The 55,865-nt window shown below is 65.6% G+C and carries 54 protein-coding genes and 2 pseudogenes (1 of these 56 running past the window's edge); 28 read left to right on the top strand and 28 right to left on the bottom strand.

Annotated elements, in window-relative coordinates:
* The 8 genes from ACE3QM_RS12440 to ACE3QM_RS12405 form a co-directional block, all read left to right on the top strand.
* Positions 1-215, top strand: the 3' end of a protein-coding gene (locus ACE3QM_RS12440) for a FliM/FliN family flagellar motor switch protein (RefSeq protein ID WP_374422253.1). The gene continues 649 nt to the left of window position 1, outside the view; only the last 215 of its 864 coding nucleotides appear in the window; its start codon lies off the left edge, out of view; the stop codon is at positions 213-215.
* A gap of 31 nt (positions 216-246) precedes the next feature.
* A complete protein-coding gene (gene fliN, locus ACE3QM_RS12435; RefSeq protein ID WP_048407812.1) occupies positions 247-603 on the top strand; it encodes a flagellar motor switch protein FliN in 357 nt (118 codons plus the stop codon).
* Entirely contained in the window at positions 603-1,367 is a 765-nt protein-coding gene (gene fliP / locus ACE3QM_RS12430; RefSeq protein ID WP_374422250.1) for a flagellar type III secretion system pore protein FliP, read from the top strand. The genes fliN and fliP overlap by 1 nt, the downstream gene beginning before the upstream one ends.
* A gap of 257 nt (positions 1,368-1,624) precedes the next feature.
* Positions 1,625-1,897, top strand: coding sequence for a flagellar biosynthesis protein FliQ (gene fliQ, locus ACE3QM_RS12425; RefSeq protein ID WP_048407810.1), 273 nt, complete (start codon positions 1,625-1,627; stop codon positions 1,895-1,897).
* Between the two features lie 2 nt (positions 1,898-1,899).
* Positions 1,900-2,679, top strand: a complete 780-nt coding sequence (fliR, locus tag ACE3QM_RS12420) for a flagellar biosynthetic protein FliR (RefSeq protein ID WP_231463283.1) — start codon at positions 1,900-1,902, stop codon at positions 2,677-2,679.
* Positions 2,672-3,814, top strand: a complete 1,143-nt coding sequence (flhB, locus tag ACE3QM_RS12415; protein WP_374422249.1) for a flagellar type III secretion system protein FlhB — start codon at positions 2,672-2,674, stop codon at positions 3,812-3,814. Before fliR ends, flhB begins: the two co-directional genes overlap by 8 nt.
* Positions 3,811-5,901 carry a flagellar biosynthesis protein FlhA gene (locus ACE3QM_RS12410; protein WP_048407807.1) on the top strand — a complete coding sequence of 697 codons (2,091 nt, stop codon included), beginning with the start codon at positions 3,811-3,813 and terminating at the stop codon, positions 5,899-5,901. Before flhB ends, ACE3QM_RS12410 begins: the two co-directional genes overlap by 4 nt.
* A gap of 757 nt (positions 5,902-6,658) precedes the next feature.
* Entirely contained in the window at positions 6,659-7,522 is an 864-nt protein-coding gene (locus ACE3QM_RS12405) for a helix-turn-helix domain-containing protein (RefSeq protein WP_197081330.1), read from the top strand.
* A gap of 84 nt (positions 7,523-7,606) precedes the next feature.
* Here the strand turns inward: ACE3QM_RS12405 and ACE3QM_RS12400 are convergent, their stop codons facing one another.
* From ACE3QM_RS12400 to ACE3QM_RS12325, 16 genes are all read right to left on the bottom strand, one after another.
* Complete coding sequence (locus tag ACE3QM_RS12400) at positions 7,607-9,409, bottom strand: hybrid sensor histidine kinase/response regulator (protein WP_374422248.1); 1,803 nt, start codon at positions 9,407-9,409, stop codon at positions 7,607-7,609.
* Positions 9,409-9,897, bottom strand: a complete 489-nt coding sequence (locus tag ACE3QM_RS12395; protein ID WP_053074153.1) for a molybdopterin-dependent oxidoreductase — start codon at positions 9,895-9,897, stop codon at positions 9,409-9,411. Before ACE3QM_RS12395 ends, ACE3QM_RS12400 begins: the two co-directional genes overlap by 1 nt.
* A gap of 173 nt (positions 9,898-10,070) precedes the next feature.
* Entirely contained in the window at positions 10,071-10,331 is a 261-nt protein-coding gene (locus ACE3QM_RS12390) for an acyl-CoA-binding protein (protein ID WP_048407804.1), read from the bottom strand.
* Between the two features lie 414 nt (positions 10,332-10,745).
* Entirely contained in the window at positions 10,746-11,471 is a 726-nt protein-coding gene (locus ACE3QM_RS12385) for a hypothetical protein (RefSeq protein ID WP_374422247.1), read from the bottom strand.
* A gap of 87 nt (positions 11,472-11,558) precedes the next feature.
* Complete coding sequence (locus ACE3QM_RS12380; RefSeq protein WP_048407802.1) at positions 11,559-12,293, bottom strand: DsbC family protein; 735 nt, start codon at positions 12,291-12,293, stop codon at positions 11,559-11,561.
* Positions 12,294-12,318: 25 nt separating this feature from the next.
* Entirely contained in the window at positions 12,319-13,470 is a 1,152-nt protein-coding gene (locus tag ACE3QM_RS12375; RefSeq protein ID WP_374422246.1) for a UbiH/UbiF family hydroxylase, read from the bottom strand.
* A gap of 13 nt (positions 13,471-13,483) precedes the next feature.
* On the bottom strand, positions 13,484-14,647 hold the full coding sequence (locus tag ACE3QM_RS12370) for an FAD-dependent oxidoreductase (protein WP_374422245.1): 1,164 nt from the start codon (positions 14,645-14,647) through the stop codon (positions 13,484-13,486).
* Between the two features lie 40 nt (positions 14,648-14,687).
* On the bottom strand, positions 14,688-15,983 hold the full coding sequence (locus tag ACE3QM_RS12365; protein WP_374422243.1) for an aminopeptidase P N-terminal domain-containing protein: 1,296 nt from the start codon (positions 15,981-15,983) through the stop codon (positions 14,688-14,690).
* Between the two features lie 87 nt (positions 15,984-16,070).
* On the bottom strand, positions 16,071-16,880 hold the full coding sequence (gene iolB / locus ACE3QM_RS12360) for a 5-deoxy-glucuronate isomerase (RefSeq protein WP_374422241.1): 810 nt from the start codon (positions 16,878-16,880) through the stop codon (positions 16,071-16,073).
* Complete coding sequence (gene iolE / locus ACE3QM_RS12355) at positions 16,877-17,797, bottom strand: myo-inosose-2 dehydratase (RefSeq protein WP_374422238.1); 921 nt, start codon at positions 17,795-17,797, stop codon at positions 16,877-16,879. Before iolE ends, iolB begins: the two co-directional genes overlap by 4 nt.
* A 14-nt stretch (positions 17,798-17,811) precedes the next feature.
* Positions 17,812-19,668 carry a 3D-(3,5/4)-trihydroxycyclohexane-1,2-dione acylhydrolase (decyclizing) gene (iolD, locus tag ACE3QM_RS12350; protein WP_374422236.1) on the bottom strand — a complete coding sequence of 619 codons (1,857 nt, stop codon included), beginning with the start codon at positions 19,666-19,668 and terminating at the stop codon, positions 17,812-17,814.
* A 390-nt stretch (positions 19,669-20,058) separates the two neighbouring features.
* A complete protein-coding gene (gene iolC / locus ACE3QM_RS12345; RefSeq protein WP_374422234.1) occupies positions 20,059-22,020 on the bottom strand; it encodes a 5-dehydro-2-deoxygluconokinase in 1,962 nt (653 codons plus the stop codon).
* Positions 22,021-22,349: 329 nt separating this feature from the next.
* On the bottom strand, positions 22,350-23,144 hold the full coding sequence (locus ACE3QM_RS12340; RefSeq protein ID WP_231461293.1) for an ATP-binding cassette domain-containing protein: 795 nt from the start codon (positions 23,142-23,144) through the stop codon (positions 22,350-22,352).
* A complete protein-coding gene (locus tag ACE3QM_RS12335; protein ID WP_374422231.1) occupies positions 23,131-23,400 on the bottom strand; it encodes a hypothetical protein in 270 nt (89 codons plus the stop codon). The genes ACE3QM_RS12340 and ACE3QM_RS12335 overlap by 14 nt, the downstream gene beginning before the upstream one ends.
* Positions 23,397-24,542, bottom strand: coding sequence for an ABC transporter permease (locus ACE3QM_RS12330; RefSeq protein ID WP_374422229.1), 1,146 nt, complete (start codon positions 24,540-24,542; stop codon positions 23,397-23,399). The genes ACE3QM_RS12335 and ACE3QM_RS12330 overlap by 4 nt, the downstream gene beginning before the upstream one ends.
* Positions 24,543-24,610: 68 nt before the next feature.
* Positions 24,611-25,654 carry a sugar ABC transporter substrate-binding protein gene (locus ACE3QM_RS12325; RefSeq protein WP_374422227.1) on the bottom strand — a complete coding sequence of 348 codons (1,044 nt, stop codon included), beginning with the start codon at positions 25,652-25,654 and terminating at the stop codon, positions 24,611-24,613.
* Between the two features lie 204 nt (positions 25,655-25,858).
* Between ACE3QM_RS12325 and ACE3QM_RS12320 the strand changes: the two genes are divergently transcribed.
* The 8 genes and pseudogenes from ACE3QM_RS12320 to dcuC (ACE3QM_RS12285) all read left to right on the top strand — a co-directional run bounded on the left by ACE3QM_RS12320 (position 25,859) and on the right by dcuC (ACE3QM_RS12285) (position 33,638).
* Positions 25,859-26,725: a MurR/RpiR family transcriptional regulator gene (locus ACE3QM_RS12320; protein ID WP_374422225.1), complete on the top strand. Its 867-nt coding sequence runs from the start codon at positions 25,859-25,861 to the stop codon at positions 26,723-26,725.
* Positions 26,718-27,713: an inositol 2-dehydrogenase gene (gene iolG / locus ACE3QM_RS12315; protein ID WP_374422223.1), complete on the top strand. Its 996-nt coding sequence runs from the start codon at positions 26,718-26,720 to the stop codon at positions 27,711-27,713. The genes ACE3QM_RS12320 and iolG overlap by 8 nt, the downstream gene beginning before the upstream one ends.
* 164 nt (positions 27,714-27,877) lie before the next feature.
* Positions 27,878-28,894 (top strand): Gfo/Idh/MocA family oxidoreductase, encoded by a 1,017-nt coding sequence (locus ACE3QM_RS12310; RefSeq protein ID WP_374422221.1) that lies wholly within the window; start codon positions 27,878-27,880, stop codon positions 28,892-28,894.
* 422 nt (positions 28,895-29,316) lie between these two features.
* The gene (gene glpQ / locus ACE3QM_RS12305; protein WP_374422219.1) at positions 29,317-30,393 is read left to right on the top strand and encodes a glycerophosphodiester phosphodiesterase; all 1,077 of its coding nucleotides are present in this window, start codon (positions 29,317-29,319) and stop codon (positions 30,391-30,393) included.
* 307 nt (positions 30,394-30,700) lie between these two features.
* On the top strand, positions 30,701-31,396 hold the full coding sequence (locus ACE3QM_RS12300; protein ID WP_374422216.1) for a DUF5610 domain-containing protein: 696 nt from the start codon (positions 30,701-30,703) through the stop codon (positions 31,394-31,396).
* Between the two features lie 245 nt (positions 31,397-31,641).
* Positions 31,642-32,160: a DUF5610 domain-containing protein gene (locus ACE3QM_RS12295; RefSeq protein WP_231461302.1), complete on the top strand. Its 519-nt coding sequence runs from the start codon at positions 31,642-31,644 to the stop codon at positions 32,158-32,160.
* 133 nt (positions 32,161-32,293) lie between these two features.
* Positions 32,294-33,142 (top strand): annotated as a pseudogene (dcuC, locus tag ACE3QM_RS12290) (C4-dicarboxylate transporter DcuC); the annotation flags it as partial.
* A gap of 49 nt (positions 33,143-33,191) precedes the next feature.
* On the top strand, positions 33,192-33,638 hold the full coding sequence (gene dcuC, locus ACE3QM_RS12285) for a C4-dicarboxylate transporter DcuC (RefSeq protein ID WP_374422213.1): 447 nt from the start codon (positions 33,192-33,194) through the stop codon (positions 33,636-33,638).
* A gap of 265 nt (positions 33,639-33,903) precedes the next feature.
* Here dcuC (ACE3QM_RS12285) and ACE3QM_RS12280 read toward each other — a convergent pair whose 3' ends face one another.
* Positions 33,904-35,016 carry a M35 family metallo-endopeptidase gene (locus ACE3QM_RS12280; protein WP_374422211.1) on the bottom strand — a complete coding sequence of 371 codons (1,113 nt, stop codon included), beginning with the start codon at positions 35,014-35,016 and terminating at the stop codon, positions 33,904-33,906.
* Between the two features lie 363 nt (positions 35,017-35,379).
* Between ACE3QM_RS12280 and queC the strand changes: the two genes are divergently transcribed.
* From queC to ACE3QM_RS12225, 11 genes and pseudogenes are all read left to right on the top strand, one after another.
* The gene (gene queC, locus ACE3QM_RS12275; protein WP_374422209.1) at positions 35,380-36,078 is read left to right on the top strand and encodes a 7-cyano-7-deazaguanine synthase QueC; all 699 of its coding nucleotides are present in this window, start codon (positions 35,380-35,382) and stop codon (positions 36,076-36,078) included.
* 319 nt (positions 36,079-36,397) lie between these two features.
* Positions 36,398-36,733, top strand: a pseudogene (locus ACE3QM_RS12270) (6-pyruvoyl tetrahydropterin synthase family protein); the annotation flags it as partial.
* A 9-nt stretch (positions 36,734-36,742) separates the two neighbouring features.
* Positions 36,743-37,099, top strand: coding sequence for a 6-carboxytetrahydropterin synthase (locus ACE3QM_RS12265; protein ID WP_231461316.1), 357 nt, complete (start codon positions 36,743-36,745; stop codon positions 37,097-37,099).
* 185 nt (positions 37,100-37,284) lie between these two features.
* Complete coding sequence (gene queE / locus ACE3QM_RS12260; RefSeq protein WP_048407784.1) at positions 37,285-37,920, top strand: 7-carboxy-7-deazaguanine synthase; 636 nt, start codon at positions 37,285-37,287, stop codon at positions 37,918-37,920.
* Between the two features lie 295 nt (positions 37,921-38,215).
* Positions 38,216-38,476 carry a DUF2282 domain-containing protein gene (locus ACE3QM_RS12255; protein ID WP_231461306.1) on the top strand — a complete coding sequence of 87 codons (261 nt, stop codon included), beginning with the start codon at positions 38,216-38,218 and terminating at the stop codon, positions 38,474-38,476.
* A 158-nt stretch (positions 38,477-38,634) separates the two neighbouring features.
* The gene (locus ACE3QM_RS12250) at positions 38,635-38,910 is read left to right on the top strand and encodes a DUF2282 domain-containing protein (protein ID WP_048407782.1); all 276 of its coding nucleotides are present in this window, start codon (positions 38,635-38,637) and stop codon (positions 38,908-38,910) included.
* Between the two features lie 49 nt (positions 38,911-38,959).
* Positions 38,960-39,787, top strand: coding sequence for a DUF692 domain-containing protein (locus ACE3QM_RS12245; RefSeq protein ID WP_374422206.1), 828 nt, complete (start codon positions 38,960-38,962; stop codon positions 39,785-39,787).
* Positions 39,774-40,523, top strand: a complete 750-nt coding sequence (locus ACE3QM_RS12240) for a DUF2063 domain-containing protein (RefSeq protein WP_374422204.1) — start codon at positions 39,774-39,776, stop codon at positions 40,521-40,523. Before ACE3QM_RS12245 ends, ACE3QM_RS12240 begins: the two co-directional genes overlap by 14 nt.
* A gap of 121 nt (positions 40,524-40,644) precedes the next feature.
* Positions 40,645-41,100: a DoxX family protein gene (locus ACE3QM_RS12235; RefSeq protein WP_048407780.1), complete on the top strand. Its 456-nt coding sequence runs from the start codon at positions 40,645-40,647 to the stop codon at positions 41,098-41,100.
* A 52-nt stretch (positions 41,101-41,152) separates the two neighbouring features.
* Entirely contained in the window at positions 41,153-42,001 is an 849-nt protein-coding gene (serB, locus tag ACE3QM_RS12230; protein WP_374422201.1) for a phosphoserine phosphatase SerB, read from the top strand.
* A gap of 25 nt (positions 42,002-42,026) precedes the next feature.
* On the top strand, positions 42,027-42,539 hold the full coding sequence (locus ACE3QM_RS12225; protein WP_048407778.1) for a hypothetical protein: 513 nt from the start codon (positions 42,027-42,029) through the stop codon (positions 42,537-42,539).
* A gap of 95 nt (positions 42,540-42,634) precedes the next feature.
* Here the strand turns inward: ACE3QM_RS12225 and ACE3QM_RS12220 are convergent, their stop codons facing one another.
* The 4 genes from ACE3QM_RS12220 to phhA form a co-directional block, all read right to left on the bottom strand.
* Positions 42,635-43,711, bottom strand: coding sequence for an ABC transporter ATP-binding protein (locus ACE3QM_RS12220; RefSeq protein ID WP_374422199.1), 1,077 nt, complete (start codon positions 43,709-43,711; stop codon positions 42,635-42,637).
* Between the two features lies 1 nt (position 43,712).
* Positions 43,713-45,323, bottom strand: a complete 1,611-nt coding sequence (locus ACE3QM_RS12215; RefSeq protein WP_374422197.1) for an ABC transporter permease — start codon at positions 45,321-45,323, stop codon at positions 43,713-43,715.
* Positions 45,324-45,431: 108 nt separating this feature from the next.
* The gene (locus ACE3QM_RS12210) at positions 45,432-46,424 is read right to left on the bottom strand and encodes an extracellular solute-binding protein (protein WP_048407775.1); all 993 of its coding nucleotides are present in this window, start codon (positions 46,422-46,424) and stop codon (positions 45,432-45,434) included.
* A 167-nt stretch (positions 46,425-46,591) separates the two neighbouring features.
* Positions 46,592-47,485 (bottom strand): phenylalanine 4-monooxygenase, encoded by an 894-nt coding sequence (gene phhA / locus ACE3QM_RS12205; RefSeq protein ID WP_374422193.1) that lies wholly within the window; start codon positions 47,483-47,485, stop codon positions 46,592-46,594.
* A gap of 130 nt (positions 47,486-47,615) precedes the next feature.
* Between phhA and ACE3QM_RS12200 the strand changes: the two genes are divergently transcribed.
* The gene (locus ACE3QM_RS12200) at positions 47,616-48,098 is read left to right on the top strand and encodes an Lrp/AsnC family transcriptional regulator (RefSeq protein ID WP_231461042.1); all 483 of its coding nucleotides are present in this window, start codon (positions 47,616-47,618) and stop codon (positions 48,096-48,098) included.
* On the opposite strand, the gene ACE3QM_RS12195 is transcribed toward ACE3QM_RS12200, so the two are convergent.
* The 7 genes from ACE3QM_RS12195 to ACE3QM_RS12165 all read right to left on the bottom strand — a co-directional run.
* Entirely contained in the window at positions 48,055-49,308 is a 1,254-nt protein-coding gene (locus ACE3QM_RS12195) for a hypothetical protein (RefSeq protein ID WP_374422190.1), read from the bottom strand. The two genes, ACE3QM_RS12200 and ACE3QM_RS12195, sit on opposite strands and share 44 nt — an antisense overlap.
* Positions 49,309-49,488: 180 nt before the next feature.
* A complete protein-coding gene (locus ACE3QM_RS12190; protein WP_374422186.1) occupies positions 49,489-50,637 on the bottom strand; it encodes a DUF6708 domain-containing protein in 1,149 nt (382 codons plus the stop codon).
* Positions 50,637-50,822, bottom strand: coding sequence for a hypothetical protein (locus tag ACE3QM_RS12185; protein WP_374422188.1), 186 nt, complete (start codon positions 50,820-50,822; stop codon positions 50,637-50,639). The genes ACE3QM_RS12190 and ACE3QM_RS12185 overlap by 1 nt, the downstream gene beginning before the upstream one ends.
* Positions 50,823-50,851: 29 nt before the next feature.
* Positions 50,852-52,000, bottom strand: a complete 1,149-nt coding sequence (locus ACE3QM_RS12180; RefSeq protein WP_374422186.1) for a DUF6708 domain-containing protein — start codon at positions 51,998-52,000, stop codon at positions 50,852-50,854.
* Complete coding sequence (locus ACE3QM_RS12175; RefSeq protein ID WP_374422184.1) at positions 52,000-54,645, bottom strand: T6SS effector BTH_I2691 family protein; 2,646 nt, start codon at positions 54,643-54,645, stop codon at positions 52,000-52,002. Before ACE3QM_RS12175 ends, ACE3QM_RS12180 begins: the two co-directional genes overlap by 1 nt.
* Positions 54,642-55,607, bottom strand: coding sequence for a DUF4123 domain-containing protein (locus ACE3QM_RS12170; protein ID WP_374422182.1), 966 nt, complete (start codon positions 55,605-55,607; stop codon positions 54,642-54,644). Before ACE3QM_RS12170 ends, ACE3QM_RS12175 begins: the two co-directional genes overlap by 4 nt.
* The coding region (locus ACE3QM_RS12165; RefSeq protein WP_374422180.1) for a hypothetical protein at positions 55,604-55,865 on the bottom strand (262 nt) is incomplete at its 5' end. The genes ACE3QM_RS12165 and ACE3QM_RS12170, both read right to left, overlap by 4 nt.

Here is a 55,865-nt window from a genome sequence, read left to right as displayed (position 1 = left end):
CCTTCCGCGAGCGGCTGCGCGTGCGGCTGCAAGCGCGGCTGCTGGACCGCGAAATGGCCTTGGGCGACATCATGGACTTGCGCCCCGGCAGCGTGCTGCCGGTGACGCTGCAGGCCAGGAGCGAAGTGCTGGTCGGCGCCTCGCGGCTGTTCGACGCCGATGTGGCCGAACAGCACGGCAAGCTGTGCCTGACCGGTTTTGTCGCCAGCGAATGACTCTACAAACACAGAACAAGAAGGATTTAGCATGGACTTGAACGACGATTTCGACCTGGGCGGCGTGCTGGACGGCCTGGACGCGCTGGACGGCAAACCGGCGGACGACGCCGCCGCTCCGCGCCGGCAGCCGCGCGACATGACCCAGTTCCTGCGCAAGATCCCGGTGCGGCTGACGCTGGAAGTGGGCGGCGCCGACATCTCGCTGGCCGATCTGGTCAATATCGAGAACGGCTCGGTGGTGGAACTGGACAAGCTGGCCGGCGAACCGCTGGACATCAAGGTCAACGGCACCGTGATCGGCCGCGGCGAGGTGGTGGTGGCCGGCGAGAACTACGGCCTGCGGGTGGTGGAGCTGAACGACCTGGAACTGGACAGCCTGGCCTGATGGAACTCTTGAAGAAGCTGCGCCCCCTGCTGCGACCCAGCTTGCTCGCTACAGGGCTTTGGGCGCTGGCCGCCGCCTGTCAGGCCGAGCCGCTGAAGCTGCTGTCGGCCAATGCCGGCGGCACGCCGGTGGACTTTACCATCAAGACCCAGATCCTGATCCTGATGACCCTGCTCGGGCTCTTGCCCGTGCTGGTGCTGATGATGACCAGCTTCACCCGCTTCGTCATCGTGCTGTCCCTGCTGCGCCAGGCGCTGGGCCTGCAGCAGGGCCTGCCCAACCGCATCGTCACCGGGGTGGCGCTGATCCTGACCCTGCTGGTGATGCGGCCAGTGGGCCTGGAGGTGTGGAACCAGGCGCTGCAGCCCTTCGATCAGGACAAGATCACCATGCAGCAGGCGCTGGAAATCGCGCAGAAGCCAATCAGCCGCTTCATGCTGGCGCAGACCAGCAAGACCGCGCTGGCGCAGATCGCCAGGCTCTCCGGCGAGGAAAAGATCAGCAATCCGCAGGAGCACGCCTTCGCGGTCAAGCTCGCGGCCTTCGTGCTGTCGGAATTGAAGACCGCGTTCCAGATCGGCTGCATGCTGTTCATTCCCTTCCTGGTGATAGACCTGGTGGTGTCCAGCGTGCTGATGGCGATGGGCATGATGATGCTGTCGCCGCTGGTGATTTCGCTGCCGCTCAAGCTGCTGCTGTTCGTGCTGGTGGACGGCTGGTCGCTGACGGTGAACACCCTGGTCACCTCGATACAGGCGTATTGAATTGAGCACAAATTTTTTTGCCACGGAAGCACACGGAAAACACGGAAAATTCAAAATCAATGACTCCATGCCTGTGTTGTGTACGCCTTATGTTCGGCGCTTCGAAAAGCGCTATTCCCTATGCCACGGCGGACATCTATGACAAAGAATTTTGTGTTTTTCTGAATTTGTCCGTGTCTTCCGTGTGCTTCTGTGGCTAAAAAAGTTTTTTACGCTTCCGTGGCTCATTGATCATCTTGACTAACTAACAGGCGTTTATGCTCACTCCCGACATTGCCGTCGACATCGTCAACGACAGCCTGCGCGTCGTCGTCACCCTGGTGGTGCTGCTGATCCTGCCCAGCCTGATCGTCGGCGTCATCGTCAGCCTGATCCAGGCCGCCACCCAGATCAACGAGCAAACGCTGTCCTTCCTGCCGCGGCTGCTGGTGACCCTGCTGACCATCGCCGTCGCCGGCCACTGGATCACCGGCTTCCTGATGGACTTCTGCGTGGCGATGTTCCAGCGCGCCGCCGGCCTGGTCGGATAGCCGTGACCGGCCTCTACGCCCAGCTGTTGGACCTGATCCCGGCGTTCTGGTGGCCGTTTTGCCGGCTGATGGCCGCCTTCAGCGTCGCGCCCTTCATCGGCGAGGGCATGGTGCCGGTGCGGGTGCGCATCGGCCTGGCGCTGGCGCTGTCCGCCGCCACGCTGCCGGCCACCCTGCCGCTGCCCAAGCTGGACCTGTTCTCGCTGGCCGGCGTCGCCGCCAGCATCGAGCAAGCGGTGATAGGCCTGATCTTCGGCCTCGCCTTCCAGCTGGTGCTGGCGGTGCTGGCCGTGCTCGGCTTCCTGGTGTCCTCGCAGATGGCGCTGTCGATGGCGGTGATGAACGACCCCGGCAACGGCAACTCATCCGATGTGGTGTCCAGCCTGCTCTATCTGCTGGGCGCCATGGTGTTCTTCGCGCTGGACGGCCATTTGCTGCTGATCCAGGTGGTTTACGCCAGCTTCCAGGCCTGGCCGGTGGGCGGCGGCGTGCCGGCCGCCTCGCTGTCCATGTTAGCCGGCGGCGTGGCCTGGGTCTTGTCCGCCGCCATGCTGCTGGCGCTGCCGGCGGTGTTCGCCACCTTCGTGGTGCAGGCCGGCATCGGCATGATCAACCGGGTGGCGCCGTCGCTGAACCTGTTCTCGCTGGGCTTCCCGCTGATCACCCTGTTCGGCCTGGGCACGCTGGGCCTGATCGCCCGCTTCATCCCGCAGCAATACCTGAACCTGAATGAACAGATGCTGCGCCTGCTGGGCGGCATGCTGAGGGCCGGCCATGGCTGAGGGGCGCGGCGGCGATAAAACCGAAAAGGCCACGCCGCACAAGCTGCGGCAGGCCCGCAAGCAGGGCCAGGTGCCGCGCTCGCGCGATCTGGCCGCCGCGCTGGGCCTGCTGCTGGCGCTGAAGCTGGCGTTCTGGCTGATGCCGCAGTGGCTGGACGAGTTCCGCCAGCTGTTCGCGCTGGCTTTCGCCCCGCTCGCCGGCAACGGCGCGCTGGACAATAGCTGGTCCAAGCTGTTTGGCGGCACCTTGCTGCTGCTGGTCAAGATGGTGCTGCCGCTGGCGGTGATTCCGCTGTGCGTGATCGTGGTATCCCTCTATCCCGGCGGCTGGGTGTTCAGCCTCAACCATCTGCAGCCCAAGCTGGAGCGCTTCAACCCGCTGGCCCACTTCGGCCGCATCGCCTCGGCGCGCCACGCCAGCGAGATCGGCAAATCCATCGCCAAGGCCTTGCTGCTGGGCTGGGTGCTGTACCGGCTGAGCCAGAGCGCGCTGGAGGATTTCTTCGCCTTGCAGGGCGCGCCCTTCGCCACCGCTCTCGCCGGCAGCGCCGAATTGCTGATCAACGCGCTGCTGAGCCTGACCGCGGTGTTCATGCTGTTCGCGCTTATCGACCTGCCCTTGCAGATCTTGCTGTTCATGAAGCAGCAGAAGATGAGCAAGCAGGAGATCAAGGAAGAGTACAAGAGCACCGAGGGCCGGCCGGAGATCAAGCAGCGCATCCGCCAGATCCAGATGCAGATGGCCCAGCGCGGCGTGCGCAAGGCGGTGCCCACCGCCGACGTGGTCATCGTCAACCCCGAGCACTACGCGGTGGCGTTGAAATACGATGAGGAGCGCGCCGAGGCGCCGTTCATCATCGCCAAGGGCCTGGACGAGATGGCGCTCTACATCCGCCAGGTGGCTCAGGAGCACCAGGTGGACGTCGTGCCGCTGCCGCCGCTGGCGCGCGCCGTCTACCACACCACCCAGGTCAACCAGCAAATTCCCGCGCCGCTGTACCGAGCGGTGGCGCAAGTCCTGACCTATGTCATGCAACTCAAGGCCTTCCGCAACGGATCGCGTCGCAGCCAGCCGCGGCTGCCGGACGATTTGCCGATCCCGCGCGACATGGCCGATCCCAGAACCGCATCATGAACGCTTTCACTAGACTGCTGGCCGACATCGGCCGCCACAAGATCGCCGCCCCGCTGTTTTTGCTGGCCATACTGGCCATGGTGATGCTGCCCTTGCCGCCGCTGGCGCTGGACATGCTGTTCACCTTCAACATCGTGCTGGCCATCATCGTCATCCTGGTCAGCGTCTCCGCCAAGCGGCCGCTGGACTTCTCCGCCTTCCCCACCATCATCCTGGCCACCACCCTGCTGCGCTTGTCGCTGAACGTGGCGTCCACCCGGGTGGTGCTGCTGCACGGCCATGAGGGCACCCACGCCGCCGGCCGGGTGATCGAGGCCTTCGGCCAAGTGGTGATAGGCGGCAACTTCGTCGTCGGCATGGTGGTGTTCGTCATCCTGATGATCATCAACTTCATGGTGGTGACCAAAGGCGCGGAACGGATCTCGGAAGTGTCCGCCCGCTTCACCCTGGACGCGCTGCCCGGCAAGCAGATGGCCATCGACGCCGACCTCAATGCCGGCCTGATCAACCAGGAGCAGGCGCAGCAGCGCCGCCGCGACATCGCCACCGAGGCCGATTTCTACGGCGCGATGGACGGCGCGTCCAAATTCGTGCGCGGCGACGCCATCGCCGGCATCCTGATCCTGATCATCAATCTGTTCGGCGGCGTGGCCATCGGCGCGCTGATGCACGGCCTGTCCGCCGGCGACGCCTTCCGCCAGTACGCGCTGATGACCATAGGCGACGGCCTGGTCGCGCAGATTCCGGCCCTGCTGCTGTCCGCCGCCGCCGCCATCATCGTCACCCGCATCAGCGACGACGGCGACATGCAGGAGCAAGTGGGCAAGCAGATGCTGGCCTCCCCCACCGTGCTGATGAGCGCCGCCGGCATGATGCTGGTGCTTGCCGCCATCCCCGGCATGCCCTGGCCCACCTTCCTCGGCTTCGCGCTGCTGCTGGGCTTCGTCGCCTGGCGGCTGCACCAGCGCCAGCAGACGCTGCCGAACCAGCCGGACCCGGCGCTGGCGAAAAGCGCGCTGGCCGGCGACGCCGACATCGAACTGGAATGGGGCGCGCTGCCCTATGTCGACACCCTGGGCATCAATCTGGGCTACAAGCTGGTGTCGCTGCTGGACAAGAGTCAGGGCGCGCCGCTGGCCAAGCGCGTGCGCGGCGTGCGCCAGAGCCTGAGCGAAAGCCTGGGCGTGCTGATGCCGACGGTGAGCCTGCGCGACGACTTGCGCCTAAAGCCCTCGCAATACGCCATCCTGCTCAGCGGCAACACCGTGGCCGAGGGCGAGGTCTACGCCGACCGCTTGATGGCGATCCCGTCGCCGGAGCTGTACGGCGAGGTGGACGGCATGCCCGGCGTGGACCCGGCCTATGCGATGCCGGTGACCTGGATCCAGCCCGAGGACAAGAGCAAGGCCTTGGGCCTGGGTTACCAGGTGGTGGACTGCGCCAGCGTGGTGGCCACCCATCTGAACAAGGTGATGCGCGAGCACCTGGCCGAACTGTTCCGCCACGACGACGTGACCGCGCTGGGCGAACGGCTGTCGGCACTGGCGCCCAAGCTCGCCTCCGCGCTGAACCAGGCGCTGCCGGCGCCGCTGCAGCTCAAGGCCTACCGCCAGCTACTGACCGACAATGTGTCGCTGAAGGACATCGTCCCCATCGCCAACGCGCTATTGGACGCCAGCGAGAGCAGCAAGGACCCCATCATGCTGGCGGCCGAGGTGCGCTGCGCGCTGAAACGCCAGATCGTGCAATCCATCCTGGGGCCGCGCGGCGAAATGAAGGCCTTCAATCTGTCCGCCGATCTGGAAAACCTGCTGCTGGGCGCGCTGAGCCAGGCGCAGCAAACCGGCAAGCCTCAGCTGGACAGCTTCCCCATCGACCCCAATGTGCTGCAGCAGTTGCAGGCGAATATGCCGGTGGTGCGCGACCAGATGAAACAGCTGGGCCACGCGCCCATCCTGCTGGTGATGCCGCAGATCCGCCCGTTGCTGGCGCGCTACGCGCGCTTGTTCGCGCCCGGCCTGCACGTGCTGTCCTACAACGAGGTGCCGGAGACGCGCGAGGTCAGCCTGACCGGCACCCTGGGCTAAGAACCTGTTCATGATCTGCTGCGCGTCGCGAAGCGTTCACGGTGAGTACGAGCTCAAAATGCTCATGTACCACGGGTACATTCCGCTTTCTCAGCCGCAACGCCTGGTCTCGCTCTTGCTCGCGAGACTTTGAACAGGTTCTTAGCCCGCTTCGTCCCGGCGCGGCCGCGCCGGGACTGGTTTCGCATTGGATGCGAAGCCCTTCTCCTCTTGCCTCCTCGCCGCCGGCACCCGCCCGCTTTACCGACACATAGAGATTTCCTCAAAGCAATCATCGCATTAAGTACAATTCACTCTTCAGACGCATCCATCCATTTATCTCGCGCAGCAAAGACTCTGTACCAAGGAACAGGTTTCAAGCTGTATGCATGAATCTAGAATGGAAGCCTTTTTTGCGTTTTAAGCGAAAATTTTTCGCACATTTTGCAAATTTTGACTAATAATCGGCTGACAGCCTGGCAATGATTTCGTACCCAGATAGCATGCCGCAACCGGCAAGCCCCGGCCCTGCCCGGAAGGCCACCCGCCGCCCGTGCGCCGGCAGCGATAATCATTGAACAAGACATAAAAAGCGCCCGTCCATTGCCCGGGACGCGCGCAGATAAGAGCCGCCAAGCAAACCTGGCAGAGAACCTGAGGCAAGGCGCGCTGACGCGGACAGTACCTCCCGCGCCGCAAGTCAGCGCAGCATCAAGGGTTTGCTTGATGGCGAATAAGAAACGACCCCGAATAGTCGCCCTACTTAGAAGACATGCAAATGACACAGAATAAGCCAACGACTGAAATCATCAATGCCAATATCCGGACCCATCTGGAACAGCGCGGCCTGGCGGAATCGCAGCAGGTCAGCTTGATCGAGGAAGTGCTGGGCCTGAGCGCGTCGCAAACCTACCGCAAGCTCAACGGCAGCAGCCAATGGCAGCTGGGCCAGTTGGAAAAGCTGGCGCAATACCTGGGCCTCCCCACTTCGGAACTGCTGGTGTCGCAGGACAACCGCCGGCCGGTGCGGGTGCCGGACGCCGATCTGATCCCGGCCATCCTGCACCTGACCGACCACACCGAGGAAGCCCATTGCTGGATACAGCTGGGCGACGTGGTGCAGGACGATTCGATCTCCCCGCTGTTGCTGGCGCGCCGCCAGGGCGACAGCTGGCACGTGTATCCGGGCAGCCACGACCGCTGCATCAACGGCCACGAAGTCACTTACCTGGCGGTGCAGCCGCCCAAGCGCGCCAATAACAAGCGCCTGCTGGTGGCGGTGCTGGACGATATGGACGCCGACATCCTGGCCGCGGTGCTGGTGCGCCAGGGCCTGTTCGCCCTGCCCTATGAATCGCCATCCGAACTGCTGGCCGCGCTGCCGAACGAAGAGTTCGACGCCTTCGTGCTGGACTGGGTGCTGGGCGACGACGATTGCATGAAGGTGATAGAAACCATACGCCAGCGCTCGGCCACCGTGCCCATCATCGTGCTGACCGGCCACGCGGAAGAATACGAATCCGCCTTGCAGCAGGCCTTGCGCATCCAGGGCGTCTACTACATCGGCAAGCCGACGCCGGGTTCCATCCTGGCGCTGCAGATCACCAATGTGGTGACCGCGGCCCACGACCTGGAAGTCTGAACAGACCGGCTCCAGCCGCCACGCGACATGAAAAAGCCCTGGATCCCCAGGGCTTTTTTTCATTCCGGCCATGCTCCGCCGCGTTCAGCCGCGCTTGGTCACCGCCTCCAGCATGCGCCGCAGCTGGCCGGCGTCGAAGGGCTTGGCCAGGATGCCGGCGAAACGCCGCGCGCGCGGGTCCTGGAAGGCTTCCGGGTAGGCGCTCATGCCGACGATGGAGGTGTGCGCGCCGCGCTGACCGTTCCAGGCCTGCTCCGCCACCTGATAGCCGCTGTCCGCGCCCAGGTGCATGTCCAGCAACACGGTGTCGAAATCGGCCCGCTCCAGCGCCTGCTCGGCCAGCGCCGCCGTCTCCGCGGTGGCCACCTGATAGCCGTCGCGCTGCAGCAGCTCCGCCAGGGTGTCACGGATATCGGCGTCGTCGTCGACGATCAATACCGATTGCGGGCCGGGCGCGTCCAGCGTCTGCACCGGCAACCGCACCGTGAAGCAGGAGCCCTGGCCCTCGGCGCTGTCCAGTTCGATGCAACCGCCAAACAGATTGACCAGTTCCTTGACGATGGACAGGCCCAGGCCGCAGCTGCCTGCGCGGCGGTGCTTGCCCTGGATGAAGGGCTGGAAGATGCGCTGCTGCTGCTCCGGCGGAATGCCGATGCCGGTGTCGCGCACCTGCAGCATCAGCTCATGGTGGCCGGTGGCGCGCAGGCAGCTGACATTGACCGTCACCCCGCCCTGATCGGTGTAACGGATGGCGTTGGACACCAGATTGCCCACCACCTGACGCAGCCTGACCTCGTCCAGCAGCACCTTCTCCGGCAAGGGGCCGGCCTGATAGCTCAGGGTCAGCCCCTTGGCGTCGGCCAGCGGCCGCATCACGTCCATGGTGGCTTGCAGCACCTCGGCCAGCGGCATAGGCTGCGGATTCATCCGCAGCTTCATATTGCGGATGGCGCTGATGTCCATGATGTCGTGCACCTGGGCCGACAGATGCGACACGCTGGTCTTCAGGCGCTGCACCGCGGTGCGTGCCGTCTTGTCGCCATCCGCCACCGGCTCCAGCAATTCGATGCACACCTGCATCGATTGCAGCGGCGAGCGGATCTCGTGGCTCAGCGTGGCCAGGAAGGTGGTGCGGTCCAGCTCCATCGCCACCGTGGCCTGATGCGCGGACTGTTCCTTCTCCAGCAAGGCCTGCTTGGCGCTGGCCAGACGCTTGACCGAGCTGTAGCGCGACAACAGCAGGATCACCGCGCAGATCACGCCCCACAACACTGATTGCAGATAGAGCACATTGCTGCGCTGGCGGTCCAGGTCCTCCAGGCGCTCGGTGCGGCTCTTGACCTCGGCCACCCGCGCCTCCACGGCGAAGGCCATCAGTTGCGGCCGCAGCAGATCGATGCGCTCCAGCAGCGCCGGCACCGCAGCCGGCGACGGATGGCCGAAGCCCGGATCGGTGAACAGTTGCTGATAATCCGCCACCAGGGTGTCGAAACCCTTCACCTGACGCAGCAGCATCTGCACGCGCACCGGCGCCGGTTCAGAGAATACGTGGAAGCGGCTGCTGGCCACCTCCAGCCGTCGGGTCAATTCCTCGTTATTGATGCGGCCGGCCTGGAAAGCCACCAGCGCAGACTTGGCGCGCTCCATCTCCAACTGGAATTGCGCCACCGACCAATACAGGTCTTCGCTGCTATTGGCCACCGAATTGCCCTTGCCCACCTGGCTGATGCTGTAATACATGCCGCCGGCGGCGGTGATCAGCACCAGCAGGCCCACCCACAGCATGCGCCGGCCTTCCGGCCAGCCGCCCCAGCCGGATGCCAGCTGCCGCAGACGTCCGACCCAGGCCGACTTGGCGCCTTCCTGCGCCCGATCTTGCTTGTCCATCAGTTCACCACCAGGCCATCGATCTGCCAGATCAACTTGGCGTCCAGCGCCGGCCCCTTGGCCGAATCCGGCATCTGCTCCAATGGATACATCAACCACAGCGGGCCGTAACGGGCCACGTTCATCGGCTGTTGATTGAAGCGGCGCGCCAGGATGGCGCGGTACTTGACCAGTTCGCTGACAGGGATCGAATAGGTGTAGTCATTGAGGGCGACGAACTGGGCCTGATGCCCGTAAGCGCCCACCTTGTTGAGAATGTCGCGCACCAATGGCCCGCTGAAGGTGGCCTTGGGCGTCCAGCTGGTGGCGGTGACCAGCGAGGTCTGCGGCAAGGCCATCAGTGCGCTTTCGCGGAATTCATACACCCCGCGCGCCGGATCGGTGTAATGGCTGATTTTGCCCGACACCACCAGCAGCACCGGGTCGTCGCCCGCCCGGCATGCTTGCGCCAGCAGCGCGAAAACCAGCAAGCAAAAGACTTTCTTCATCTTGGCAAACGCTTCATTGATTGAAAAACCCTAGCGCCACGCGCTGCGTCGCGGCGAACCGCGACGGACAACTAAAAAAAATCGGCACGCGCTGCCGGTGCCGGTTTGCCGCGCCGCAGGCGGAGCCGCCCGACGGGCAGTCCGCCAGGGCGGCCGGGGTCCGAACCGCCGGATCAGTCTTCCAGCAGGCGCTTCACCACATCCACGTACTCCTGCATCGCTTCGTCGCCGCCCTTGCCCTTCAGCTTTTCCCAGGCATCGAACTTGGCGCGATTGATGAAATCCATCATGCCCGGACGCTCGCCGGCGGCGTCGCCTTCGGTCGCCTGCTTGAACAAGGCGTACAGCTGCAGCAGCGTCTGGTTGTCCGGGCGCTCGGACAGGGTCTTGACATCGGCCTGAGCCTGGGTGAACAGCGTCTGCAAATCAGACATGGCAATTCCTTTGTGAAAACCGGGACCTTTTCATGTCCCTGGTAAGATGTTAGCCACCGGCACCATGCCGGAAAGCGGAATTTACCATGAACCCGCGCCGCGGTCAGCCCGGGCGCTGGCGCGCTCCTCACCTGTTTACGTTCTCGCGAGCTAAGCGAGACAAGACGTTGCGGCGGAGCAAGCGGAATGCATGACTGGCACATGAACATTTCGAAGCAGTACGCACCGTGCTACGCCGCACCGAGCGCAGCAGACTTTGACCAGGTTCTCAGAACGTGTTTACGATCTCGCGAGCTAAGGCGAGACAAGGCGAAAACGAGCGAAAAAGCGGAATGTACACGTGGTACATGAGCATTTTGAGCTGGTACTCACCGTGCAACGCTTCACGACGCGCAGCAGATCGTAAACAGGTTCTCAGCGCTGGCCAGGCTGCCGCGGCAAGACCACGCCGCCTCCCGGCTCGGACTGGATCAAAATACGTTTATAGCTCTTCACCGCGATGCCGTCCTTGCGCCCTGGCGAAAATTCGACATGGCGAAAACGCTCGATCAAGGCCTGCTCGCTGCCGGCCGGCTGCGCGCTGAACGATTGCACCGCATCCACCCCACCCTGTTCATTGATATAGACGCGCAGTTCTATCCTGATCGTCACCCCAGTCAAATAGGACAGGTCCGGCAGCTCGATAGGCCGCAGCGGCGTCGCCACTTGCTCCAGCTGACTGGCCGGGTAATACAGGTCTAGCCCCAGACGCTGCGGCACATCCTCCCCCGGCTCGGCGGCCTCGGCCAGCGGCGCCGACGCCGCGCTCGACGGCTCGCCGGCAGGCGCCGATGCGCTTGGCTGTGGTTCCGGCTCCGGTTTCGCTTCAGCCTCCGTCGGAGGCAAAGCCTCGGCCGCCACGGGCGCGCTCCACGCCGGCGGCGTCTCGGCCCGCTCCACGCGCGGCGACGGCCTGGGCGCGGGCCGCGCTGCGGCCAGGCGCACGCTCAGGCCGGCCGGCTCGCCGTGCGCGCCGCCCACCGGCCAGGGCGCGAAAATCGCCAGCCCGTGCGCGGCCAGGGAAAACGACAGGCCCAGCAAGATGCGGTCGCCATTGGACAGGCCGCGCCAGCGCGTCCCCCAGCCCGGCCGCGCGCTCACCGCCGCGCTCCAGTCGCGACAACGGCCTGCCGCGCCGCCACGAAGGCGTCGGGACAGGCCGCGGGCGTCGCGCGGGGCGCGGCTGGCTTATTTGGCCTTGAGCAGCTTCTCGATGTCTTCGGCATCGATCGCGCCCGGCACCAGCTGGCCATTGGCGAAGATCAGGCCCGGCGTGCCGGTGATGCCCAGTTTCTCGCCCAACTGCTGAATCTTCTCCAACGGAGTGTCGCAATTGTCCGGACCGGTCAGCGGCTTGCCGTCGCGCATGAAGCCGGACCAGGCCGCCACTTTGTCGGGCGAGCACCAGATCTGCTTGGACTTGCGCATCGCGTCCGGATGCAGCTGGGTCAGCGGATAGAGGAAGGTGTAGATGGTCACGTTGTCCAGGTTCTTCAGACCCTCGCGTTCCAGCTTCTTGCAGAACGGGCAGTCCGGATCGGAGAATACCGCCAGCTTGCGCTCGCCCTTGCCGCGCACTTCCTTCAGCGCGTATTCGAACGGCAGCGACTTGAAGTCCACCTTGTTCAGCTCGGCCAGTTTCTTCTCGGTCAGGCTTTCCTTCTTCACCGCGTCGATCAGATCGCCGACAAACAGATAGCTGGCGTCGGCATTGGTGTACACCACCTGCTTATTGTCCACCACCACCTCGAAAATCCCTTTCACCGGGGAGGCGCTCACCGCCTTGACCGGCTTGCCGGGGAAACGGCCTTCAAACGCCTTTTTCACATCGCCGACGTTGCCGCTGCCGGCGGCCTGCGAGCAAGCGGCCAGCGCCATCATCAGGGAGGCGCCCAGCGCCAGGGACTTCAAGTTTTTCTTCATCAATCTTTATCCTTGGAAAGGAGGTTCAATAACCAATCGCCTGGCGAGCGAATTGCCGCTTCAAAGGCTTCAGGCAATTGGTCAGGTTCAGTCCGGCATTGCGCAGCCAGGGCAAGCCCGGCGCCTTGGCCTGGAACAGCTGGAACAGTCCATCGCAACCCAGCTGCATGGTTTTCACCGCTTCGCGCCGCTGGCGCTCATAACGGCGCAGCAGCATCCAGTCTCCGGCGTCGCGCTCGCCGGCCAGCAAGGCCGCCAATTGCTCAGCGTCCTGAAAACCCAGGTTCACCCCCTGGCCAGCCAGGGGATGCACGGTGTGAGCGGCGTCGCCCACCAGGGCCACGCGCTCGGCCACCACTCGCTGCGGCTGGATCAAGCGCAGCGGAAACGCCGCGGCGGCAGTGATGGTAGCCAATTTTCCCAGCGCTTGTCCTCCGGCCGCGGCCACCGTCTCCGCCAGCGCTGCCGGCGACAGTTGCAGCAAACGCTCGGGATCAGAGCTTGACCACACCATGGAAATTCGGTTCCCGGCCATCGGCAGCCAGGCCAGGATGTCGCCGCCGAGAAACCATTGCCGCGCCACGCCGCCGTGCGGGCGCTCGCAGTCGAAATTGGCCACCACCCCGCTCTGGCGGTAAGGCTTGACGCTGGCATCCAGGCCGGCCTGCTCGCGCACCCAGGAGTTGGCGCCGTCGGCGCCGACCAGCAAGGCGGCGCTCAGCCGGCGACCGTCTTCCAGTTCCAGCTCGGCGCCCAGCGCGTCGGCGCCCAGCGTCTGCGGCAAGACCCCGGTCAGGCAATCGACGCCGGACGCCGCCAGCCGCCGCCACAAGGCGGCCAGCAGCCAGCGGTTCTCGGCGATCCAGGCCAGCGCCGGCTCGCCGGCGTCGCTGGCGGCGAACTCGATGCGGCCGCCCGCGTCGCCGCGCACATCCATCGCCTCAATCGCGCCCAGGCGCTCGGCGCCGGGCCAGGCGTCCAGGTTCTCGAGGAAACGGCGGTTGGCCGGGCTCACCGCGTAGATGCGCGCGTCCCAGCCCTGCTCCAGGCCCTCCAGCCGCGGCGGCCGTCCTTCTAGCAGGGCCACGCTCTTGCCGGCGCGCTCCAGCGCCAATGCCAGGCTGGCGCCCACCAGGCCGCCGCCGACGACGATCACATCGTATTGCAATGCTTTCACGCTCGCTCTCCCATCAGACGCCGAACACCAGATGGCTGGCGAATTTGCGCCGCAGCGGCGGCAGCGCGTCCAGCGCGCTGAGGCCGACGCTGCGCATCGCGCTGACCACCGGATGGTGGCCGTCGAACAATTTGATCAAGCCATGGGTGAAGCCCACCACCGCGTGGCTATCCACTCGCCGCGCCGCCGCATAGGCCGCCAGCGCGGCGGCGTCGCCGGGGTCGGTGACGCCGGCCAGCGCCGCGCTGAGGCCGGCGGCGTCGCGCAGGCCCAGGTTCAGGCCCTGCGCCGCCACCGGGTGCATGGTTTGCGCGGCGTTGCCTATCATCGCCACCCGGCCGCTGACCACGCGGTTGAGCTGCTTCAGCGCCAGCGGAAACGCCGCGCGCGGCCCCACGTCCAGGATGCGGCCCTGGCGCTCGCCGAAGGCTTGTTGTAGCGCGGCGGCCACCTCGGCGGCATCGGCCGCCTGCAAATGGGCGGCGTCCTCGGCGCTGCGGGTCCACACCAGCATATAGGCGTCGCCGTGCGGCAGCAGGGCCAGCGGCCCGTCATGGGCGAAGCGCTCATAGGCCACGCCCTTGGGCGGCAATTCGGTGCGCACCTCGGCCAACACCGCGCACTGGCGGTAATCGTGGCTCAGGCGCTTGATGCCGGGCAGGCTCTCAGCCAGCGCGCCGCCTTCGGCCATCACCGCCAGCCGGCAGGTCAACACGCTCTCGCCGGCATCCGACGCCACCGTCACCACCGCGTAATGGCTGAGGCTCTTGACCGCCCGCACCCGGTGCCGCCACAGCACGCGCACGCCGGCGCGCTCCAGCGCGCCGCCCAGCGCCGCCACCAGCGCCGGGTAATCCACCACCGCGCCCAGGTGCGGCAGGCCCACGTCCTCGCCCTGCAACAGGGTGCGGCCGCAAGCGCCTTGCTGCGACACGTGCACGCTGTCGATCAAGGATGCCGGCAAATCCTCCGGCCAGGCGCCGGCTTCGCGCAGCAGCTCGCGGCTGTGCCAGGATAGCGCCAGCGCGCGCGCGTCGCGCACCGCCTCGTCGCGGCCGCGGGCCTCCACCAAGGTCACCTCGCGGCCGGCGCGCGCCAGCCGCAAAGCGGCCAGCGCCCCCACCGGGCCGCCGCCTATGATCACCACGTCCGCATGTTCATTTATCTGTTGCTGCATTCTGTTTCCTCCTGTTTCCTCGGGACACAGGCTCCGGAATTCAATCCTGATTCATCAGCGCCTCGATCTCGTCGATGCGCTTGGGCACGCCGCCGGTATAGACCTCGCAGCCCTGCTCGGTGATCAGCACATCGTCCTCGATGCGCACGCCGATATGGTGCAGCGCGGCTGGCACGCCATCCGCCGGGCGGATGTACAAGCCCGGCTCCACCGTCACGCACATGCCGGGCTGATAGGCGCGCCACAGGCCGTTGCGCTTGCGCGCGCCCACGTCGTGCACGTCCAGGCCGATCAGATGGCCGATGCCGTGCATGTAAAACTGGCGGTAGGCGCCGGATTCGATCACCCCGTCCACGCTGCCTTGCAACAGCCCCAGGTCCAGCATGCCCTGGGCCAGCACCGCCAGCGCGGCGTCGCCGGACGCGTTCCAGGGAACATTCGGCCCCAGCGCGGCGATGGCCGCCGCCTGTGCCGCCAGCACTACTTCGTAGACGTCGCGCTGCGGGCCGCTGAAACGGCCGTTGATCGGGAAGCTGCGGGTGATGTCGCCGGCGTAGCCTTCCAGCTCGCAGCCGGCGTCGATCAACAGCATTTCGCCGTCGCGCAGTAAGCCGTTGTTGGCGCAGTAATGCAGGGTGCAGGCATTGGCGCCGCCGGCGACGATGCTTTCGTAGGAAGGCTGGCGCGCGCCGCGGCTGATGAAGGCGTGCAGGATTTCCGCCTCGATCTGGTATTCATGCAGGCCGGGCCGGGTGGCGCGCATCGCCTGCACATGACCGGCGGCGGAAATCTCGCCGGCGCGGCGCAGCAGCGCGATCTCGCTGTCGTCCTTGATCAGGCGCATCTCGTCCAGCAGCGCATGCACGTCGCCGTAGCAGCTGGGCGCCGGCGCGCCGTGGTAGGCGCGCTGGCGCAGGCTATCCAGCCAGCCGTTGACACGCGCGTCGAATTTGGCGTCGCGGCCCAGGCTCCAGCACAGCCGGCCGCAACCGGACAGCAGCTCCAGCATCCGCGCGTCCAGCTCGGCGACGGGATAAGCCTCGTCGAAGCCGAAAGCCTCCGCCGCCGCCTGCGGCCCGTGGCGGAAGCCTTCCCAGATTTCCATGTCCGGATTCTTGTCGCGGCAGAACAGGATGGACTTGCCGCTGCGCCCGTCCAGCACCAGCACCGCTTCCGGCTCGGCGAAGCCGGTCAGGTACAGGAAATGGCTGTCCGGGCGATAGGGATAGAAATTATCGGCGTTGCGCACCGCTTCCGGCGCGGTGGGCAGCACCGCGACGGCGTCGCCCAGGGCGGACAGCAGGCGGGCGCGGCGTGCGGCATGAGGCGTGGGCATGGCGGAATCCAGGCAAGAGACCGACGCGGTCGTAAATGCGGCAGTTTACACCGCCGCCCGCGCCAACCCAAGCCCCGCCGCCGCGCCTCAGCTCACGGCGGACAGCATCCACTCATGCGCCGGGTCGTTGTGGAAGCGCCATTCGCGGCGCGGCCCGGCCATCACGTTGAGGTAGTAGGATTCATAGCCGTGCGGCACGCACACCGGATGATAGCCGCGCGGCACCAGCACCACGTCGCCGTCCTCCACCGCGTGGGATTGGTCCAGATCGCGCTCGTCGGTGTAGACGCGCTGAAACACGAAGCCCTGCGCCGGGCTCACCCGGTGGTAATAGGTTTCCTCCAGCTGGCTTTCCGCCGGCAGCGCGTCGCGGTCGTGCTTGTGCGGCGGATAGCTGGACGAATGGCCGGATGGGGTGCGCACTTCCACCACCAGCAGGCCGTCCGCCTCCGCCTGCTGCGGCAGGATGTCGGTGACGTAGCGGGTGTTGCTCCCCTGCCCGCGCACGCTCTGCGCCATGTCCTGCGGTCGGATCAGCTGCGGCGGCCGGATCAGCGGCCGGCCCGGCGCCGAACACAAAGCCACTTCCGCCGCGCCGCGGGCGACGATGCGCAATGCACAGCCGGCGGGAATATAAGCCGCCCACGGCGCTTGCCCGTCGAACACATCGGCGCGGCTGCCCACGCCCGGCCAGCACTGTTCGCCGGCGATGATGTCGACGACGCCGGCCAACACCACCACGCAGCATTCCCGCTCCGCTTGCAGCCAGTCCTCGGCCTCGCCGTCGGCCAGACGCAAGGCGCGGAAACCGACATGGCGCCAGCCGGCGGAGGCCGGGGTGATGTCGGCGGCGACGCGGCCGGCCGCCGCCTTGACGCGCAGATTGGGCTGATTCATGCGCAGCTCCTTTCCGGCGCGTCGGCACGGATGGCGGCCACCAGGCCGGCCAGGGTGCGGAAGCCCAGCTCGGCGTAGCGGTAGCTGGGCGCCACCACCGGGTCCTGCTCCGCCTCCACCACCAGCCAGCCGCGATAGCCGTGCTCGGCCAGCATGCGCAGCAGGGCTTCAAAATCGATGACGCCGTCGCCGGGCACGGTGAACACGCCGTTGAGCACCGCCTCCAGAAAACTCCAGCCGCGGTTGCGCGCCAGCCGCGCCACCTGCGGGCGGATGTCCTTGCAATGGACGTGGACCACGCGGCCGATATGGCGGCGCAGCACCGCCAGCGGTTCGCCGCCGGCGAAGGCGATGTGGCCGCTGTCGAACAGCAGGCCCACTTCCGGGCCGGTGACCGCCATCAGCGCGTCCACATCGTCCGGGGTTTCGACATAGGCGCCCATATGGTGATGGTAGGCCAGCGTCAGGCCGTGGCTTTGCAGGTGGCGTCCGAAGGCGTTCAGCCGCTCGCCGTAATCGCGCCATTGCCGCTCCGAGCCAAAGCGCGGACGCTGGCTCAAGGGCCGCGACTGGCCCTGTATCGCCTGGGCCACTTCGCCGTAGACCATCACCCGGCAGCCGCTGGCGGCCAGCAAACGCAGATGCGGCTCCGCCGCGGCGATTTCCTCATCCACGCCGCGCTCGGCCAGCCGGCCGGAATGCCAGCCGGACACGCATTGCAGGCCGTGCGGCGCCAGCGCCGCCGCCAGCGCTTCCGGCTGACGCGGAAACTTATTGCCCAGTTCGAAACCGCGGTAGCCGATGGCCGCGCCTTCGGCCAGCGCCTGCTGCAGCGAGATTTCGCCGCCCAGCGACGGCAGGTCGTCATTGCTCCAGGAAATCGGATTGATGCCGATTTTCACGTCGAATGCATGCATTGCGCTGTTCCCCGCTATTCGTATTGACGCCGGCGCAGCCGGTCTTCGTAAGCCTGGCGCGCGGCGCGGACCTCGGCCCGTTCCGATACCTCCGGCACCGCCACTTCCCACCAGCAGCCGCCGGCCTCGGTGGTGCGCGCCGGATCGGTGTCGATCACGATCAGATAGCTGCGTTCCGCGGCGCGGGCGCGGACCAGCGCCGCCTCCAGGCCGGCGATGTCGGCCACGTGCTCGGCCTCGGCGCCCAGCGCGCGGGCATGGGCGGCGAAATCCACCCGCGGCGCGCCGTGGCGGCCCTGGCGGCAGTCGTCCAGCAGATTGTTGAACGGCGCGCCGCCGCAGGCTTGCTGCAAGCGGTTGATGCAGCCGTAGCCGCGGTTGTCCAGCAGCAGCACGATCAGTTTCTGGTCCAGCATCACCGAGGTGGCCAACTCGCTGTTCATCATCAGATAGCTGCCGTCGCCCACCATCACGATGACTTCGCGCTCCGGCCGCGCCATCTTCACGCCTAGGCCGCCGGCGATTTCATAACCCATGCAGGAATAGCCGTACTCCAGGTGGTAGCCGCCCGGCGTCGCCGCGCGCCACAGCTTGTGCAGCTCGGCCGGCAGGGTGCCGGCGGCGCAGACCACGATGTCGTCGCGCTCGGAGCCGGGGTGGCGCTGCACCGCGCCTATCACTTCCCCGTCGTAAGGCAGGCCGCGAGGCTGGCGCTGGCCGGTGACGCGCGCCGTCTCCGCGCGCCAGTCCTCTGCCAGCGCGCGCGCCTCTGCGCTCCAGCCGGCGTCGGCGCTCCAGCCGTCCAGCCGCGCCGACAGCGCGTCCAGGCATAGCGCGGCGTCGCCGCTCAGGGCCACGGCGTCGGCCTTGATCCCGTCCAGCGCGTTGACGTTGACGCTGAGCAGCCGCGCCTGGCGGAACAGCTGCCCGGAGCCGGTGCTGAAGTCCTGCAAGCGGCTGCCCAGCGCCAGCACCAGGTCGGCCCGTTCCGCCAGCCGGTTGGCGGCCGGCGAGCCGGTGACGCCGATCGCGCCCAATTGCAGCGGGTGATCCCAGGACAAGGCGCTCTTGCCGGCCTGGGTCTCGGCCACCGGCGCGCCGTGGCGCTCGGCGAAGGCGCGCAAGGCCGTCGCGCCGCCGGCGCTGTAGAGCACGCCGCCCCCGGCCACGATCAGCGGCCGCCGCGCGGCGGCCAGCGCCCGCGCCGCCCGCTCCAGCGCGTCCGGTTCCGGCGGCGGCGCGGCGATGCGCCACAGCCGCGGCCGGAACCAGTCGGCCGGATAGTCCCAGGCCATGGTCTGCACGTCCTGCGGCAGCGCCAGCGTGGCCGGCCCGCATTGCGCCGGATCGGTCAGCACCGCCAGCGCGCGCGGCAGCGCCGTGAGCAGCTGCGCCGGGTGGACGATGCGGTCGAAATAGCGCGACACCGGCCGCAGGCAATCGTTGACCGACAGCGTGCCGTCCTGCGGCGCTTCCAGTTGCTGCAGCACCGGGTCCGGCGCGCGCGACACGAACACGTCGCCGGGCAAGAGCAGCAAGGGCAGCCGGTTGACGTGGGCCAGCGCCGCGGCGGTGACCAGATTGGTGGCGCCGGGGCCGATGGAGCTGGTCACCGCCATCATCCGGCGGCGGAAATGCGCTTTGGCGTAGGCGATGGCGGCGTGGGCCATGCCCTGCTCATTGTGGGCGCGCCAAGTGGGCAGGCTGTCGCCAGCCTGCTGCAGCGCCTCGCCCAGGCCGGCGACATTGCCGTGGCCAAAGATGGCCCACACTCCGGCGAACAGCTGCACCTCCTCGCCGTCCAGCTCCACCCGCTGCGCGGCCAGATAGCGCACCAGCGCCTGGGCCATGGTCAAACGGATCGTGCTCATGCTCATTCCTTATAAAATCAGCGCGGCTTTTCTTGCCACGGAAGCTCACGAAAAGATTTTTAGCCACGGAAACACACGGAAGCACACCGACAATGCCAAAAACGATGACTGCATTTGTGTCACTTCCTGAGCTGCATGACAAAAATCGGGTCAAACACGGCGTTCTTCCGTGTGTTTCCGTGGCCCAAAACCCAAAACGCCAACCGCGAAACCCACGAAACAGCACGCAAGCCACGTTTGTATCTACGCTGTCTTTTTCCGTGTCCTTCCGTGTGTTTCCGTGGCCCAAAATCCAAAACGCCAACCACGAAACCCACGAACAGCACACAAGCCACGTTGGTATCTACGCTGTCTTTTTCCGTGTCCTTCCGTGTGTTTCCGTGGCAAGAATTAGTCGGCGTTTTTCCGTGGATGTTGTGACTCAAGCGCCAACGCTCGCTCCTCGCGCCACACCGCCACCAGCTCGGCGAAACGCGCGCCGGCCTCGGCCACCAGGCCGGCGTCGTCGATCTCGCCGGCCAGCCAGCGTTCCGCCGGCCGCTGGAACAGGCTGCGCCCCACCATGAAGCCGCGGCAGCTGCGGCTGGCGCGCGCGGCGGCGAAGCCCCGGCGCAGCGCGTCCAAGGGCGCGTTCAGCCCCAGCAGCACCACGCCGCGGCAATAGGGATCGCGCTCGGCGATCAGCGTGTCCAGCGCCGGCCATTGCGCGGCGGTGGGCGGCTCCAGCTTCCACCAGTCCGGGTGGACGCCCAGGTTGTACAGGCGCTTGAGCGCGCGGTAGACGGTGTCGTCGGCGCGCGGCAAATCCTTGGACGGGATGATTTCCAGCAGCAATTCGTGGCCGCTGGCCTGGGCGGCGTCGTAGAGCGCGCGGACCTGCGCCTCCTGTTCCAGCCGGTTGTCCAGCTCATCGTCCGGGTGGTACTGGACCAGGCATTTGATCACCTGCTCGCGCGGCCAGGCGTTCAAGGCGCCGGCCATCGCGCGGCCTTGCTCGAACACCAGCGGATTGGAGCCGGGCAGCTCCACCGGCCGGCCCACCCACCAGCCGCGGCCGGTGGCGGCGTACAGCGCGTCGGCGCCGTAGCGCTCGTCGATCAACACCCCCACCCGCCCGTGCAGACCCAGCCGCTGCTCGACGTCGGCCACCGCTTGCACCAGCAGTTGCTTCAAACGCGGCAGCCGCGCCTCGTCCGCGCCCGCCGCGCGCGCCAGTTCGAGGAACTGACTGCGGTGGTCGAAGGCGAACACGCACAATTCGTCCCAGCGCGGTCGCGCCGCGCTGACCCGGTGCAGCCGGCTCAAGGCCACGTCCTCGCCCGGCCGCCGCATCGGCGCGGCGAGAAAGCGCTCCAGCTCGGCCGGGGTCGGCATCGCCGGCGCGCAGCCGTGGCGCGACACCACCAGCGCGCCGCAGGCGTTGGCGCGGCGGCAGCATTCGGCGTAGTCGCCGCCGCGCAGCCAGGCGGACAGGAAGCCGGCCAGAAAGGCGTCGCCGGCGCCCAGCACATTCATCACCTCCACTGACGCGCCGGCCACGCTGAAGGCGTCCTCGATGCGCGCCGGCACCGCGTCGGGAATCACCGCGCAGCCCAGCGGCCCCAGCTTGACCACCAGCACCGCCCGGCTCAGCGCGCGCACTCGGGCCAAGGCCGGCATCAGCTCGGCCGCGCCGCCGGCGATCAGGAACTCCTCCTCGGTGCCGACGATGAGGTCGAACTCGGAGAGCAGCTTCTGCAAATGAGCGCTGACCTCCTCGCTGGCGATGTAGCGGGTTTCGCCGTCGCCACGGCTGGCCAGGCCCCACAGCACCGGCCGGTAGTCGATGTCCAGCACCGTGCGCGCGTCGTGGCGGCGCGCGTATTGCAGCGCGCGGCGGCTGGCCGCCTCCACCCCGGGCCGGGACAGATGGGTGCCGGTGATCAGCAAGGCCTGGCTGCCGGCGATGAAGTCCTCGTCGATGTCCTCGGCGCCTAGCGCCATGTCGGCGCAGTTTTCGCGGTAGAACAGCAGAGGAAAGGTGTCGCGGTCCTTGATGCCCAGCAGGGTCAGGGCGGTCAGCCGCTCCGGGTCCACCCTCACCTGGCTGACGTCGCAGCCTTCGGCGCTCAGGGTGTTGAGCAGGAAGCGTCCCATCTGCTCGTCGCCGACGCGGGACAGCATCGCCGATTTCAAACCCAGCCGGGCCGCGCCGAAGGCGATGTTGGCGGAGGAGCCGCCCAGGTATTTGGCGAAGCTGGCCGCGTCTTCCAGCGGCGCGCCCAACTGCTGCGCGTACAGATCCACCGCCAGCCGGCCCAGGCAGACCAGGTCGCGGTCGCGGCCGCTGGCGAAACGGGTGGTGTTTTGCATTCATCCTCCTTCGAAAGCTTGATTGGCCACGGAATACATAAAGAGACATCAGCAGGCATTTTTAGCCACGGAAACACACGGAAAGACACTGACAAACCCAATAAAACCTTGGTGGTTCTTTAACTTGGGGGTCGTAGTTGGCGCTATTCGTTTTCCGCTTTTTTCCGTGTGCTTCCGTGTATTTCCGTGGCTCAAAATCCAAAACGCCAACCACGAAACCCACGAGACAGCACGCAAGCCACGTTTGCATCCACGCTGTCTTTTTCCGTGTCCTTCCGTGTGTTTCCGTGACTAAAAATGGTTTCGTGGATTTCGTGGCGATACCGTTGTTAGATATGGACGCCGTCCAGCTCGGCCATCAGTTTCTGCATTTCCGCGCCGCCGGCCATCATGTCCAGCACCTCCTCCTTGCTGACCGCGTCCTTGGCGTAAGTGCCGAGCGAGCGGCCGCGGTTGAGCAGGGTGAAGCGGTCGCCTATCGGGTAGGCATGGTTGACGTTGTGGGTGATGAAGATCACCGAGATGCCCTTGTCGCGCGCCTTGGAAATCAGCTTGAGCACATTGACGCTCTGCTTGACGCCCAGCGCGGCGGTGGGCTCGTCCAGGATCAGCACCCGCGCTCCGAAGTAAATGGCGCGGGCGATGGCCAGGCATTGCTTCTCGCCGCCGGACAGGGTACCTATCGCCTGATGCGGGTCGCGGATGTGGATGCCCATTTCCGCCAGCTTGTCGCGCGCCACCTCGCCGGCCAGTTCCAGATCCAGCACCGGCAGCAGGCCCAGCCATTTCTTCATCGGCTCGCGGCCCAGGAAGAAATTGCGCGCCACCGACATCAGCGGCACCAGGGCCAGGTCCTGGTAAACGGTGGCGATGCCCTGGTCCAGCGCCTGGCGCGGCGAGTCGAAGCGCACCGGCTGTCCGTCCACCCGGTATTCACCGCCGCTGGGCCGGTGCACCCCGGCCAGGGTCTTGATCAGCGTGGACTTGCCGGCGCCGTTGTCGCCCAGCAGGCAATGCACCTCGCCGCGGCGCAGTTGCAGATCCACCTTCTGCAAGGCGATCACCGAACCGAAGGTCTTGCTGACCTGATCCAGCTCCAAGATGTAGTCGTCACACGGTTTCATCTTCGACTCCTTGCGGCCCGCGGCCAGGATTGTTCAGCGCAGCGGCCGCGGCAAGGCGCGCCGACGCGGGCAGTACATTGAGTACGGCAAGGAGGCGCAAGGCCGCCACATCGTTTTGCCGGCTCGACCTCGGTCCGTCACGATCGGAAAAATTCAGCGCAGCGGCTGCGGCAAGGCGCGCCGACGCGGACAGTACATTGAGTACGGCAAGGAGGCGCAACGCGGCCGCAGGGATTTTGCCGGTCGTGACCATCATTTGGCCTCCGTCACGCGGCGTCTGACATAGTGATTGAACAACACCGCCATCAGCAGCATCAGGCCGAGGAAGACGCGGAACCAGTCGGAATTGATATTGGTGTAGGTGATGCCGATCTGCACCACGCCGAAGATCAGCGCGCCAAAGCAGGCGCCCACCACCGAGCCATAGCCGCCGGTGAGCAGACAGCCGCCTATCACCGCGGCGATGATGGCCTCGAACTCCTTTTGCAGGCCGCGGTCGGCGGCGGCGGAGCCCACGTCGCACACTTGCAGCACCGCGAACAGGCAGGCGCAGAAGGCGGTGAACATGAACAGGCCTATCTTCACCTGCTTGACCGGCACCCCCACGTTCTTGGCGGCGTTGGCGTCGCCGCCGGCGGCGAAGATCCAGTTGCCGATCCGGGTGCGCGCCAGCACGAAGGCCGCGATCGCCGCCAGCGCCAGCCACCACAGCAGCACCTTGGGCACGCCGGCCGCCGCCGCGCCGCCGTCCGGCAAGGAGGCGATCGCCCCGATGCCGGCCAGCCAGTGGAACAGGCCGGCGCCGACATGGCCGACGAACAGCCATTGCGCCAGCGGGTCCGCCGCCGCCAGGTCGCCGACGCCGCTGACGATGGTGCGGTTGGCGAACAGAATGGACAGCGCCAGCGTCAGGCCGCGCAGGATGAACAGAAAAGCCAGGGTGACGATGAAAGACGGCAGCCGGGTCTTGAGCACCAGATAGCCGTTGAGCCAGCCCACCGCCAGCGAACCGGCGAAGGCGAACAGGATGGCCAGCCAGAACGGCCAGCCGAAGTACAGCGGCGGGATCGCTACCATCATGCCGGCGAAGCCTATCATCGAGCCCAGGCTCAGATCGAACTCGCCGGCTATCATCAGCAGACAGGCGCCGATGGCGATGATGCCGAGGTAGGCCGCCACCTGCGACCAGTTGACGATGCCGTCCACCGCGAACATGCCGGAACCGCCGGCGCCGACGCCGAACACCGCGAACACCAGCGCCGCACCGGCGACGGCGGCGAATTCCGGCCGTCCCATCAGCCGGTCGAACAGCGACAGCCGCCGCACTCTTTCATCATCGCCGGGCGGCGCCATGCGGATGCCCGCGGCCTTGCCCGGGCTGGCCTTGCTCATGCTCATTGCTCTGCTCCTTGCCCCGGGCGGCCGGTAATTCCGCGCCAGGCGTCAGGTCCATCGGAAAACGGCGGCTAGCGGAACTGCCCGGCGTACTTCTCCACCTTGGCGATATTGTCCTTGGTGACGAAGCCGGGGCCGGAGTTGATGTGGCGGCCCTTGTAGAGGGGGACCAGCCCGTACTCCCTCAGCCGGGCCTGGAATTTGGGATTGGCCTTGAGCGCCGCTTCCACCTTGGCCGGGTCCGTGGTCTTGTCGCGCTTCATGATGGCCAGCGCCGCCACCGGGATATAGCCCTGCAGATAGGGTTGCTGGTCGATGGCGAACTTGATGGTGCCGTCCTTGATCGCCTTGGAAATGTCCTCGGACAGGTCGAAGGTGGCGAAGTAGAGCTTGCCGGCCAGGCCCATCTTCTTCACCGCCTTGATCGCAGGGCTGGCCGAGGTCGGCCCCAGCGTCAGCAGCGCCTGGGTGCCGGGATTGTTGCGCAGATAGGCGCTGACCTTGCTTTCGATGCCGGTGGGGTCGTCGCCGGCGTCCAGCGTGGATTTGCGCACATCGGCGCCGATGGCGTCGGCGAAGCCCTTGCAGCGCTCGAAGGAGGCCGGATTGGTGGCGTAGTGGTTGACGCAGAGGAAGCTCTTGATGCCGGCGGCCTTGGCCTGCTTGCCGGAATCGAAGCCGGCGTCGTATTCCGGCTGGCCTACGTGCAGCAAGGCGCCCAGGCTTTCGCTTTGCTTGATGGTGCCGGAATTGATGGTGATCAGCGGAATCTTCTTGGCCACCACCTGGCCCAGCGGTCGCTTCAGCACATCGTAATCGGCGATGCTGGCGATCACGCCGTCGTACCGCCGTGCCGCCGCCTGCTCGATCAAACGCGCCATGTCGGCCAGGTCGCCATTGGGCGGATTGCGGTAATCCACCTGCACGTTGAAGTCCTCGCCGGCCTGCTTGATCGCGTTCTTGATGGTGTTCCACCAGGCGTCGGAATCCGGCGCGTGGCTGACCAGCACGAAACGGGCATCGGCCGCCAAGGCCGGCTGGGCCAGCGCGCAGAGCGCCAGCGCCGCCGCGGGCAGAGCCCGCCTCCACTTACACTTCCAGGATCGCTGCTGCATCTCTCTCCTCCTTCTTCTCCGCCGGCCCATCGTGGGGCCCGCCATGGTGTCGGCCGCGGCCGCTGTCGGCGCCGGGCGTGAAATCACCTTAAGAGCTTTCGCTCTATTCTGCAAATAATTTTCCAAATGTGTTTTTCAATAGAAATATATTTTCGAATATCGGCACAAAACGTATACTGGCCAAAACCTTAGGAGAGTCCGCCGATGGCCAACACCGCCCCCGCCGAGGAATTGATGCAGCGCATCGCCGCCGAATACGACACGCTGAGCAAGCAGCTGAAAGTGATTGCCGGCTATGTGGAGCAGCACCGAGGCACGCTGATGCTGCAGCGCATTACCGACATCGCCCAGGCTTGCGAGGTGCAGCCTTCGGCCATCGTCCGCTTCGCCCAGCGCTTCGGCTTCGCCGGCTTTTCCGAGATGCAGGCCGTGTTCCGTGACGCATTTACGCCACAGGGCGCGCCGCAGCCCAATTACCGCCAGCGCATCCAGAGCCTGATCGCCAACCGCGACGAGCAGCGCTCCGCCGCCGGCATGACCCGGGACTTCATCGCCGCCTGCCAGCAAGGTCTGCAAGAACTGGACGCCGCGCTGGACGAGGCGCAGCTGGAGGCGGCGGTGGAACTGCTGCTGAACGCCGACAACATCTACGTGACCGGGGTGCGGCGCATGTTTCCCATCGCCTCCTACATCGCCTACGCCTTGCAGCACACCGCCAAGAAAGTGCATCTGCTGTCCGGCCTGGGCGGCATGTTTCCGCAACAGATCCGCAGCATTGGAGAACAAGACGTGCTGATCGCCATCAGCTTCCAGCCCTACGGCAAGGAAAGCCGCTATTGCGCGAGGGTGGCGGCGCAGCACAAGGCCCGGCAATTGGTGATCACCGACAGCCAGCTCAGCCCGCTGGCGCGCGGGGCCGACGCGGTATTGACGGTCAGGGAAGGCTCGGCCTTCTCCTTCCGTTCGCTGACCAGCACCATCTGCCTGTGCCAGGCGCTGTTCATCGCGCTGGCCTGCCGACTGGAGCTGAACATAGAAGAAACCAAGGAAACTGGAGGATACGATGATTGACGCAGCGCTGTTCGGAGCCGGCCGCATCGGCAAGATCCACGCCGCCAACCTTGCCCGCCTGCCGGGCATGCGGCTCAAATACGTGGTGGACAGTCACGCGCCGGCGGCGCGGGAGCTGGCCGCCGCCCACGGCGCCGAGGCCTGCGCCGCGGAACAAGCGCTGGACGATCCCGCGGTGCGCGCCGTCATCATCGCCGCCAGCACCGACACCCACGCCGAACTGATCCTGGCCGCCGCCGCGCGCGGCAAGGCCATCTTCTGCGAAAAGCCGGTGGACCTTGAGCTGGAGCGCGCGCGCCAGTGCGCCCAGGCGGTGGCCGCGGCCGGCGTGCCCTGCCTGATCGGCTTCCAGCGCCGCTACGACCCCACCTTCGCCGCGCTCAAGGCCAGGCTGGCCGCCGGCGAGATCGGCGCGCCGGAAATGCTGATCGTCACCAGCCGCGACCCCGGCGCGCCGCCGCTGAACTATATCCGCCGCTCCGGCGGCATCTTCAAGGACATGCTGATCCACGACTTCGACATCTGCCGCTGGATTCTGGACGACGAAGTCCTCAGCGTGCACGCCAGCGCCAGCGCGCTGAGCGACCCGGCCATCGCCGCCGCCGGCGACGCCGACAGCGCGGCGGTGACGCTGCGCACCCGCCAGGGCCGGCTGTGCCAGATCAACACCAGCCGCCGCGCCGCCTACGGCTACGACCAGCGCTTCGAAGTGCTGGGCAGCCGCGGCATGCTGCAAGCCGGCAACCACCGCCCCACCGAGGTGATCGCCTATGGCGAGCGCGCCGTGGCCGCCGACCTGCCGGAGCCCTTCTTCCTGGAGCGCTACCGCCAGGCCTACTCCGCCGAGATGGCCCACTTCCTGGAGGTGATGCGCGACGGCGCCACGCCGCGCACCACGGTGGCAGACGGCGTGCGCGCGCTGGAACTGGCCGACGCCGCCACCCGTTCCTGGCGCTCGGGTCAGGTCGTCGAATTGGATCAGGTCTAAGAGCCTGCTCACAATCTCGCGAGCAAGAGCGAGACAAGGCGTTGCGGCTGAGAAAGCGGAATGTACTCGTGGTACATGAGCATTTCGAAGCGGCACTCACCGTGTCGCGTCTCACTAAGCGCAGCAGATCGTGAACAGGTTCTAACTCAACAGGGAGGCTTGTCATGTCTACATTAAACCTCGGCGTCGCCGGCCTAGGCCGGCTGGGCCGCCGCCACGCGCTCAATCTGCGCGAACGCATCATCGGCGCGCGCCTGATCGCCGTCTGCTCGCCGCTGCCGGAAGAACTGGACTGGGCGCGCCGGGAACTGCCCGATGCCGCCGGCCACGCCGCGCTGGAGGACCTGCTGGCCGAACCGGGGCTGGACGCGATCTTGCTGGCCACCCCCACCGCGCTGCACGCCGAGCAGATCATCGCCTGCCTGGACGCGGGCAAACACGTGTTCTGCGAAAAGCCGCTGGCGCTGAATCTGGAGGACTGCCTGCGAGTGGAGCGCGCCGCCGCCCGCCGCCCGGAGCTCAAGGCCATGGTGGGTTTCGTGCGCCGCTTCGACCCCAGCTATCAGGACGCCGCCGCCAAGCTGGCCCAGGGCCTGGTGGGCCAGCCTTATCTGCTGCGCTCACAAACCTGTGACCTCAACGACGACAGCGGCTTCTTCTTGCAATTCGCGCCCAGCAGCGGCGGCATTTTCATGGATTGCAGCATCCACGACATCGACCTGGCGCGCTGGCTGCTGGGCGCGCCGCGCCCGCTGCGGGTGTGGGCCAGCGGCGTCAACGCGGTGCACGGCGCGCTGGCGCAATACGGCGATGTGGACAACGGCATGGCGATGTGCGAGTTCGAGGGCGGCAAGCTGGCCTGCTTCTACGCCTCGCGCACCCAGGCGCACGGCCATGAAACGCTGACCGAGATCTTCGCCACCCAGGGCCGGCTGAGCGTGGGCGCCAACCCGCGCGCCAACCGGGTAGAGATCAGCGACCGCCACGGCGTGCGCAATGAATGCGTGACGGACTTCTACCAGCGCTTCGCCGAAGCCTTCACGCTGGAGCTGCAGCACTTCGTCGACGCCGCGCGCCTGGATCGGCCGCTGGCCTTGAGCCTGGCCGACGCCCGCGAAGCCACCCGCATCGGCCTGGCCATCGCGGAGGCCTTGAGGACCCGGCAGGCGGTGGAGTTGTAAGAACCTGTTCAATGTCTGCTGCGCTTCAGCGATACGGCGTTAAAAACTGCTTCGAAATGCTCATGTACCGCTTGTACATTCCGCTTTCTCAGCCGTTTTCGCCTTGTCTCGCTCTTGCTCGCGAGACTTTGAACAGGCTCGAAGAGCCTGTTCACGATCTGCCGCGAATCGGCGGGAGCAAGGAAGAAAGACGTGAAAACGGCTGGCCTCGCGGTTGCCGCAAGGGCGTGAACACCTTCAAAACTACCACGCCGGAGGGCTTGTCGTCGGCGCATCGATACCCTATCGTCCTACTCCTTTCAGCAAAAACAAAACCATGGCGATGCCGATGGACTGACCGGGTTTCATCACGCCGACATCCGTGCGCCCGATCATGGCGTCGCGCCAACGCCCGTTGCGAACTTATATACAAAGGAGAAGCCATGTCATTCGCTTGCAAACCCCTGCTCGCCGCCGTCACGCTGGCCATCGGCCTGGCCGCGTCCGCCCAGGCCGCCGACAAGATCGTCATCGCCCACCGCGGCGCCAGCGGCTACCTGCCGGAACACACGCTGCCGTCCAAGGCGCTGGCCTACGCCCAGGGCGCCGACTACCTGGAGCAGGACTTGGTGATGACCAAGGACGACCGGTTGATCGTGCTGCACGACCATTACCTGGACCGCGTCACCGACGTGGCCGAGCGCTTTCCCGAGCGCGCGCGCAAGGACGGACGCTATTACGCGATCGACTTCACCCTGGCCGAAATCAAATCGCTGCGCTTCACCGAAGGCTTCGACATCGACAAGGGCGTCAAGCGCCAGAGCTACCCCGGTCGTTTCCCGATGGGCAAGTCCGATTTCCGCATCCACACCTTTGAAGAGGAAATCGAATTCATCCAGGGCCTGAACCACTCCACCGGCCGCGATATCGGCCTGTACCCGGAGATCAAGGCGCCGTGGTTCCATCGTCAGGAAGGCAAGGACATCACGGTGAAGGCGCTGGAAGTGCTCAAGCGCTACGGCTACACCGGCAAGAACGACAAGGTTTATCTGCAGTGCTTCGACTTCAACGAGCTGAAGCGCATCAAGACCGAGCTGATGCCCAAGGCCGGCATGGACCTCAAGCTGGTGCAGCTGATCGCTTACACCGACTGGCAGGAAACCTTCGAACAGAACGCCGCCGGCCAGTGGGTGAACTACAGCTATGACTGGATGTTCCGTCCGGAAGGCATGAAGGAAATCGCCAAGTACGCCGACGGCATCGGCCCGCAATACCCGATGCTGGTAGACAAGGCCTCGACCCAAGGCAAGATCAAGCTCACCGGCATGGGCCGCGCCGCGCACGCCAACGGCCTGGTGATCCACCCCTACACCCTGCGCAAGGACGCGCTGCCGGCCTACGCCAAGAATATGGACCAACTACTGGACGCGGTATACAACCGCGCCCAGGTGGACGGCGCCTTCAGCGACTTCCCGGACCTGGCGGTCAACTTCCTGCGCCGCCAGAAACAGCACCGCTAAGCACGCGTTCCGAAGCCGGCAGCCGCCGGCTGTCAACACCGGAGCCGGGCCGGCTCAAAGCCAGCCTGGCTCTGCCTGCCGATTACACACGTCCACCGAAATAAGCCTCAAGTTTCCGCCGGCCCGGCCGAAAATATGGCCATACTGAGGTAAGGCAGCCCTCGGTTTCCTTGCGCCCACCGCGCAAGTCCCAATAAACACAATAGATTCAGACCAGGTCGACCAACACCAACAGCGCCTTGGGCATGAAAGCGTCGCGCCGCATCCGGCGGCCGATCTCAACGCCCTTTCCGCTAAGGAGCGCACTATGTCCGTCAATTCCGTGAACAACCCGTCCGTCGGCAGTCAGCTCAGCGCCAGCGTCCAGCAGAGCCAGACCAGCAGCAGCGCCAGCCAGAACGTCAGCAGCTCCGCCACCGCGCGCAATCAGCTGAACGCGCAGCTGGTGGCCAATCTGGACGTGTCCACCAACACCGACGGCAAATCGCTGTCCCTGCTCTACCGCACCGCCATCGACAGCATCAACCAGATCCTGGCCGACCAGCTGAACGGCGGCGCCGGCGCCCAGGCCGCCTCCGACGGCCAAAGCGCGCAGACGGCCCAGAACGCCCAAGGCGCGCAGCAGACGCCCAATATCCTGCAGCAGAAAATGAGCGAGGATAATTCGCCGGAGGGCACGTCCCAGCGCATCCTGTCCGGCGCGCTCAGCTTCTTCAGCACCTATGCCAAGCAACACCCGGAAATGAGCCAGGAAGAACAGGCCAAGAATTTCGTCGACATCGTGCGCGGCGGCTTTGAAAAAGGCTATGCCGAGGCGGTGAACGTGCTCAACGGCCTCAAGGTATTCAACGGCAGCATCGCCGACGAGGTCAAGAAGACCCGCGACCTGGTCAACAAGGGCTTCGACGACTTCGTCGCCAGCATGACGCCCAAGCCCCAGGGCAGCGACAGCGCCGCGACCGGCGCCTCCGCCAGCACGTCAACCAGTACCTCATCCAGCTAGTTCGATTTAAACTGAAAATAGTTTTAAATTTACAATCAAGTTTTCCCCGGACTGGCCGAAAAACAGGCATGGCCGGGGAAAACTCAGCACCCAGCATCACCGCAGGGCCGTTTCCCGCCGGATGCCGCTAGCCAGCCTAGCGGCAGTTTGCAAGATCCGCTGACAGCGAGCGCTCAAGGCGGCAGGCAGTCGAACGCATCGACCACCCGCGCCCCGCTCGAGCAGCGGCTCTTAAGGAGACCGCCATGCCCATCTCGCCCGTCAGCCTCACCTTGGCCGGCCACGCCGCTGGCCAGCAGCACGCTCATCCAGACAAGCACGACAAACATGGCCGCCAGCAATCGCCCGCCGCCCAGGCCGGCGGCGACGCCGACATCCGCTTCAATGCCCATAGGCAATTCCTGGAGCTGTTCCACCACGCGGTGATGGACCCGCTCAGCTGCGCGCTGGACCTGCCCTTGCTGGACAAGGACCCGCTGGCGCAGCTGGGCCAGGAATCAGGCCCGGCGGCCACCGCCGAGCGCATCGTCCGCGATTTTTACCGGCTCTACACGCTGTACCGCCAGCAGCACCCCAGCCAATCGCCGATGCAGCAGCGCTTCATCTTCCTGGCGGTGGCGCGGCAGAGCCTGGACTGCGGCTTCAACGAAGCCCACCAGATGCTGGAAACCCTGGGCCTGTTGCACCAGGCTTACCATGAGCTGGTCTCGGCCAAGGAACAGGTCGCCGTATCGCTGATCGCCTTCGGCCAGACCTCGGTTTAAACCCGCGCAGCAAGCGTCACCGCGACGCGGCGGCGGCGCTTTCCTTGTTTCACATCAAACTCAGTCCATATACGTATATTTGCAATTACATTTTTTAGTAAATTATTATTTTGTTATTTACGTAGAGCTGGACATGGAATTACTGATAGGAGCGCTCGTCACCTTGCTGGTGGGGCGGGCCATTTTCAAAGGCTACTCGGCCACCGGCGTGTTGATGCTGGGCGGCCTGGCGCTGCTGACCGCCACCGCCTTGCAAGGCTTGCCGGTGCTGCCCAAGAACATGGCCGCCACCGGCCACGCCGTCACCGACATCGCCGAGTTCGTCAAATCCCTGCTCAGCAGCCGCGCCGCGGACCTGGGCCTGATGGTGATGGCGCTGTGCGGCTTCGCCGGCTATATGACCCATATCGGCGCCAACGACATGGTGGTCAAGCTGGCCTCCAAACCGCTCAGCCGCATCAAATCGCCTTATGTGCTGATGGTGGCGGCTTACTTCGTCGCCTGCCTGCTGTCGCTGGCGGTATCTTCCGCCACCGGCCTGGGCGTGCTGCTGATGGCCACGCTATTCCCGCTGATGGTGAACATGGGCATCAGCCGCGGCGCGGCGGCGGCGATATGCGCGTCGCCGGCGGCGCTGATCCTGTCGCCCACCTCCGGCGACGTGGTGATCGCCGCCCAGGCCTCGGGCATGCCGCTGATAGACTTCGCCTTCAAGACCATGCTGCCGATCTCGCTGCTGGCCATCGTCGGCATCGGCTGCGCCCATTTCTTCTGGCAGCGCTACCTGGACCGCAAGGCGCAGCTGCCGCTGACGCGCCAGGACGCGCATGAAATCATCACCGACGCGCCGGCGCTGTACTGCCTGCTGCCGTTCACGCCCATTGCCGGCGTGCTGGTGTTCAACGGCAAACTGGCGCCGGAGCTGCACATCGTCACCGTGCTGATCCTGTGCATCGCGCTGGCCGCGGTAGTGGAATTCCTGCGCCACCGCCGCGCCGGTGTTCGCCGGCCTGGAAGTGGCTTACAAGGGCATGGGCGACGCTTTCAGCAGCGTGGTGATGCTGATCGTCGCCGCCGGGGTGTTCGCCCACGGCTTGTCGGCGCTGGGCTTCATCAGCCAACTGATCGGCCTGGCGCAGTCCTTCGGCTCCGGCGCCATGGTGCTGATGCTGGTGCTGGTGGCGATCACCACGCTGGCGGCGCTGACCACCGGCTCCGGCAACGCGCCGTTCTACGCCTTCGTTGAGCTGATCCCCAAGCTGGCGGCCGAATCCGGCATCAACCCGGCCTTCCTCGCCATTCCGATGCTGCAGGCGTCCAATCTGGGCCGCACCGTATCGCCGGTCTCCGGCGTGGTGGTGGCCTGCGCCGGCATGGGCGAGGTGTCGCCGTTCGAGATCGTCAAGCGCACCTCGGTGCCGGTGATCGTTGGCCTGGTGATCGTGGTGCTGGGCACGCTGGCGCTGGTGCCGGCCTGAGAACCAGTTCAATGTCTGCTGCGCGTCGGCGATACAGCGTTGAAAACAGCTTCGAAATGCTCATGTACCGTATGTACATTCCGCTTCCTTAGCCGTTTTCGCCTTGTCTCGCCCTAGCTCGCGAGACTTTGAACAGGCTCTGAGAACCCGTTTCCGATCTGCTGCGCTTCGGCGATAAGGCGCTTGAAGCGCCGCCAAACCCGGCTCCCGCCGAAGAGAAAACGGCCGCCCACAGGCGGCCGTTTCTCATTGCGCAAGGGCAAGCTTATTGCTGCGCCGGGGTGTTCTCGGCGAAGTATTCGTGGCTGTCCGCATTGTTCAAGGCCTGGGTCGGATTGGTTTTCGCCAGGTTCTTGGCGCCGGTCTGGCCGTAGACGTGATCGCTGGTCCCCGCCACCACGGTGAAGTGGGACAGCTCATGCACCAGGGTGCCGCCCTTGGAGTCGGTGCCGCTGGTCGGCGCGCTCCAGAACGCGCCGCACAGATAGATCTTGTACGGCTGCGACGGATAGACGTAGGCATAGGTGCCGCCCTGGGTGCAACCGCAATCGATGCTGATCGGCTTGGTGTCCAGCGCGTCCTTGATGCTGACGTAGTGCGACTTGGCGGTATTCCAGTTGGCCTGCGAATACTGGCCGAACCAAGTGGTGTAGCGCGGCGTGCCGGACGGCGCGCCGGACAGATAGCTGACCGAATCATTGGCCATGCCGATGGCCGCGCTGACGCCGCCATTGGTCTGGCTCTGCTGGTTCACCGAGCAATTGGCCGCGTAGCTGACGCTGGAAGCGGCGGCCTTGCGGCTGAGGATGGACCATTCGCGTTGCGCGTCCAGCGACTGTTTCAGCAGCTTGCTGCTGCGGCCGGCCACCGACACGCTGGCGGTATTCGAGCTCAGCACCTCGTCGGCGACAGCGGTAGCTTCCGCGCCGGAGGCGATCTTGGCGTTCAGCTGCGGCGCGGCGCGGTTCAGCACGCGGGAACTGGCAGCCTGGAAGCGCACGTCGAAGCGGCCGCTTTGCGACATGTCATAGTAGTCGGACACCTTGACCTTGACGCTCAGCGAAGCGCCCGGCGCCAGCGCCACGGTGTCCTTGATGGTGGGCGTCACCCGCTTGTAGCGCGGCCCCAGGTAGCTGACCGGCTTGCCGTCGCGGCTGACCTCGAAAATCTGTTCCTGTAAATCCTTGCCCGGCAGATACCACTTGTAGATATGCAAGGTCTCCTTGCCGGTATTGCGGTAATTCAGCACCACCTCGACATCCTGATCCGCCGCCACCGCGGCCTGCTGCTTGGCCACGCTCACCTGCAGATCATGCGCCTGGACCAGGCCGCTCCCCAGAGCCATCACGAACAACGGAATCGGCAACAGTTTCTTCATTGATTTTCTCCATGGCGGAAGCGGCAGCCTCACCGCCGCGGTCAAAGCCGCCAAACGGAAGGTTTTCAGCCGTTCCACTCCTTTGTCATCACGTGTTATTGAAATGGCCGCATACATATTTCGAATGCGAAAGTCATTAAATACATGACAAAGAGATGATTTCAATCAAGAAAAGCCAGCCCGCCGACAGAAAATCCGCGGCTGTCTGTTTTTTGGCACGCTTCATCAAATGGCTTGTTCTAGGTTAAAGTAATGGGTTGCCCTGCTTGGTGAGACCGATCCAGGCAGGCGACATGCCGGCAGGCCCGCGCCGCGCCCGGCTCCGCATCCCAACCTTCGACTGTTTATCGAATGGCGAACACCATGAACCAGACTCCTGAAAAGGCTCTGATCGTCCTCTCGGGCGGCCAGGATTCCACCACCTGCCTGTATTGGGCCCTGCGCACCTTCGGCCGCGGCAATGTCGAGGCCGTCACCTTCGACTACGGCCAGCGCCACCGCGTCGAACTGGACTGCGCGCGCAAGATCTCCGAACTGGCCGGCGTGCGCCAGACCGTATTGCCGATAGACACCTTCGCCGCCATCGGCGGCAACGCGCTGACCGACGCCGACATCGCGCCGGAAGACGGCGCCCGCGACGACGACGCGCTGCCCAACACCTTCGTGCCGGGGCGCAACCTGGTGTTCCTGACCTTTGCCGCCGCGCTGGCCTATACCCGCGGCGCGCGCCACCTGGTCACCGGCGTGGCCCAGACCGACTACTCCGGCTACCCCGATTGCCGCGAAAACACCCTCAAGGCGCTGGAAGTGGCGCTGCGCCTGGGCATGGACAGCCGGGTGGAGCTGCACGCGCCGCTGATGTATCTGTCCAAGGCGGAAACCGTGGCTTTGGCGCAACAAGTTGGCGCGATGGACGCTTTGGCCTGGAGTCACACCTGTTACAACGGACAGGTGCCGCCCTGCGGCCGCTGCGCGTCTTGCGAACTGCGCGCCAAGGGTTTCGCCGATGCCGGCGTGCCCGACCCGCTGATCGTCCGCTGCCAAACCCGCGCGGAGAGCTGACATGCATACCTCCAGCCTGATTTCCGGAGCCCGCTTCGAAGCCGCCCGGCAGGTGGCCGGCGCGCCCGACCGCACCGCGCGCCCGCACGGCCACAGCTTCCGCGTCATCGCCCGCGCCGACGCCCAATATCCCGGCCACGAGCGGCTGCAAGCGGCGCTGGACGCCGCCGTCGCGCCGCTGGACTACGCCGATCTGAACCGCCAACTGGCCCAGTGCGACGACTTGGCGCTGGCCGCCCATCTGCGCGCGGCGCTGCCCTGCCCGGCGGCGCTGAGCCTGCAAAGCTCCCCGCAGCGCGGCGTGACGCTGGACGGCGACATCGCCTTTAACTGGATACAGGTGCAGTTCGAAGCCGCCCATCAACTGCCTCATGTGCCGGCTGGCCACAAATGCGGCCGTCTGCACGGCCACGGTTTCGGCGTGCGCCTGGCCGCCGACGCCGAGCTCAGCGACCACGCGCGACTGGAAGCCGCCTGGCTGCCGCTGTTCGGCGAACTCAATCACCGTTACCTCAACGATATCGCCGGCCTGGACAACCCCACCAGCGAAGTGCTGGCGCAATGGCTATACCAGCGGCTGGCCGACACCCTGCCGGGCCTGGCCTGGGTAGAGGTGCGCGAAACCCATAGCGCCGGCAGCCAGTTCGACGGCCAACGCTTCCGCATCTGGAAGGAACAGCGCTTCGAAAGCGCCCGTCCTTTCAACGATCAGGGCGCCTACACCGGCCACAGCTATCTGGTCCGGCTAATGTTGACCGGCAAGCTGGACCAGACCATGGGCTGGCTGCTGGACTTCGGCGACGTCAAGGACCGCTTCAAGCCCATCTACCGCCAGCTGGACCACAATCCGCTGGACCGGCTCAGCGGCGTGCGCGGCGGCGACAGCGCCTCGGTGGCGGAATGGGTGCATGCCCATCTAGCGCCGCTGGTGCCGGAACTGGCGCGCATCGACCTGATGGAACAGGAACAGCGCGGCGTATCGCTGATGTTCCATGACGATATGCGCTGGCCGCTGCTGTAAGAACCTGTTTACGATCTGCTGCGCGTCGGCGGGATGGATAGAAATGGGCGTTGAAACCAAGCTCAGTGCTCATGTACCACGAGTACATTCCGCTTTTTCGCTCGTTTTCGCCTTGTCTCGCCTTAGCTCGCAAGATCGTAAACACGTTCTAAGCCTGTCCCTTCATTACATTTAGAGAACGCGCTGTGACGACTTACACGGTCAAGGAAATCTTCTACACGCTGCAGGGCGAAGGCCGGCAAGCCGGCCGCGCCGCGGTGTTCTGCCGCTTCTCCGGCTGCAATCTGTGGTCCGGCCGCGAGCAGGACCGCGCCAAGGCGGTCTGCCAGTTCTGCGACACCGACTTTGTCGGCGTCGGCCCGGACGGCGGCAAATTCAACAGCGCGGCGGCGCTGGCCGAACGCATCGCCGCCGAATGGCCGGCCGGCGCCGGCGGCGTGCCCTATGTGGTGTGCACCGGCGGCGAGCCCTTGCTGCAGCTGGACGCCGAGCTGATCGCCGAACTGCACCGCCGCGGCTTCGAGGTGGCGGTGGAAACCAATGGCACCGTGGCCGCGCCGCCTGGGCTGGACTGGATCTGCGTCAGTCCCAAGGCCGGCGCGGAGCTGCTGCTGCAAAGCGGCGATGAGTTGAAGCTGGTCTATCCGCAGGCGACGCAGCTGCCGGAAACGGTGGAGCACCTGGACTTCGACACCTTCTATCTGCAACCGATGGATGGACCGGAGCTGGCCGCCAACACCCGCGCCGCCATCGCCTACTGCATGGCGCATCCGCGCTGGCGCTTGTCGGTGCAGACACATAAGGTTACCAATATCCGCTGAACTTGCCGGGCCCTTCTGGGCCCAATCCTTATCCGCCTCCCCTGCCCCCTCGCTCCTCCCGCAAGAAAAAATCGCGCTCCGCCGTAATGAAACCGCCTTGATGCCGACTTACCGGCAAGAAGGGCGGCCAGGCGGCGCGGCGAATCAAAAAAATCGCATCTACAGTGTAAGAAGCCGGCAAGGCCCCCGACTCAACCCATGTCCGCCCCAGTGAAAGCAAGGGCGGGAAACACGGGCTCGTTTATAATCCGCACCATCAATTTTCGGCCTCAAGCCGTTAAACAGGAGAAACACCATGAGTACCAGCAAAACCCTGATCGCCTCCGCTCTCGGCGCCGTTGTAGCCTTCGGCGCGCTGGCATCCGCGCCGGCCGCCGCCGCCGACAAAGAGAAGTGCTACGGCATCGCCCAGGCAGGCAAGAACGACTGCGCGTCGGCCACCGGCGCCCATTCCTGCGCCGGCCAGGCCAAGATGGACAAGGACCCGGGCGACTGGAAATACGTGGCCAAGGGCAGCTGCGAGAAAATGGGCGGCAGCTCCGCGCCTAAGAAGTAAGCCGGACCCGACCGGAGCGCGGCCACCGCGCTCCGGCCGGAATCTGAACGAAATCTGAAAGAACAAATTTCAAATCCATGTAGTCTCAGCGAGGTTTGCCAAACGCCGGTCTTAAAACCCACCAAGGGCCGGCCCGCACATCCCCACAGGAGACTGACATGAACACCACTCGCAAACTGCTTGCCTCCGCCGTCGGCGCCGTCATCGCGCTGGGCGTCGCCGCCTCGGCACAGGCCGAGGACGCGCCTCAGCCCAAGGAAAAATGCTATGGCGTCACCCCGGCCGGCAAGAACGATTGCGCCTCCGCCGACGGCGCCCATTATTGCGCCGGCGAAGCCAAGGTGGACAACGACCCCAATGAGTGGCACAGCGTGCCCAAGGGGACTTGCGAGAGCCTGGGCGGCAGCACCACGCCGCCGCCCAAGCAATCTTGATCGCGCCGCCGGACCAGCCGTCCGGAGCCGCGCATCGAAGGGAATGACGATGAAAACCAAGCTTCCCGCGGTCTGCGGCATCGGCCTGCGCGCCCCGCATTACCGCGAAGCGCTGGACAGCCGCCCGGACCTGGGCTGGGTGGAAGTGCACAGCGAGAACTTCTTCGACGGCGGCATGCCATGGAGCATGCTGCATGAGGTGGCCGCCTGTTGGCCGCTGTCGCTGCACGGCGTCGGCCTGGGCTTGGGCTCGGCCGCGCGCCCGGACCCGACTCACCTGGCCGCGCTCAAGCGGCTGGTGGACGCGATGCAGCCCGCTGCGGTATCGGAACACCTGTCCTTCAATCATTCCGCCAACCGCTTCGTCAACGATCTGCTGCCCATTCCCTACACTCGCGAGTCGCTGGCGGTGATCGCCGGCCACGTCGCGGAAACCCAGGACGCGCTGGGCCGGCCCATCCTGCTGGAAAACCTGTCCAGCTATCTGGAGTTTCCCGGCAACGAGATGCACGAGGGCGAGTTCCTGGCCGAACTGGTGCGCCGCACCGGCTGCGGCATCCTGCTGGACATCAATAATCTCTACGTCAACCGCGTCAACCTGGGCGTGGACACCGACGCGGTGCTGGACGCGCTGCCGGTGGCGGCGATAGGCGAAATCCACCTGGCCGGCTACAGCGAACGCGAAGGCATGCTGGTGGACACTCACAGCCAGCCGGTGCACGACGGCGTCTGGCAGCTGTACCGCGAAGCCATCGCCCGGCTGGGCCCGCGGCCCACCTTGATCGAATGGGATCTGGAAATTCCGCCGCTGGCCACCTTGCGCGGCGAGGCCGCCAAGGCTCAGGCCATCCTGGAGGCCGCGCATGAACTGGTCTGATTGGCAGGCGGAACTGCTGGAACAGATCGCCGATCCGGCGCACGCGGTGGAAGCGGCGCCGGCGCTGAACCCGGCCGGCCTCGCGGTCTACCGCAACAATTACCGGGTGGGGCTGATCGACACCCTGGCCTTCATCTATCCGGTCTGCCGCCAACTGGTGGGCGAGGACTTCTTCACCGGCCTGGCCCGCGCCTTCATCGGCGGCCATCCGTCGCACAGCGGCAATCTGCATCTGTACGGCGCCGGCTTCGGCGACTTCATCGCCGGCTTCGAACACGCGCGCGAACTGCCTTATCTGGCCGATGTCGCGCGGCTGGAATGGCGGGTCCACCGCGCCTACTACGCCGCCGACGCCGCGCCAGTGGACAGCGCCGCGCTGGCCGCCTTCCCGCAACAGCGCTGGGGTGAGCTCAGACTGCGGCCGCTGCCCGATGTCGCCGCCCTGCTCAGCCGCTGGCCGGCGGCGTCGATCTGGCTGGCCCACCAACGCCAGCCGGTGGAACTGGACGTGGACCTGCACCGGCAGCCGGAGGCGACGCTGGTCTACCGCCTTCAGGGCCGGGTTCAAGTCGAAATCGTCGGTCCCGGCCTGGCCGCGCTGCTGCAAGCCTTCCTCGACGGCGCAATGCTGGAGAGCGCGGTGGAACAGGCGCTGGCCGCCGAAGCGGACTTCGACCTGCAGGCCGGCCTGCTGCGGCTGTTCCAGCAGGGCCTGATCCAGGACCTCACACTGTAAACACGCTTAAACCCTGAGCACCGAATCTCATCCAAGCTTGCGGGCATGGAGGGGATACTCACGCCCACGATTTGCCATCCGCCACTGCTGAACCATACTCAACACACAGGAGACACCCGCCATGAACCCCTTGACCTGCTCCCGCCTCAACACGCCCTATCGCTGGCTGATACGCGGCGGCGATCTGCTGCAACCGCTGCTCTTGCTGCTGTTCCGGCTGTGGATCGCCAATGTGTTCTTCAAATCCGGCCTGACCAAGATAGACGACTGGGACACCACCCTGCTGCTGTTCACCGAGGAATACCACGTGCCGCTGCTGCCGCCCGCCATCGCCGCGCTGCTGGCCACCGCCGGCGAACTGGGCCTGTCCGCGCTGCTGGCGCTGGGCCTGGGCGCGCGCTTCGCCGCCGCCGGCCTGTTCATCCTCAACGCGGTGGCGGTGATCAGCTACCCGGGGCTGACCGAGGCCACCCGCGAATTCCATTACTACTGGGGCATGCTGATCGCCACCGTGCTCGCCTTCGGCCCCGGCCTGCTGTCCGTGGACGCGTGGCTGCGGCGCTGGGCGGAACGTTGAGCGGCGCGGCGTGGCATAATGCCGATTCCGACACGCATTGACCCGCCACGCCATGAGCCCTGCCTACACCCTGGTGATCCAAGCCGACACGCTGGACCCGCATCATCTGCATGAACTGGCCCACCTCGCCGAGGCCACCCATATGGATCATCCCAGCCCCAGCGTCGCGCGCCTGCGCGGCGCGGCGCCGGCGCAACGGGCCGCGACGCTGGCGCTGTGCGAGCAATGGGGCTATGACGGCGCCTATGTCGAAGCCGGTCGCAGTTTCGCCGATTTCGGCCTGCTGGTGTCGGATATGGACTCCACGCTGATCACCATAGAGTGCATAGACGAGATCGCCGATCTCAACGGCCTCAAGCCTCAAGTGGCAGCCATCACCGAACGCTCGATGCGCGGCGAGCTGGACTTCGCCGCCTCGCTGGCGGAGCGGGTGGCGCTGCTGCGCGGCTTGCCGGAAAGCGCGCTGGAACAGGTCTATCGTGACAGAGTCCGGCTGATGCCGGGCGCCGAGACCTTGCTGGCCGCCTGCAAGCGCCACGGCGTCAAGTTCATGCTGGTCTCCGGCGGCTTCACCTTCTTCACCGACAGGCTGAAAGCCGAATTGGGCCTGGACTTCGCCTTCGCCAATCAATTGGAAGTGGAAAACGGCGCCTTGACCGGCCGGGTGCGCGGCCCCATCGTCGACGCCGCCGCCAAGAAACGCTTGCTGATCCAGCAGCGCGAGGCACTGGGGCTTAAGCCTGAGCAGGTGCTGGCGATGGGCGACGGCGCCAATGATTTGCAAATGCTGGCCGAAGCCGGCGTCGGCATCGCCGTGCACGCCAAGCCGGTGGTGCGCGCCCAGGCCGACATCGCCATCAACCACGGCGGGCTGGACCGCATCCTGAACCTGTACCACTGAACACGCACGCCACGGGAGCCGACCGATGAGCTTATTTCCTGAACTGGGCAGCGCCAGCTTTGACGCCGAACTGCCGTTCTCGGTACAGCCGCTGCCTGGCGGGATCTGTCCGGCGCGCCAGGAGCGCGAAACCCGGCTGGCGCTGCGGGTGCTGGCCGCACCCACCGAAACCCTGCCCGAAGCCGACCCGATGCTGGTGCGGCTGGAAGCCAAGCTGGACCTGGCGCTGGAAGTATCGCTGCTGTCGCGCCACCCCGAACGAGCGCCGCTAACGCCGTGCCGGCTGGGCCTGGACAGCATCGCCTGGATCTCCGACCACGCCAACCACGGCAGCGAGCCGGTGCTGGTGGCGCTATGCCCCAATCCCGACTCCGCGCTGCTGCTGTTTCTCGCCGCCCGCATCCGCACGGTGACGCCGGGCGAAAACGGCAACTATCTGATCTGCGCCGACATCAGCGGCGCTTTCGACGAAGCCACCCACCTGCTGTGGGAAAAATGGGTGTTCCGCCGCCATCGCAAGGCGATACTGGAACGCTGAGTCTGACCCGCAAAGAATGGGCAAAACCTCCTGATCGGTTTTGCCTGCGGCTTGGCCCCGTTTTTTCCCGCCCTCCCAGCGTTCCCCGGCCCTGGTCAGCCGCCTCCCGCTCCCGAGCGCGGAAAAGCGATCAAATGATCCAGCTCCAGCCGGATGCCTATCGCCTCGCCCAGCGCATGGTCGTGATGGCTGGGCACCTGGGCCAGTACCCGCTGGCCGGACGGCAGCGTCAAGGTGTAATGGAACTCGGCGCCGCGGAACACCTTGGCGCTGACCCGCGCCCGCGTCGGGCTGACATCGTCGTGCACCACATCGTCGGGCCGCACCAGCACATCCACCTCGTCTCCGGTCTCGAACTGCAAGGGTACGATGCCGCAGAATTCGCCTATCTCCAGCGCCACGCAGCGCGGCCCGGTCACCTTGCCGGACAGGAACACGCCCTGGCCGATGAAATCGGCGACATAGCGCGTGGCCGGCTCGTGGTAAAGCCGATACGGCGTGTCCCACTGCAATAGCCGGCCCTGCTGCATCACGCCGACGCGGTCGGCAATGGCGAAGGCCTCGTTCTGGTCATGGGTCACCATGATGGCGGTGGCGCCCTGGCTCTTCAGGATGTCGCGCACCTCGCGCGACAAGCGCTCGCGCAAATCCACGTCCAGATTGGAAAACGGCTCGTCCAGCAACAGCAGGCTGGGCCTGGGCGCCAAGGCGCGCGCCAGCGCCACCCGCTGCTGCTGGCCGCCGGACAATTCGTGCGGATAGCGCCGCGCCCACTCCGCCAGCCCCACCACCTCCAGCACTTCCGCCACCCGCGTCGCGCGCTGGCTCTTGGGCAGCGCGTTCAGGCCGAAACCGACATTGCCGGCCACGGTCAGGTGCGGAAACAGCGCGTAATCCTGGAACACCATGCCGATGCGGCGCTGATGCGCCGGCAGCTGTTCGCGGAAAGAGCTGATCACCTGGCCATTGAGCCGGATTTCGCCGCCCAGCAGCTTCTCGAAACCGGCAATGCAACGCAGCACCGTGGTCTTGCCGCAGCCGGAACTGCCCAGCAGGCAGGCGATCTCCCCGGCCTGCAAGCCGAAACTCATATTGTCCACTACCCGGCTCTCGCCGTACTTCTGGCTGACCAGGTCGAACTCCAGCAAGGCTTGTTCATCCATACGCTTCATCTCAGACCGCATCCTTCTGCCGCGACAACACCCACACCGGCAGCAGGCCGGCCAGCACGATGGCCACCGCCGGCAAGGCCGCGCGCTCCCATTCGCCCTCGGTGGTCAAATTGAAAATCCTCACCGCCAGCGTGTCCCAGCCATAAGGCCGGGTCATCAAGGTGATCGGCATCTCCTTCATCACGTCGACGAACACCATCAGCACCGCGGTGAACAGGCCGCCGCGCAATAGCGGCAGATGCAGCCGCGTCAGCAGGCGCAGGCCGCTATAGCCCATATTGCGCGCCGCCTCCTCCTGGCTGCGGCTGATGCGATGCATCGCCGTGTCCACCGCGGAATGGCCGACCGCGAGGAAGCGCGCCACATAGGCCAGCATCAGCACCAGCAAAGTGCCCTTGATCACCGCGCTGGCGTCCGGCGCCAGCCAGGGCCGCAGCCAATCCAGCAAGCGGTTGTCCAGCCAGGCGATGGGCACGAACACCCCCACCGCCAGCACCGTGCCCGGCACCGCGTAGCCCAGCGTCGCCAGCCGGCTCCACAGCCGGGTCCAGCGCGAGGGCTCGCGCCGCGCCGCGTAGCTGAGCAGCAAGGCGGTCAAGGCCACCAGGCCGGCGGCCAGCAAGGCCAGCAGCAGCGAGTTGGCGACATGGCCGAGGAAGTCCGCGTCCAGGTCCTCGGCCAAGTGGGCGCCGGCCCAGACCAACAACTGGCCGAAGGGCAGCGCGAAAGCCAGGATCAGCACCAGCGCGCAGGCGGAGGCGGCCAGCCAACCGGCCGCGCCGTCCAGCCGCAAGCGCGGCAGCGGCGACGCCTTGCCGGCCTGGGTATAGGCGCGGCGCCCGCGCGAGCGCTGCTCCAGCCACAGCAGCAGCAGCACCATCAACACCAGCAAGGACGCCAGCTGCTTGGCCGCCGGCAGGGAAAACAGGCTGAACCAGGCCTTGTAGATGGCCGAGGTGAAGGCGTCGAAATTGAAAATGGCCACGGTGCCGAAATCGGCCAGCGTTTCCATCAAGGCCAGCATCAGGCCGCCGGCGATCCACGGCCGCGCCATCGGCAGCGCCACGCGGCGGAAGCCCTGCCAGCGCGACAGGCCCAGCGACTGCCCCACTTCCAGCGCGCGCCGGCCCATGCTGGCGAAGGCGTTGCGCGCCAGCAGATAGACATAGGGGTAGAAGGCCAGCGACATCACCAGGATCACGCCCGGCGTGGAACGGATATTCGGCACCCAGGACGAATCGCCGAAACGCTCGCGCAGCCAGCTTTGCAAAGGCCCGGTGAAATCGAACAGGCCCAGCTGCGAAAACGCCAGCACATAGGCCGGCATCGCCAGCGGCAGCATCAGCGCCCAGTGGAAAAAACGGCGCCCGGGGAAATCATGCACCGCGGTCAGCCAGGCCAGCGGCACGCCCAGCAGCAGCACGCCGGCGCCGACGCCGCCTATCAGATACAAGGTGTTGAGCAATAGCTCCGGCAAGGTGTAATCGTACAGATGCCGCCACACCTCCCAGTCCGGCGCCAGCAACGAGCACAGCATCACCAGCAGCGGCACGACGGTCAGCAGGCTGATGCCGAAAGCCAGGCCGCGCCACGGCGACAAGAAACGAATCATCGGCGGAGAAACCATGTCAAAAACGCGGGGAAACAAGCAAAGACAGCCTGCCGGGACTTTGGTGCCCGACAGGCTGTAAAAAAATGCGGGCAGACGGCCCGCCGCGGCTTACTTGTAGCCTACGCGGTCCATCAGCTTCACCGCCTCCGCCTGGCGCGCGCCGGCGTTGGCGACATTGATGTAGCTGTGCTTGAACTCGCCCCAGGCGGCCACGCTGGCGTCAGGCTTGACCTTGGGGTTGACCGGGAATTCCATGTTCACGTCGGCGAACATATTCTGCGCCTTGGCGCTGGACAGCCATTCCAGGAACTTCAGCGCGCCCTTCTCGTTCTTGGCGTGCTTGACCACGCCGGCGCCGGAAATGTTCACATGGGTGCCCTTGCCCGCCTGGTCGGCCCAGAAAATGCCCAGCGGCAGCTTGGGCGATTTTTCCATCAGGCGGCCGTAGTAATAGGTGTTGGCGATGCCCACCTCGCACTGGCCGGCGGCGATGGCCTCCAGCATCTTGGTGTCGTCCGGGAATTCGCGAGTGGCCAGATTATCCACCCAGCCCTTGACCACTTTCTCGGTCTTGGCCGGGCCCAGATCGGCCAGCATCATCGCCACCAGCGACTGGTTGTAGACCTTCTTGGACGTGCGCAGGCACAGCTTGCCCTTCCACTTGGGGTCGGCCAGGTCGGCGTAGCTGGACAGTTGGCCCGGCTTCACTTTCTGGGTGTTGTAGAAAATGGTGCGCGCGCGGATGGACAGGCCGTACCACTCATTGCCCGGGTCGCGCAGATAGGACGGGATGTTGGCGTCCAGCAGCGGCGACTTCACCGGCTTGAGCAGGCCCATCTTGGCGGCCTGCCACAGATTGCCCGCGTCCACGGTCAGCAGCAGATCGGCCGGACTGTTGCCGCCCTCGGCGCGCAGGCGCTCCATCAGCGGACCTTCCTTGTCCGACACCAGCTTGATGTTGACGCCGGTTTCCTTCTTGTAAGCCTCGATGATGGGCTTGACCAACTGCTCGGCGCGAGCGCTGTAAACCACTACGTCTTCCGCCATGGCGTGGCCGGCGAAACCCGCCAGGATGGCGGCAAGCATCAGGTGCGTTTTCAAGGTGTGTCCCCTGTTGGGTTGAGCGATAGGAATCGGAGCCTCAATCTAACAAAAATGAGAATGCTTATCAATCTAGCAAACACTCACATTTTTGTTTTAATCGGAACAAATAAAAAGACCCGCCGTGGCGGGTCTATCGCAAGCTTGCCAGCCATCACGGCAAGGCGTCACACATCTTCGGAATCGCCCCAGCCGCTGCGGTCGCCAACGTTGAAAACCTGGTCCTCCGCGGCGATGTCGCCGGCGCCCAGCGTCGGCGCCTCGGCCAGGCGCGCGTACAACGGCGCGAAATCCGGCGCGGTGGCGTCGAACAACTGCTGGAAGCTGTCGATGACGAAATAGGTTTTCTGGAAGGTGTCGATGCGGTAGCGGGTGCGCATGATGCGCTCCAGATCGAAACCGACGCGGTTGGGACTGGCGCTGTCCAGGCAGTACACCGATTCGCCCTTGCTGGACACGATGCCGGCGCCGTAGATGCGCATGCCCTTGGGGGTGTTGATCAGGCCGAACTCCACCGTGTACCAGTACAAGCGCGCCAGCAGCGGCAAGGCGCCCAGCGCCTTGGCCTTCATGCCGCCCTTGCCGTAAGCCTCCAGGTAGTCGGCGAACACCGGATTGATCAACAGCGGCACATGGCCGAACAAATCATGGAACACGTCCGGCTCTTGCAGATAGTCCAGCTGGTGCGGCTCGCGCAGCCACCAGGTGACCGGGAAGCGGCGGTTGGCCAGGTGTTCGAAGAATACATCGTCCGGAATCAGGCCCGGCACCGCCACGATCCGCCAGCCGGTGGCGGCCATCAATTGTTCATTCAGCTTGGCGAAATCCGGCACCCGGTCCGCGTCCACGCCCAGGCGCTCCAGACCCTCCAGGAATTCATCGCAGGCGCGGCCCGGCAGCATCTCGCTCTGGCGGCGGTACAGCGTGGCCCAGGTGGCGTGGTCGGCGGCGGTGTAGCGCTCCAGCGGTTGCGGCAGCGTGAAGTCCACGCGGTCGTGGCTGAGTCCGACATTCTTGCGCGTGGTGATGTCGGGCACGACGAAATCGGCTCGGTCGTTCATGGTGGCGGGTCCGGAATTTAGGTGGATAACTCTAGTTTAGGCCCGGAGCGATGCGGGAAGACCGCAAAATTTGCCTGTGTACGATTTTTTTTGCACACTTGCCGCATATAAACACCACGAAATGCTCATCATGCGCAAAATTGAATTGGACCGCTTCGACTACCAGATCCTGGACGCGCTGCAGCACGACGCCCGCAGCACCCATCAGAAGCTGGCGCAGCAAGTGGCGCTGTCGGCGTCGCAGATCGGCCGCCGCATCCAGCGCATGGAAGAGAACGGCGTGATCCAGGGCTATCAGGTGGCGCTGAAACCGGAACAGGTGGGCCTGTCGGTGATGGCCTTCGCCCACGTCAGCCTGGAACGCCACAGCGAAAGCGCCTTGCAGGAATTCGCCCAGGCCATCAATGAACTGCCTGAGGTGCTGGAATGCTACGCCGCCGCCGGCGAGGCGGACTACCTGCTGCGCATCGTGGTGCCGGACCTGCCCTCGCTGTCCACCTTCGTGATGAACCGGCTGATGCGGCTGTCGCTGGTGCGCAGCGTCAAATCCACCATCGCCTTGAACGCGATCAAACAGACGATGAAGCTGCCGCTGTCCTCGGTGCCGGAGTGAGCGCTTCGCCCTTCGGCGCGGCGGACACCCTCTGCAGCCGGCAGCCCGCCGCGTCCTTCCATGCCAGCCATTGCTCTTCCGGCATGTCCGGCTGGCACAAAATGGCCAGATGCAAGGGGTAGCTCAGATCGCCCGCCAAGCCCAGCGCATCCTCCAGCGATTCCAGCGGCACCCTCTCCCGCTGGAACCAGTCCGGCAGCCGCGCGCTCAGCGCTTGGCCCAGCCCTTGCAGCTCTTCTTGCCCCAAACCGCTGTGCCAGACACAATCCGGCGGTTTGGCATCGCCCTGCACTCGCATCAGCTGCGCCAAGTCCTCGGACCACTCGGCCGCCGAAGTCGGCTGCGAACGCGACAGATGGCGGATGGGCCGCGCACCGTCATCGCGGCCGCCCAACAGCAAAGCGAAACCATGCTCGGAACCATCCGGCGCCATATCGTCGGCCCCGTGCAACAGCGCGCCCAATAGCAAGACAGGCCGACGCCTCTCCTGCTGGTACACCTGATCGTAAATCGCCTGCCAGCCCTGTTCCGGCGTCAGCATCCCTGCCCGCTCCGCTAACGGCTCCCGCCAGCGCTCCTCGCCACCGCCGGACAATTGCTGGCGGCAGACCAAGCGCCACAAAGCCTCATCCTCCTCCCTGGCCATCAGGACCAAGTCTCCGTTTCCGAGCGCCGCCAAGCGCGCCATCAACTCCGGTGTCAGCACCTCCAGCAATAAAGCCTGCAAACGCAAAACACGCTCCCGCCGTTCCGGCTCAACGGCAAGCCACTCCGGCAGCGGCCCAGGATCCAAGACCGGCGGCAGGCTCAATGCCTGGCCCGCATACTGCGGCCCATTCCCGGCCAGCCGCTGTTCCAGCGACAGCGGGCGCGCCAGACGCACGCTGGCAGCCAACACCGGCAGCGCCGCGCGCGCCCATTGCTCCCAGCCCCGCATCAACTCGTCCTGCGCCTGCCGCTCCGCCTGAACCTCCTCCCGCTCGGTTTCAAACAGGTAGTAGCGTCCTCCCCACAACATCAGCCAGCTCAAACCGGGAATCAACAGCGCCCAGCCCCAAAAACGCCAATCCATGAGCTGACCGCGCGGCCACAGCAAGCTGGTGGCGACCATGCCGAGAATAAAAGCCCCGGCCAGCATGGCCAGCCAACGGCCATGCGACGGCGGCGGCGGCCAATCCGGCCGCGTCAATTGCGGAAAAGGCCAAGCCATATCCATCTCCCGTTTCGATGATGACAAAAACGTCAGCTTCCAAGCACGGATCGCCCGGCCGCTGGCGCAACATCGATTGATCGCAGCATTTTTCCAGCGCGTCCGGCCTGTAGCGTGGGCAAGGCCGACGCCGGGCTGCGCGTGAACGCATCTTCAGATCACCCAGCCAGGCCATTCCGCTCACAACCAGCTCCGCAGCCAATGCCACGGCAGCCACGGGTCTTGATTGTCCAGCCAGGCGAACAGCGGCCAGACCCAGAGCGGCGTGTACAACAGCGGCAGCAGGTTGTAGCCGATCAGCGCCAGCAGCGAGCCCAGCTCGGATTCGCCGCTGACGCGGCGGATGGCCTTGGGGAAGCGGCCCTCGTAGCTGAGCAGCTGCGAGAGCTGATGACCCAGCATCCAGATGAAGAAGGCCGGGAACATGATGACCCTGAGCACGCGGAAGAACGGCAGCTTGCCGATGCCGCCCGGCAGATTGAGGCGGAACACCGTCAGCAGGCTGGAAACCGGATTGGGCCAGCGCGTGCGCAGCCGCCGCGGCCGCGGCGCGGCCTGCGGCCCCTCCTCCATGAAACGGCGGATGTATTCCCAGAACCCGACCAGTTGGGCGTAGTCGTCGCAGGGACCGCCGAGGAAGGCACCGTCGACGCCCTGGCTGGTGCCGGCATAGGGATTCTGGTTGTCATCGGTTTCCCAAGCCAACAGCAGGAAGCCGCCAGCCGCGCCGGCGGCATCGGCTGCGTTCTCGACTTCGGGAACGCCGGCTTCGGTTTTGTCCCAGTCATATTCGGCCACGCCGCCCAGATGCGGCGGACGCAGCAGATAGACTTTGCGGGTCTTGCGGTTGAAGCGCACCACCAGCCGCCGTAATGTGAAAGCTTCCAGACGCCAGATGGGGAAACCAAAACGCAACAGAACATAGCAGTAAACAGGCGTTGTCAGGGTAAAGCCAATAAAAGCAATCCAAAACTCCAAGGTACTAACCGCCTGATTAGGGCTTAAGCCGAACAACTCCAGCCAGATATCAATTACGCTGTACCAAGCTAGCCCCCCTCCCCATGTAAACACTGCTAGTACGAGTGTAATCAAGCCTCGCTTATCATCGTTATAAGTACAAACATCGATATAGGTGTTGGTATGACGATAGATCGCATGATGGTCGTCGATATGCTCGGCACAGCGTTGATATAGGTATTTTTCTCTCGCCCCCTCCTCACTCTCTATCCTCTTTACTGGCGTGGTGGTCTGGCTCTGATACTGGTCCAGAATGCTGCCCGGCTTGGGACGCTTGCGATTGAGATAGCTGATCCACTCCATCCAGTACATCAGCGCAGCTCCTGGATGGCGGCGTTCAAGGCTTCGATTTCCTCGCTGAAGTTGGGGAAGCGCGGATCGCCGGGCCGCTGGCGCAACATCGATTGATCGCACCATTTTTCCAGCGCGTCCGGCCTGTAGGGGGGGCAAGGCCGCAGGGCTTGCCCACGCGGACGCCGGGCTGCGCGTGAACGCATCTTCAGATCACCCAGCCAGGCCATTCCGCTCACAACCAGCTCCGCAGCCAATGCCACGGCAGCCACGGGTCTTGATTGTCCAGCCAGGCGAACAGCGGCCAGACCCAGAGCGGCGTGTACAACAGCGGCAGCAGGTTGTAGCCGATCAGCGCCAGCAGCGAGCCCAGCTCGGATTCGCCGCTGACGCGGCGGATGGCCTTGGGGAAGCGGCCCTCGTAGCTGAGCAGCTGCGAGAGCTGATGACCCAGCATCCAGATGAAGAAGGCCGGGAACATGATGACCCTGAGCACGCGGAAGAACGGCAGCTTGCCGATGCCGCCCGGCAGATTGAGGCGGAACACCGTCAGCAGGCTGGAAACCGGATTGGGCCAGCGCGTGCGCAGCCGCCGCGGCCGCGGCGCGGCCTGCGGCCCCTCCTCCATGAAACGGCGGATGTATTCCCAGAACCCGACCAGTTGGGCGTAGTCGTCGCAGGGACCGCCGAGGAAGGCACCGTCGACGCCCTGGCTGGTGCCGGCATAGGGATTCTGGTTGTCATCGGTTTCCCAAGCCAACAGCAGGAAGCCGCCAGCCGCGCCGGCGGCATCGGCTGCGTTCTCGACTTCGGGAACGCCGGCTTCGGTTTTGTCCCAGTCATATTCGGCCACGCCGCCCAGATGCGGCGGACGCAGCAGATAGACTTTGCGGGTCTTGCGGTTGAAGCGCACCACCAGCCGCCGTAATGTGAAAGCTTCCAGACGCCAGATGGGGAAACCAAAACGCAACAGAACATAGCAGTAAACAGGCGTTGTCAGGGTAAAGCCAATAAAAGCAATCCAAAACTCCAAGGTACTAACCGCCTGATTAGGGCTTAAGCCGAACAACTCCAGCCAGATATCAATTACGCTGTACCAAGCTAGCCCCCCTCCCCATGTAAACACTGCTAGTACGAGTGTAATCAAGCCTCGCTTATCATCGTTATAAGTACAAACATCGATATAGGTGTTGGTATGACGATAGATCGCATGATGGTCGTCGATATGCTCGGCACAGCGTTGATATAGGTATTTTTCTCTCGCCCCCTCCTCACTCTCTATCCTCTTTACTGGCGTGGTGGTCTGGCTCTGATACTGGTCCAGAATGCTGCCCGGCTTGGGACGCTTGCGATTGAGATAGCTGATCCACTCCATCCAGTACATCAGCGCAGCTCCTGGATGGCGGCGTTCAAGGCTTCGATTTCCTCGCTGAAGTTGGGGAAGCGCGGATCGCCGGGCCGCTTGCGCAACATCGATTGATCGCACCATTTTTCCAGCGCGTCCGGCTCCAGCAGCCAGATCGCGCCGGTGCTCACCAGTCCCACGCCGCTGGCAAGGCGCGCGCCGCGCAGCAGCAGCGGCAGCACCCGCTGGCCGAATAGCCGGGCGGTGGCGATCCAGCCGCTGACTTTGGCCAAACCGTCCAACATGCCACGCAGAAAGGGAAGCTTCGCTTTGCTCAACGCCCAAGCCAGAAACTCTCCCGCCGAACCCAGCGCAATCGCCGCGCCCAACGCAGCACCACCTCCTGACACCGCTGCGCGAAGGAAATAAACATAGCTTAGACCTTTCCTATCTCTGTCTCTCGCCTCCACATAAGCACTAAAATCCACCACCATCCCCAACATCCCCGCCACGCTGCCCAAGGCGCCGGCCGCCAGTTTCATCCCGCCGCCGACGATGGCGCGCTGCTGGCCGCTCACTTGCTGGGCCAGCCCGCGGCCGGGGATCTGGCCCGCGCTCAGCTCGCTGGCGTTGGCGCCCAGCTCCAGCAGCACCGCGCTCAAGCCCAGCATCGCCGCGCTGCCTTCCGCCGCCGCCCGCCAGTTGTCGCCCATCTTGGGCGCCTTGCCGTACAGATTGGCCATTTCCAACAGGGTGACGATGCTGGCGAAGCGCAAGCTCGCCAGATTGCCCGGCGGCGAGCACCCTTGCAGCGCCGCGCTCATTTGCTTGCGATCGGCCTTGGCCAGCCGCTGCGCCGCCGCCGCCCGCGCCTGCGGATTGGGGAAGTGAGCGGCCAGCAGGTCCCCGCGCACCTTGCCCAGTCCGCATTGCAGCAGCCGGTGCAGGCGGCTGGCGCTCAAGACCGCGCGGTCCAGCGTTTGGCCGGCCGGCAGCTTGGCCAGCATCGCGTGGCCGGCTTGCAAAACCAGCAGGTTGACGCCGCCCAGGTGGCTGAGGCTGCTGCTGGACTGGTTGAGCTTGTCCCAGTAGTCGCTGAGCAGCCTGGCGCCTTCCGCTAATTTGTCCGGGCTGGCGAAGGCTGTCTTGACGCTGTGCTGGTTCAGCATCAGCGCATGCTGCAACAGCGCGCCGGGCTGGCCGGGCTGGACGTCGGCCTGCAGCGCCAGCCAGCGCTGGCCGGCCGCGCTGGCGTTGACGCCGTTCTGACACAGGCCGATCTGGTGCGCGTAACAGTGGCCGCTGTCCAGGTCGGCGTCGTCGTAGTAGCCAAGCGTCTGCCGCAATGCCTGGCTGTTCAGCCACTGTTGCCAGTCGGCGAAGCGTTGCTCGGCTTCGGCGTCGGCCTGGCGGATGCGCTGCTGCAGTTGCTGGAACGCCGCCCGGTAGCCGGCTTCGTCGCTGAGCCGGGCGCGGTAGCGGTTCCAGGTGGCCTGGGCTTGCTGACGAGTGGCGGCGCCGTGCCGGCGCTCCCAATCCGCCAGTGTTTGCTCGTATTCGGCGCGGTTGCGGTGGGTGTTGCGCGCATTGGGCAGGAAAGGCACGGGGCTCAGCAGGCCGTCGCGGCCCAGCGGCCGGCTGTGCAGGTCCTGGTCCAGCAGCAGCTCCGGCGCCGGCCGCCGTTGCCTGAGGTGATTGTCGTACAAGGCGTCCCGGGCCTCTTCCACGGTGAGCAGGATTTGATAGGCTTGCTGCCGACTGTAACGGTTGTAGCCGGAAGCGCGCTCCATGTCGCGCTCCAGGTCTAGCGTGGCGGTGTTGTGCCAGTTGGCCAGTTCCTGGGTCAGGCCGATCGGGTCGTGCAGGGCGACGGCGAAACTGCCTTGCTGGCCAAGGATGTCGCGGATGCCGTCCAGCCGCTCTTGGTAGGGAAAAGACACGTTCTGGAGAACGAGGCTGACGCCGGGCGGCTGCCGGGCCAGCGCGGCGGCGATTTTGGGGTTCTGCCTGAGCGGGCTGTTGTCATAGCTGGCGGCTTGCGCCGCCAGCGTGGGGAACAGGTGGGGATCGAAACGTTTGACCTTGCTCCGATCCTGCTTGAGAAAGCGGTATTCAGCCACATGCGGTTCCAGTTGCGGCGGGCTCAGCGCATGCGGCTGGGGTTGCGGCGCCAGCTTGAAGCTTTGCAGTTGCTGCCACAGCCGCGGGGTGTCGCGGATCTGGTTCAGCATGCGCGGGGTCAGCGGGTCCGGCAGGAACAGCAGGCGCAGCTCCTGAACGGTGTCGGGATGTTCGACATTGATCAGCGAGGCGTTGACGTGGTGGCCGGAGGTAGCGCACTGGAAGGCGCGGGGCACCGGGGTGAACACGCCGGGATTGAAGGCGGCGAGGCAGCTTTTGTCGTCCACGGTCCAGGCGCGTTCCCAGCCGCGCGGCTGGCCGCGGCGCTGAACCAGCATGTAGAGATAGCCGGCGCGCAGCAGACGCAGGGTGTAGCCGGCGGTGGCGAGCCGGCGTTCGCTGACGCCGGCGCCGAGCGGGCCGGCGGCGGGCAGCGGAGCCAGGTCGGCATGGCCGTCGCGATGGGCGGCCAGCGCGTAGCGTAGCGGCAGAATCAGCTGGCCTGGACGGTTGCAGAACACGCCGCCGCAGGGCAGCCGGCTGTTGTCGGGGACTTGGCTCATGGTCGGAAATTCCGGTGGCGGCGGGGGCGAATGGTGTCCAGCACCCTGGGCCAGTCCTGGCTTTGGAACTGGAAGATCAGGTAGTTGTAAAGGCCGGCCGGGTAGTCGGGTGCGCGGCAGACTTCCAGCAGCGCGAGCAACGCCGGGTGCTCCGCGTCATCCGGGCCCAGCAGTTCCAGCAGCACGGCGTAGCCGGCGGCCTCGTCCCCGGCCCGCGTCCAACCACGGGCCCGGGCCAGATCCAGCCAGGCGGCGGCGTGGTCCAGATCCAGCTCCAGCTCCCGCGCCGGCAACCTTCCCACCGCCGCGTCTTGCAGCAGCGGCAGCAGGTAACGCATCAGCAGAATATCCGGCAGGATTTCCAGCCAGTGCCAAGTGTGGTCCGGCAGCAGGAAGCCGCCGGGCGGCGGCCGTTGCGCCGGGTCGGCGGACACCACGGCCAGTTGCTTGGCCTTGGCGCTGTACCACCAGTGGCGCACCGGACCCAGCAGCGCCCGGCGCTGCTCCGCGGGCAGTTTCTCTATCAAAAGATGGAAGACCTGCGGATCGTAGACGCGCAGGTGGCGCAGTTCGCCGGACGGATGCTGCTGCGGCAGCAGGCGGCTGAGATGATCGGCCACTTCGGCGGCGGGGGCGTCGGCCAGCAGCCAGCCGGAAAGATAGTATTCGCTCAGGCTGTTGATTGTGCGGTCATAGGCCCACAACATGTTTTGCAGCCAGCTCAAACGCAGTCTCGACGACATGTCCGGCCAGGCGGCCGGGTCCAGCAGCGCCGGCGCGCGCTCCGGCGCTGCCTCGAACAGCAGATCCCGCAGTGGATGGATGGCCTGCTCCGGCACCGGGCCATCCCACAGGCCAAGCAGGGGGTCATGCTGGCTGCGATCGATCAGCAGGTAGAGACCGGCCGGCGCTGGATCTTGCGCTAGCAAGGCATTCAAGTCCGGTTCCATCGCGGCGTTCATGCCTGGGACTCCTGCTTGGGGTAATTCAGGGTGGCGCCGCCGGTTTGCGCGGAATGGCTTTGTGGCGGCTGGCATGGCGGCGCTATCTGGAAACGGGGCAGCCGCGCCTCCAGGCTGGCCGGCTGCTTGAGCAAGGCCCAGTTCAAGGCTCTGACGGTGTGATTGCCGGGGCTGCCGATTTCCACCGTGCCGTCCTGCTTCAAGCGCAGGTAGGCGCCGCCGCAGAGCAGGGTCAGTTCCTCCTGGGCGGCGATGGCG

The organism is Chromobacterium sp., assembly GCF_041912965.1.
GTDB lineage: Bacteria > Pseudomonadota > Gammaproteobacteria > Burkholderiales > Chromobacteriaceae > Chromobacterium > Chromobacterium aquaticum.
Note: the sequence above shows the minus strand (reverse complement) of the source record. Positions and strands in the feature narration are given on the sequence as shown.

Bases quoted from the DNA above. Each gene is read 5' to 3' on its own strand.
- fliN (WP_048407812.1), top strand. From the start codon at position 247: ATGGACTTGAACGACGATTTCGACCTGGGCGGCGTGCTGGACGGCCTG.
- fliP (WP_374422250.1), top strand. From the start codon at position 603: ATGGAACTCTTGAAGAAGCTGCGCCCCCTGCTGCGACCCAGCTTGCTC.
- fliQ (WP_048407810.1), top strand. From the start codon at position 1,625: ATGCTCACTCCCGACATTGCCGTCGACATCGTCAACGACAGCCTGCGC.
- flhB (WP_374422249.1), top strand. From the start codon at position 2,672: ATGGCTGAGGGGCGCGGCGGCGATAAAACCGAAAAGGCCACGCCGCAC.
- ACE3QM_RS12410 (WP_048407807.1), top strand. From the start codon at position 3,811: ATGAACGCTTTCACTAGACTGCTGGCCGACATCGGCCGCCACAAGATC.
- ACE3QM_RS12405 (WP_197081330.1), top strand. From the start codon at position 6,659: ATGACACAGAATAAGCCAACGACTGAAATCATCAATGCCAATATCCGG.
- ACE3QM_RS12400 (WP_374422248.1), bottom strand. From the start codon at position 9,409: ATGGACAAGCAAGATCGGGCGCAGGAAGGCGCCAAGTCGGCCTGGGTC.
- ACE3QM_RS12395 (WP_053074153.1), bottom strand. From the start codon at position 9,897: ATGAAGAAAGTCTTTTGCTTGCTGGTTTTCGCGCTGCTGGCGCAAGCA.
- ACE3QM_RS12390 (WP_048407804.1), bottom strand. From the start codon at position 10,331: ATGTCTGATTTGCAGACGCTGTTCACCCAGGCTCAGGCCGATGTCAAG.
- ACE3QM_RS12380 (WP_048407802.1), bottom strand. From the start codon at position 12,293: ATGAAGAAAAACTTGAAGTCCCTGGCGCTGGGCGCCTCCCTGATGATG.
- ACE3QM_RS12370 (WP_374422245.1), bottom strand. From the start codon at position 14,647: ATGCAGCAACAGATAAATGAACATGCGGACGTGGTGATCATAGGCGGC.
- ACE3QM_RS12365 (WP_374422243.1), bottom strand. From the start codon at position 15,983: ATGCCCACGCCTCATGCCGCACGCCGCGCCCGCCTGCTGTCCGCCCTG.
- iolB (WP_374422241.1), bottom strand. From the start codon at position 16,880: ATGAATCAGCCCAATCTGCGCGTCAAGGCGGCGGCCGGCCGCGTCGCC.
- iolE (WP_374422238.1), bottom strand. From the start codon at position 17,797: ATGCATGCATTCGACGTGAAAATCGGCATCAATCCGATTTCCTGGAGC.
- iolD (WP_374422236.1), bottom strand. From the start codon at position 19,668: ATGAGCACGATCCGTTTGACCATGGCCCAGGCGCTGGTGCGCTATCTG.
- iolC (WP_374422234.1), bottom strand. From the start codon at position 22,020: ATGCAAAACACCACCCGTTTCGCCAGCGGCCGCGACCGCGACCTGGTC.
- ACE3QM_RS12340 (WP_231461293.1), bottom strand. From the start codon at position 23,144: ATGAAACCGTGTGACGACTACATCTTGGAGCTGGATCAGGTCAGCAAG.
- ACE3QM_RS12335 (WP_374422231.1), bottom strand. From the start codon at position 23,400: ATGATGGTCACGACCGGCAAAATCCCTGCGGCCGCGTTGCGCCTCCTT.
- ACE3QM_RS12330 (WP_374422229.1), bottom strand. From the start codon at position 24,542: ATGAGCATGAGCAAGGCCAGCCCGGGCAAGGCCGCGGGCATCCGCATG.
- ACE3QM_RS12325 (WP_374422227.1), bottom strand. From the start codon at position 25,654: ATGCAGCAGCGATCCTGGAAGTGTAAGTGGAGGCGGGCTCTGCCCGCG.
- ACE3QM_RS12320 (WP_374422225.1), top strand. From the start codon at position 25,859: ATGGCCAACACCGCCCCCGCCGAGGAATTGATGCAGCGCATCGCCGCC.
- iolG (WP_374422223.1), top strand. From the start codon at position 26,718: ATGATTGACGCAGCGCTGTTCGGAGCCGGCCGCATCGGCAAGATCCAC.
- ACE3QM_RS12310 (WP_374422221.1), top strand. From the start codon at position 27,878: ATGTCTACATTAAACCTCGGCGTCGCCGGCCTAGGCCGGCTGGGCCGC.
- glpQ (WP_374422219.1), top strand. From the start codon at position 29,317: ATGTCATTCGCTTGCAAACCCCTGCTCGCCGCCGTCACGCTGGCCATC.
- ACE3QM_RS12300 (WP_374422216.1), top strand. From the start codon at position 30,701: ATGTCCGTCAATTCCGTGAACAACCCGTCCGTCGGCAGTCAGCTCAGC.
- ACE3QM_RS12295 (WP_231461302.1), top strand. From the start codon at position 31,642: ATGCCCATCTCGCCCGTCAGCCTCACCTTGGCCGGCCACGCCGCTGGC.
- dcuC (WP_374422213.1), top strand. From the start codon at position 33,192: ATGGGCGACGCTTTCAGCAGCGTGGTGATGCTGATCGTCGCCGCCGGG.
- ACE3QM_RS12280 (WP_374422211.1), bottom strand. From the start codon at position 35,016: ATGAAGAAACTGTTGCCGATTCCGTTGTTCGTGATGGCTCTGGGGAGC.
- queC (WP_374422209.1), top strand. From the start codon at position 35,380: ATGAACCAGACTCCTGAAAAGGCTCTGATCGTCCTCTCGGGCGGCCAG.
- ACE3QM_RS12255 (WP_231461306.1), top strand. From the start codon at position 38,216: ATGAGTACCAGCAAAACCCTGATCGCCTCCGCTCTCGGCGCCGTTGTA.
- ACE3QM_RS12250 (WP_048407782.1), top strand. From the start codon at position 38,635: ATGAACACCACTCGCAAACTGCTTGCCTCCGCCGTCGGCGCCGTCATC.
- ACE3QM_RS12245 (WP_374422206.1), top strand. From the start codon at position 38,960: ATGAAAACCAAGCTTCCCGCGGTCTGCGGCATCGGCCTGCGCGCCCCG.
- ACE3QM_RS12240 (WP_374422204.1), top strand. From the start codon at position 39,774: ATGAACTGGTCTGATTGGCAGGCGGAACTGCTGGAACAGATCGCCGAT.
- ACE3QM_RS12235 (WP_048407780.1), top strand. From the start codon at position 40,645: ATGAACCCCTTGACCTGCTCCCGCCTCAACACGCCCTATCGCTGGCTG.
- serB (WP_374422201.1), top strand. From the start codon at position 41,153: ATGAGCCCTGCCTACACCCTGGTGATCCAAGCCGACACGCTGGACCCG.
- ACE3QM_RS12225 (WP_048407778.1), top strand. From the start codon at position 42,027: ATGAGCTTATTTCCTGAACTGGGCAGCGCCAGCTTTGACGCCGAACTG.
- ACE3QM_RS12220 (WP_374422199.1), bottom strand. From the start codon at position 43,711: ATGAAGCGTATGGATGAACAAGCCTTGCTGGAGTTCGACCTGGTCAGC.
- ACE3QM_RS12215 (WP_374422197.1), bottom strand. From the start codon at position 45,323: ATGATTCGTTTCTTGTCGCCGTGGCGCGGCCTGGCTTTCGGCATCAGC.
- phhA (WP_374422193.1), bottom strand. From the start codon at position 47,485: ATGAACGACCGAGCCGATTTCGTCGTGCCCGACATCACCACGCGCAAG.
- ACE3QM_RS12200 (WP_231461042.1), top strand. From the start codon at position 47,616: ATGCGCAAAATTGAATTGGACCGCTTCGACTACCAGATCCTGGACGCG.
- ACE3QM_RS12195 (WP_374422190.1), bottom strand. From the start codon at position 49,308: ATGGCTTGGCCTTTTCCGCAATTGACGCGGCCGGATTGGCCGCCGCCG.
- ACE3QM_RS12190 (WP_374422186.1), bottom strand. From the start codon at position 50,637: ATGTACTGGATGGAGTGGATCAGCTATCTCAATCGCAAGCGTCCCAAG.
- ACE3QM_RS12185 (WP_374422188.1), bottom strand. From the start codon at position 50,822: ATGCGTTCACGCGCAGCCCGGCGTCCGCGTGGGCAAGCCCTGCGGCCT.
- ACE3QM_RS12180 (WP_374422186.1), bottom strand. From the start codon at position 52,000: ATGTACTGGATGGAGTGGATCAGCTATCTCAATCGCAAGCGTCCCAAG.
- ACE3QM_RS12175 (WP_374422184.1), bottom strand. From the start codon at position 54,645: ATGAGCCAAGTCCCCGACAACAGCCGGCTGCCCTGCGGCGGCGTGTTC.
- ACE3QM_RS12170 (WP_374422182.1), bottom strand. From the start codon at position 55,607: ATGAACGCCGCGATGGAACCGGACTTGAATGCCTTGCTAGCGCAAGAT.